Source organism: Catenulispora pinisilvae, from assembly GCF_015356865.1.
In the GTDB taxonomy this organism is placed as follows: Bacteria; Actinomycetota; Actinomycetes; order Streptomycetales; family Catenulisporaceae; genus Catenulispora; species Catenulispora pinisilvae.
Genome location: NZ_JAAFZA010000032.1, coordinates 1 through 56,194 on the forward strand (window position 1 = coordinate 1; position 56,194 = coordinate 56,194).

At 70.8% G+C, this 56,194-nt stretch carries 53 protein-coding genes and 2 pseudogenes; 22 read left to right on the plus strand and 33 right to left on the minus strand.

Features of this window, described 5'->3' with window-relative positions; all coding sequences use genetic code 11:
• Positions 1–274, plus strand: a pseudogene (locus IZR01_RS11540) (hypothetical protein); the annotation flags it as partial.
• 5 nt (positions 275–279) lie between these two features.
• Here the strand turns inward: IZR01_RS11540 and IZR01_RS50370 are convergent.
• Genes IZR01_RS50370 through IZR01_RS50380 form a run of 3 tightly spaced genes read right to left on the minus strand, consistent with a single transcriptional unit; the run spans position 280 to position 2,493 of the window.
• Positions 280–993: an ABC transporter ATP-binding protein gene (locus tag IZR01_RS50370; RefSeq protein WP_323746264.1), complete on the minus strand. Its 714-nt coding sequence runs from the start codon at positions 991–993 to the stop codon at positions 280–282.
• 50 nt (positions 994–1,043) lie between these two features.
• Positions 1,044–2,120: a peptidoglycan-binding protein gene (locus tag IZR01_RS50375; protein ID WP_323746982.1), complete on the minus strand. Its 1,077-nt coding sequence runs from the start codon at positions 2,118–2,120 to the stop codon at positions 1,044–1,046.
• 1 nt (position 2,121) lies between these two features.
• A complete protein-coding gene (locus IZR01_RS50380) occupies positions 2,122–2,493 on the minus strand; it encodes a hypothetical protein (protein ID WP_228554393.1) in 372 nt (123 codons plus the stop codon).
• On the opposite strand from IZR01_RS50380, the gene IZR01_RS50385 reads away from it, so the two are divergent.
• A complete protein-coding gene (locus IZR01_RS50385; protein ID WP_228559244.1) occupies positions 2,492–2,704 on the plus strand; it encodes a hypothetical protein in 213 nt (70 codons plus the stop codon). The two genes, IZR01_RS50380 and IZR01_RS50385, sit on opposite strands and share 2 nt — an antisense overlap.
• Before the next feature lie 67 nt (positions 2,705–2,771).
• Here IZR01_RS50385 and IZR01_RS11555 read toward each other — a convergent pair whose 3' ends face one another.
• The 3 genes from IZR01_RS11555 to IZR01_RS11565 form a co-directional block, all read right to left on the minus strand.
• Entirely contained in the window at positions 2,772–4,550 is a 1,779-nt protein-coding gene (locus tag IZR01_RS11555; RefSeq protein ID WP_194923801.1) for a sensor histidine kinase, read from the minus strand.
• An 8-nt stretch (positions 4,551–4,558) separates the two neighbouring features.
• Positions 4,559–5,284: a response regulator transcription factor gene (locus IZR01_RS11560; protein ID WP_194893579.1), complete on the minus strand. Its 726-nt coding sequence runs from the start codon at positions 5,282–5,284 to the stop codon at positions 4,559–4,561.
• Between the two features lie 133 nt (positions 5,285–5,417).
• Positions 5,418–5,738 carry an EthD family reductase gene (locus tag IZR01_RS11565; RefSeq protein ID WP_194893580.1) on the minus strand — a complete coding sequence of 107 codons (321 nt, stop codon included), beginning with the start codon at positions 5,736–5,738 and terminating at the stop codon, positions 5,418–5,420.
• Between the two features lie 65 nt (positions 5,739–5,803).
• Here IZR01_RS11565 and IZR01_RS11570 point away from each other — a divergent pair, with 65 nt between their 5' ends.
• Positions 5,804–6,694, plus strand: a complete 891-nt coding sequence (locus IZR01_RS11570; protein WP_194923802.1) for a helix-turn-helix transcriptional regulator — start codon at positions 5,804–5,806, stop codon at positions 6,692–6,694.
• A 139-nt stretch (positions 6,695–6,833) separates the two neighbouring features.
• Here the strand turns inward: IZR01_RS11570 and IZR01_RS11575 are convergent, their stop codons facing one another.
• Positions 6,834–7,235: a VOC family protein gene (locus IZR01_RS11575; RefSeq protein ID WP_194893582.1), complete on the minus strand. Its 402-nt coding sequence runs from the start codon at positions 7,233–7,235 to the stop codon at positions 6,834–6,836.
• 91 nt (positions 7,236–7,326) lie between these two features.
• On the opposite strand from IZR01_RS11575, the gene IZR01_RS11580 reads away from it, so the two are divergent.
• Positions 7,327–8,409 (plus strand): helix-turn-helix transcriptional regulator, encoded by a 1,083-nt coding sequence (locus IZR01_RS11580; RefSeq protein WP_194923803.1) that lies wholly within the window; start codon positions 7,327–7,329, stop codon positions 8,407–8,409.
• Positions 8,410–8,499: 90 nt separating this feature from the next.
• On the plus strand, positions 8,500–9,219 hold the full coding sequence (locus IZR01_RS11585) for a DUF6882 domain-containing protein (RefSeq protein ID WP_323746266.1): 720 nt from the start codon (positions 8,500–8,502) through the stop codon (positions 9,217–9,219).
• A 61-nt stretch (positions 9,220–9,280) separates the two neighbouring features.
• Here the strand turns inward: IZR01_RS11585 and IZR01_RS11590 are convergent, their stop codons facing one another.
• Complete coding sequence (locus IZR01_RS11590; protein ID WP_194923804.1) at positions 9,281–10,108, minus strand: alpha/beta hydrolase family protein; 828 nt, start codon at positions 10,106–10,108, stop codon at positions 9,281–9,283.
• 184 nt (positions 10,109–10,292) lie between these two features.
• Entirely contained in the window at positions 10,293–10,748 is a 456-nt protein-coding gene (locus tag IZR01_RS11595; protein ID WP_194893585.1) for a MarR family winged helix-turn-helix transcriptional regulator, read from the minus strand.
• 147 nt (positions 10,749–10,895) lie between these two features.
• On the opposite strand from IZR01_RS11595, the gene IZR01_RS11600 reads away from it, so the two are divergent.
• From IZR01_RS11600 to IZR01_RS11615, 4 genes are all read left to right on the plus strand, one after another.
• A complete protein-coding gene (locus IZR01_RS11600; RefSeq protein ID WP_228554395.1) occupies positions 10,896–12,467 on the plus strand; it encodes an MFS transporter in 1,572 nt (523 codons plus the stop codon).
• Between the two features lie 228 nt (positions 12,468–12,695).
• The gene (locus tag IZR01_RS11605) at positions 12,696–14,270 is read left to right on the plus strand and encodes a TROVE domain-containing protein (protein WP_194893586.1); all 1,575 of its coding nucleotides are present in this window, start codon (positions 12,696–12,698) and stop codon (positions 14,268–14,270) included.
• Positions 14,271–14,350: 80 nt separating this feature from the next.
• Positions 14,351–15,220, plus strand: a complete 870-nt coding sequence (locus tag IZR01_RS11610) for a sterol desaturase family protein (RefSeq protein ID WP_194923805.1) — start codon at positions 14,351–14,353, stop codon at positions 15,218–15,220.
• A 42-nt stretch (positions 15,221–15,262) separates the two neighbouring features.
• Positions 15,263–16,018: a phytanoyl-CoA dioxygenase family protein gene (locus IZR01_RS11615; protein ID WP_194923806.1), complete on the plus strand. Its 756-nt coding sequence runs from the start codon at positions 15,263–15,265 to the stop codon at positions 16,016–16,018.
• Positions 16,019–16,021: 3 nt separating this feature from the next.
• Here the strand turns inward: IZR01_RS11615 and IZR01_RS11620 are convergent, their stop codons facing one another.
• Entirely contained in the window at positions 16,022–16,885 is an 864-nt protein-coding gene (locus tag IZR01_RS11620) for a TIGR03621 family F420-dependent LLM class oxidoreductase (protein WP_194923807.1), read from the minus strand.
• A gap of 139 nt (positions 16,886–17,024) precedes the next feature.
• Here IZR01_RS11620 and IZR01_RS11625 point away from each other — a divergent pair, with 139 nt between their 5' ends.
• Positions 17,025–17,777 carry a class I SAM-dependent methyltransferase gene (locus IZR01_RS11625; RefSeq protein WP_194923808.1) on the plus strand — a complete coding sequence of 251 codons (753 nt, stop codon included), beginning with the start codon at positions 17,025–17,027 and terminating at the stop codon, positions 17,775–17,777.
• Between the two features lie 111 nt (positions 17,778–17,888).
• On the opposite strand, the gene IZR01_RS11630 is transcribed toward IZR01_RS11625, so the two are convergent.
• Both IZR01_RS11630 and IZR01_RS54180 read right to left on the minus strand, forming a co-directional pair.
• The gene (locus IZR01_RS11630) at positions 17,889–18,401 is read right to left on the minus strand and encodes a tetratricopeptide repeat protein (protein WP_194893591.1); all 513 of its coding nucleotides are present in this window, start codon (positions 18,399–18,401) and stop codon (positions 17,889–17,891) included.
• A 39-nt stretch (positions 18,402–18,440) separates the two neighbouring features.
• A pseudogene (locus tag IZR01_RS54180) lies at positions 18,441–19,888 on the minus strand (sugar porter family MFS transporter).
• A gap of 76 nt (positions 19,889–19,964) precedes the next feature.
• Between IZR01_RS54180 and IZR01_RS11640 the strand changes: the two are divergent.
• On the plus strand, positions 19,965–20,378 hold the full coding sequence (locus IZR01_RS11640; protein ID WP_194893593.1) for a M67 family metallopeptidase: 414 nt from the start codon (positions 19,965–19,967) through the stop codon (positions 20,376–20,378).
• A 63-nt stretch (positions 20,379–20,441) separates the two neighbouring features.
• Positions 20,442–20,747, plus strand: coding sequence for a TfoX/Sxy family DNA transformation protein (locus IZR01_RS11645; RefSeq protein WP_194893594.1), 306 nt, complete (start codon positions 20,442–20,444; stop codon positions 20,745–20,747).
• 78 nt (positions 20,748–20,825) lie between these two features.
• Here IZR01_RS11645 and IZR01_RS53175 read toward each other — a convergent pair whose 3' ends face one another.
• The 3 genes from IZR01_RS53175 to IZR01_RS11660 all read right to left on the minus strand — a co-directional run bounded on the left by IZR01_RS53175 (position 20,826) and on the right by IZR01_RS11660 (position 23,828).
• On the minus strand, positions 20,826–21,944 hold the full coding sequence (locus tag IZR01_RS53175) for a peptidoglycan-binding protein (RefSeq protein WP_194893595.1): 1,119 nt from the start codon (positions 21,942–21,944) through the stop codon (positions 20,826–20,828).
• A 249-nt stretch (positions 21,945–22,193) separates the two neighbouring features.
• Positions 22,194–23,117, minus strand: coding sequence for a LysR family transcriptional regulator (locus IZR01_RS11655; RefSeq protein ID WP_194893596.1), 924 nt, complete (start codon positions 23,115–23,117; stop codon positions 22,194–22,196).
• A 57-nt stretch (positions 23,118–23,174) separates the two neighbouring features.
• Positions 23,175–23,828 (minus strand): TetR/AcrR family transcriptional regulator, encoded by a 654-nt coding sequence (locus tag IZR01_RS11660; RefSeq protein WP_194893597.1) that lies wholly within the window; start codon positions 23,826–23,828, stop codon positions 23,175–23,177.
• A gap of 205 nt (positions 23,829–24,033) precedes the next feature.
• On the opposite strand from IZR01_RS11660, the gene IZR01_RS11665 reads away from it, so the two are divergent.
• Complete coding sequence (locus IZR01_RS11665; RefSeq protein ID WP_194893598.1) at positions 24,034–26,256, plus strand: MMPL family transporter; 2,223 nt, start codon at positions 24,034–24,036, stop codon at positions 26,254–26,256.
• A 164-nt stretch (positions 26,257–26,420) separates the two neighbouring features.
• Positions 26,421–27,722, plus strand: a complete 1,302-nt coding sequence (locus tag IZR01_RS11670) for a M18 family aminopeptidase (RefSeq protein ID WP_194893599.1) — start codon at positions 26,421–26,423, stop codon at positions 27,720–27,722.
• Between the two features lie 212 nt (positions 27,723–27,934).
• Here IZR01_RS11670 and IZR01_RS11675 read toward each other — a convergent pair whose 3' ends face one another.
• Both IZR01_RS11675 and IZR01_RS11680 read right to left on the minus strand, forming a co-directional pair.
• Positions 27,935–28,882, minus strand: a complete 948-nt coding sequence (locus IZR01_RS11675) for a M56 family metallopeptidase (RefSeq protein WP_194893600.1) — start codon at positions 28,880–28,882, stop codon at positions 27,935–27,937.
• A gap of 100 nt (positions 28,883–28,982) precedes the next feature.
• Positions 28,983–29,372 carry a BlaI/MecI/CopY family transcriptional regulator gene (locus IZR01_RS11680; RefSeq protein WP_194893601.1) on the minus strand — a complete coding sequence of 130 codons (390 nt, stop codon included), beginning with the start codon at positions 29,370–29,372 and terminating at the stop codon, positions 28,983–28,985.
• Between the two features lie 57 nt (positions 29,373–29,429).
• Between IZR01_RS11680 and IZR01_RS11685 the strand changes: the two genes are divergently transcribed.
• The 3 genes from IZR01_RS11685 to IZR01_RS11695 all read left to right on the plus strand — a co-directional run bounded on the left by IZR01_RS11685 (position 29,430) and on the right by IZR01_RS11695 (position 33,606).
• Positions 29,430–30,908, plus strand: coding sequence for a cytochrome ubiquinol oxidase subunit I (locus IZR01_RS11685; protein ID WP_228559248.1), 1,479 nt, complete (start codon positions 29,430–29,432; stop codon positions 30,906–30,908).
• Positions 30,905–31,924, plus strand: coding sequence for a cytochrome d ubiquinol oxidase subunit II (locus IZR01_RS11690; RefSeq protein ID WP_194893602.1), 1,020 nt, complete (start codon positions 30,905–30,907; stop codon positions 31,922–31,924). Before IZR01_RS11685 ends, IZR01_RS11690 begins: the two co-directional genes overlap by 4 nt.
• 149 nt (positions 31,925–32,073) lie before the next feature.
• A complete protein-coding gene (locus IZR01_RS11695; RefSeq protein WP_194923809.1) occupies positions 32,074–33,606 on the plus strand; it encodes a cellulose binding domain-containing protein in 1,533 nt (510 codons plus the stop codon).
• Positions 33,607–34,001: 395 nt separating this feature from the next.
• On the opposite strand, the gene bldC is transcribed toward IZR01_RS11695, so the two are convergent.
• On the minus strand, positions 34,002–34,205 hold the full coding sequence (bldC, locus tag IZR01_RS11700) for a developmental transcriptional regulator BldC (RefSeq protein ID WP_012784549.1): 204 nt from the start codon (positions 34,203–34,205) through the stop codon (positions 34,002–34,004).
• Positions 34,206–34,608: 403 nt separating this feature from the next.
• Entirely contained in the window at positions 34,609–35,538 is a 930-nt protein-coding gene (locus tag IZR01_RS11705; RefSeq protein WP_194893604.1) for a DUF8083 family protein, read from the minus strand.
• Positions 35,539–35,785: 247 nt separating this feature from the next.
• Here IZR01_RS11705 and IZR01_RS11710 point away from each other — a divergent pair, with 247 nt between their 5' ends.
• Both IZR01_RS11710 and IZR01_RS11715 read left to right on the plus strand, forming a co-directional pair.
• Positions 35,786–36,874: a Glu/Leu/Phe/Val family dehydrogenase gene (locus IZR01_RS11710; RefSeq protein WP_194893605.1), complete on the plus strand. Its 1,089-nt coding sequence runs from the start codon at positions 35,786–35,788 to the stop codon at positions 36,872–36,874.
• Positions 36,875–37,341: 467 nt separating this feature from the next.
• On the plus strand, positions 37,342–37,617 hold the full coding sequence (locus IZR01_RS11715; protein ID WP_194893606.1) for a DUF3073 domain-containing protein: 276 nt from the start codon (positions 37,342–37,344) through the stop codon (positions 37,615–37,617).
• Between the two features lie 427 nt (positions 37,618–38,044).
• On the opposite strand, the gene purM is transcribed toward IZR01_RS11715, so the two are convergent.
• The 3 genes from purM to IZR01_RS11730 form a co-directional block, all read right to left on the minus strand.
• Complete coding sequence (gene purM, locus IZR01_RS11720) at positions 38,045–39,133, minus strand: phosphoribosylformylglycinamidine cyclo-ligase (RefSeq protein WP_194923810.1); 1,089 nt, start codon at positions 39,131–39,133, stop codon at positions 38,045–38,047.
• Positions 39,134–39,186: 53 nt separating this feature from the next.
• Positions 39,187–40,704, minus strand: coding sequence for an amidophosphoribosyltransferase (purF, locus tag IZR01_RS11725; protein WP_194893608.1), 1,518 nt, complete (start codon positions 40,702–40,704; stop codon positions 39,187–39,189).
• Positions 40,705–40,792: 88 nt separating this feature from the next.
• Entirely contained in the window at positions 40,793–41,560 is a 768-nt protein-coding gene (locus IZR01_RS11730) for a maleylpyruvate isomerase family mycothiol-dependent enzyme (RefSeq protein WP_194923811.1), read from the minus strand.
• 187 nt (positions 41,561–41,747) lie between these two features.
• Between IZR01_RS11730 and IZR01_RS11735 the strand changes: the two genes are divergently transcribed.
• From IZR01_RS11735 to IZR01_RS11745, 3 genes are read left to right on the plus strand one after another with little or no spacing between them, the layout of a single operon-like run.
• Positions 41,748–42,107, plus strand: coding sequence for a hypothetical protein (locus IZR01_RS11735; protein ID WP_194923812.1), 360 nt, complete (start codon positions 41,748–41,750; stop codon positions 42,105–42,107).
• Positions 42,104–42,955, plus strand: a complete 852-nt coding sequence (locus IZR01_RS11740) for an NlpC/P60 family protein (protein ID WP_194896473.1) — start codon at positions 42,104–42,106, stop codon at positions 42,953–42,955. The genes IZR01_RS11735 and IZR01_RS11740 overlap by 4 nt, the downstream gene beginning before the upstream one ends.
• A 30-nt stretch (positions 42,956–42,985) precedes the next feature.
• Positions 42,986–43,786, plus strand: a complete 801-nt coding sequence (locus IZR01_RS11745) for a HEAT repeat domain-containing protein (protein ID WP_194923813.1) — start codon at positions 42,986–42,988, stop codon at positions 43,784–43,786.
• Between the two features lie 21 nt (positions 43,787–43,807).
• On the opposite strand, the gene purL is transcribed toward IZR01_RS11745, so the two are convergent.
• The 11 genes from purL to IZR01_RS11800 form a co-directional block, all read right to left on the minus strand.
• Positions 43,808–46,207 carry a phosphoribosylformylglycinamidine synthase subunit PurL gene (gene purL / locus IZR01_RS11750; protein WP_228559250.1) on the minus strand — a complete coding sequence of 800 codons (2,400 nt, stop codon included), beginning with the start codon at positions 46,205–46,207 and terminating at the stop codon, positions 43,808–43,810.
• On the minus strand, positions 46,204–46,908 hold the full coding sequence (gene purQ / locus IZR01_RS11755) for a phosphoribosylformylglycinamidine synthase subunit PurQ (RefSeq protein ID WP_194923814.1): 705 nt from the start codon (positions 46,906–46,908) through the stop codon (positions 46,204–46,206). The genes purL and purQ overlap by 4 nt, the downstream gene beginning before the upstream one ends.
• Positions 46,908–47,171: a phosphoribosylformylglycinamidine synthase subunit PurS gene (purS, locus tag IZR01_RS11760; RefSeq protein WP_323746484.1), complete on the minus strand. Its 264-nt coding sequence runs from the start codon at positions 47,169–47,171 to the stop codon at positions 46,908–46,910. Before purS ends, purQ begins: the two co-directional genes overlap by 1 nt.
• 42 nt (positions 47,172–47,213) lie before the next feature.
• Entirely contained in the window at positions 47,214–48,326 is a 1,113-nt protein-coding gene (locus IZR01_RS11765) for a TDT family transporter (RefSeq protein WP_194923815.1), read from the minus strand.
• Positions 48,327–48,423: 97 nt separating this feature from the next.
• A complete protein-coding gene (locus tag IZR01_RS11770; protein WP_194923816.1) occupies positions 48,424–49,311 on the minus strand; it encodes a phosphoribosylaminoimidazolesuccinocarboxamide synthase in 888 nt (295 codons plus the stop codon).
• Positions 49,312–49,401: 90 nt separating this feature from the next.
• Positions 49,402–50,229 (minus strand): ABC transporter permease, encoded by an 828-nt coding sequence (locus IZR01_RS11775; protein WP_194896489.1) that lies wholly within the window; start codon positions 50,227–50,229, stop codon positions 49,402–49,404.
• 29 nt (positions 50,230–50,258) lie between these two features.
• A complete protein-coding gene (locus IZR01_RS11780) occupies positions 50,259–51,200 on the minus strand; it encodes an ABC transporter ATP-binding protein (RefSeq protein WP_194896490.1) in 942 nt (313 codons plus the stop codon).
• A 107-nt stretch (positions 51,201–51,307) separates the two neighbouring features.
• The gene (locus tag IZR01_RS11785; RefSeq protein ID WP_194896479.1) at positions 51,308–52,198 is read right to left on the minus strand and encodes a DUF4097 family beta strand repeat-containing protein; all 891 of its coding nucleotides are present in this window, start codon (positions 52,196–52,198) and stop codon (positions 51,308–51,310) included.
• A gap of 114 nt (positions 52,199–52,312) precedes the next feature.
• Positions 52,313–52,843, minus strand: a complete 531-nt coding sequence (locus IZR01_RS11790) for a type II toxin-antitoxin system TacA family antitoxin (protein WP_194923817.1) — start codon at positions 52,841–52,843, stop codon at positions 52,313–52,315.
• A 265-nt stretch (positions 52,844–53,108) separates the two neighbouring features.
• Complete coding sequence (purB, locus tag IZR01_RS11795; RefSeq protein WP_194896481.1) at positions 53,109–54,419, minus strand: adenylosuccinate lyase; 1,311 nt, start codon at positions 54,417–54,419, stop codon at positions 53,109–53,111.
• A gap of 106 nt (positions 54,420–54,525) precedes the next feature.
• Positions 54,526–56,166: a hypothetical protein gene (locus IZR01_RS11800; RefSeq protein ID WP_194923818.1), complete on the minus strand. Its 1,641-nt coding sequence runs from the start codon at positions 56,164–56,166 to the stop codon at positions 54,526–54,528.
• Between the last annotated feature and the right edge of the window lie 28 nt (positions 56,167–56,194).

The window sequence follows — 56,194 nt, forward strand, 5'->3', positions numbered from 1 at the left end:
CAGTGGGGCGGGAGCCTCGCGGGGAGCGGGATGCGCGATCGGCTTGGTCGGCGCGATCGGCACGATCAGCTCGGTCGGCCCGGGCCTCGTGATCAGCCTGGTCGGTGTAGCCAGCGTGAGCAGCACGGGCGGCTTGGTCGGCACGATCAGCTTGGTCGGCACGATCAGTTTGGTCGGCGCGGGCAGCCTGGTCGGCACGAGCGGCTTGGTCGGCCCGAGCGTCGTGATCGCCGCGATCGACCCGATCGCGGCCCGAAGCGTACTCGGGGTCTGATTCAGTCATGCGCCCGATCCCCCTTGCCCGGCAAGGGATGCGGCCATCGGCGCGCCGAGCACCTCGTCCGAGCGGATCCGCCCGTCCAGAATCTCCACCCGCCGCGGCAGCTCGTCGGCGATCTGCCGATCGTGGGTGATCAGCGCGATGGTGGTCCCGGCCTGGTTGAGCGCGCGCAGCAGCGCCAGGATCGCGCGGCCGTTGGCGGTGTCCAGCGCGCCGGTCGGCTCGTCGGCCAGCACCAGCGCCGGATCGTTGACCAGGGCCCGGGCGATCGCGACGCGCTGCTTCTCGCCGCCGGAGAGCTGGTGCGGCTGGTGGTCGCGGCGGTGGGCCAGACCGACTCGGTCCAGGGCGGCCTCGGCGAGCGGCCGGCGGGACCCGCGGGGCACCCCGGCGTAGAGCAGACCGGTCGCCACGTTCTGCGCGGCGCTGAGCCCTTCGATGAGCTGGAACTGCTGGAACACGAATCCGATCTCTCTGGCGCGTAGTGCGGACAGCTCCCGGTCGTTGAGGGAGTCGACGTCCTGGTCCCGGACGGCCACGGTCCCGCTGGACGGCCGGTCGAGCGTCCCCATCAGGTTGAGCAGCGTGGACTTGCCCGAGCCGGAGGGCCCGACGATCCCGACCAGTTCGCCGGCCTCGATGACCAGGCTGGCCGCGTCGAGCGCCCGCACGCCGCCGGGGTAGTCCTTCGTGGCGCGGTCCAGTCTCAGCACCGGACTTCTCAGGCCCGGAGTTCTCAGGCCCGGACTTCTCAGCACCGTGCTCACGAGACGGTCACGACCTTCAGCCCCTCGGTGATCCCCTGCCCGGAGATCTGCACGAGTCCGTTGGCGAACAGCCCGGTCTGCACCCCGACCAGCATGCTGGTCTGCCCGTCGCCGGTGACCACCTGCACCGCGTAGCCGCCGCCCTGAACCGCCACCAGCGCCTCGATCGGCACAGCCAGGACGTCGGTGGCCGAACCCGTGGTCACGGTGATACCGACCGAACCGGAGTCCATACCGGCCAACGCCGACTGATCGGCGATGTCGACCGTCATCGACAATCCCCCCGCGCCGCCACCACCGCCGGAGCCCGAAGAAGCACCCTGAGAAGCCGCACCTGAAGCGGTCAACGCGGACACGGTCCCCGTCGTCTGCTTGCCGTTCGGCAGCGAGAGCGAGAGCTTCAGCCCGGGAGTCAGCACACTGGTATCGATCTGGTGCGGGTCGACGCTCGCCGTGACGTGCTTCGTCGTCGAGCTCAGGCTCATCACATCCGCGGCGGCCGAGGCCCCGAGCTGCGCGTCGAGCGATGCTACCCGCACCGGCGCCGGAAGCACCGCGATGTCCCCGACCGCCAGGGCGCCGCTCGCCGTGAACCCGTTCTGCTGCTGCCATTTCTTGAGCGCGTCCTCGGTGGCCGGGGTGTAGGCGTCGCCGGTCAGCACCTTGCCGTAGCCCAGAGCCCGCAGGTCCGCGTTGACCTCGGCGATGTCGGGGCCGGGCGCGGCCTGTGCGTTGATCGCGCGATAGAGCGGGGTGCCGCCGAGGAACAGGATCACGTGCTTCGCGTCGACGTCGTAGAGCGGTTGGCCCTGGCCCACCACCGCGCCTACTACCGGGAGCCACGTGACCGTCCCGCTCTTGTGACCGGTGAAGGGCGATGGCGTGCCGTAGCCGAGATTCCCCTGGAGGGTCGCGGTCGTGGCCAACGCGGTGCGCGCGATGGTGGCCGTCTGCGGCGGCACGGGCCGCGCCGCGGGTGGTGCCTTGGGTTTGAACCGCAGCATGTAGAGCGCTGTGACGGCGACCGCGGACACGACCACCGCGCTGAGGATGACAAGGAGCCATCTACGCACTTCAGTTGCCGATCCCTCGGGCGGCGACCTGCTTCTCGCAGTCCGGGGTGTACTGCATGCCCAGCCTGATCGACGTGGAGTCGTTGTTGGGCCCGCCGAAGGAGAAGCTCTCGATGCCGCCCTGGGCCGCATCCTGCTCGACGTACTGGACTCCCTTGTCACGCAGGCACTGCACGACCGCGTGCACGAAGTCGCCGGCTTTGGGATTGCTCACGTCGAGCTGCCAGGGCGGCAGCGGGTCCTCGGCCACACAGGCGTTCTGGGCCTTGGTCATGGCGACCTGGTCCCCGACGTTCGTCTGCTTGCTCCAGCCGTTGCGGGCCATGCACTGGTTGTACTGGTCGTAGAGCACGTTGATCTGGGCGTTGGTCATGTCGATGGTGATGCGTGGCCGGGCGGTGGTGGCCGTGCTCGTCGCCGTCCCCGGCGAGCCGGATGTACCGGAAGAACCGGATGAACCGGACGAGCTCGCCGAGACGAGCGCGGGCAACGTCGGAACCTGGGCCTGCGGCTTGGCAGGAGCGGACGAGCACGCGGCAAGAGCGAGTGTGGCTATGGCTGAAACGCCGCCGGCGGCAAGCTGAACACGCCGAGTATGAGCTTTCACAGCGCACGAGCCTGCCGAGCAATTGCGAAGAACTTGTGCGATCGCTATGCGGGGTCCTTCGCCGCCGGCAGCCGGATGGTGAACGTCGTTCCCGCGCCCAGCGTGCTGCTCACGCTGACTTCGCCGCCGTGTGCCTCGACGAGTTGGCGCACGATCGCCAGCCCCAGTCCGCTGCCACCCGTACGCCGGTTGCGTGATTTATCCGCACGCCAGAACCGGTCGAACACCGAGGGCAGATCGGCCTCGGCGATTCCGGGCCCGGTGTCGGCGACTTCCACCAGCACCTCCGAACCGCTCTGGTAGGCGCGCAGCGTGATCCGTCCTTCCGGCGGCGTGTGCCGCTCGGCATTGGCGATGAGGTTTCCGACCGCCTGCCGCAGCCGCATCGGGTCCGCCACGACCCGCAGCTCCGGCGGTGCCGCCACCTCGGCGCGTCCACCGCCGGCCGCCGCGATGTGCCGGAGCAGTTCGCCGAGGTCGAGTTCCACCGGCTCCAGGCGCAGTTGCCCGGCGTCGGCGAGGGCGAGATCCCGCAGATCATCGACCAGGTGCTGCAACAACTGCGTCTCCTCCAGCAGCGAGGAGACCAGCTCGGCGTCCAGGTCGGCCACGCCGTCGTTGGCCGCGATCAGCCAGCCCTTGATCGTGCTCAACGGAGTCCGCAGCTCGTGCGAGATGTCGTTGACCATCTCCGTGCGCTGCCGGTCGGTTCGGGCGACGTGCTCGGCCATCTCGTTGAACGCCGCCGTCAGCTCGGCGATCTCCCAGCGGGAGCCGGTCGTGGCGCGCGCCGTCCCGTCCCCGGCGCGCATCCGCCGGGTCGCCTCGGTGAGTGCGCGGACCGGCCGGATCACCCGGTTCGCCAGCAGCATCGCGACCCCGACGGTGAGCAGGACCACCAGCGTCGCGACGCCGGCGATCCGGGTGGTGTCGGCGGAGGACAGGCCGACGGCCGCCTGGCCGCCGGCGTGGCCCAGCGGCACGGCCTCCATGAACGCGGCGGGTGCGACGTACGGCCGCAGCTGGAGCCGCCGCGCGTTGAGCAGACAGGCCCGGTCCCGCGGGTTGTCGGCCGGATCGGCGAGGTTGGTGACGTCACCCGCCCCGGTCAGAGCCAGCTTCACGGCGACGCCCTGGACGCAGCCCTTCACGGAAACCGCGAGCTGATTGAGGGCCGCCTGCTCAGTCCCGGTGGGCGTGACCCAGGGCGAGTCTTCGAACCCGACGTAACCGCCGCCCTCGGTCAGCACGGACCGGCAGCTCTGGGGCGCGCTGGACCGCGGCAGACGCAGGTAGGGCCGGCCGTCGGCCAACTCGGCGATCGTCGGGTCCAGTCCGTGCCCCTTCAGGCAGTCGGACTCCTTCTCGACGAGCACTTCCAGGTCGGAGTGTTCCTGGGGAGTGAGCTGGAACGGGCTGGCGACCTTCGGGTCGATACCGTCCGGGAACTGGGTCCCGGCCAACGCGTTGTCGACCGTCAGCGGGTCGATGGCCACCGAGGGCTCGGCGCCCGGGCGATCCCCCGCCGACGCCGGCGAACTCTCGATCGGTGTGCCGCCGACCGGGGTGACGACGACACGCACGGCCAACTCCTGTGCGATCCCGTCCACGAAGGGGCCGGCCCCGGACCAGTCGGTGTGGGTGGCCGCGTAGTCGACCATCGACTCGTACACCAAGGGGTACGCGTCCTGGACGACGTTCTCGTGCTGCGCGATGGACGTGGTCGCGCGCTGGACCGACAGCCAGGCGGTCGCCGCGACGGCGCTGGCCGCGACCAGAATGGTGCCGGCCAGCAGGCGGGTCCGCAGACCGTATCTAGGCATTGATATACCTAGCCACCGGAAGCAGGGGTGCTGTCGGCGATCCGATAGCCCACGCCGTAGACCGTCTGCAGGAACACCGGATTGCGCGGATCCGCCTCGATCTTGCGGCGCAGGTTCTTCACGTGGGCGTCGGCCGTGCGCTCGGTGACGAAGCTCTCCGGGCCGTGCGCCTCGTCGAGCAGCTGGCGTCGGCTGAACACCCGGCCGGGGCTGGACATCAGCGTTTCCAGGATGCGGAATTCGGCCGGGGTGCACTCGATGCGGTGGCCGTCGAGGCGGACCTCGTGCCGGACCTGGTCCAGGGAGAGCGGGCCGACGTGCAGCGGCAGCACGACCGAGCCGCCGCCGGAGCCGCTGGAGCCACCGGAGGCCTGCGCGCGCCGCAGCAGGGAGCGCACGCGCGCCATCAGTTCCCGGGGATCGTAGGGCTTGGTCAGGTAGTCGTCGGCGCCGAGGTCGAAGCCGGCGAGTTTGTCCTCGGCCGCCGAGCGGGCCGTCACCACCAGGATCGGCACGTCGTAGTCGCGGCGCAGGACGCGCAGCACGTCGAGGCCGTCGAGTTCGGGCATCATCACGTCGAGGATCAACAGATCGGGGCGGCGGCTGCGGACCTGGTCGATCGCCGCGCGGCCGTCGCCGACCACGAGGACCGAGTGGTCCTCGCGCCGCAAATAGCGCCGGACGAGCTCGGCCTGCTTCGCATCGTCCTCGGCGACCAGTACGAACGCGCTCATGTCGGGTGACCATACGCGGTCCAGGAAGACGTGGCGGCCGGGTCGGCAGCGGCGTTGAGGCGGGCACGCCGCCCGCGGGATCATGAAGCTTGGACTTCTCCACGCTCCGCGGGCGCCGTGCTCGCCGGGTCGCTCAGTCCTCTTCGAGCACTTCCGCGAACGCGATCACCACACCGCCGGTGGCCTGCTCCTTGGTGGCCGCGACGAGCGGACCGGCCTGCGCGGCGGCGGCGCTGGCGGCGTCGTAGTCCGCGAAGTACAGGTCCAGCAGGCGGTAGGCCGGGGTCGGGCCGCCGTCCTCCTTGGGCCAGACCTTCGAGGCCTGCAACCGGGTCAGGCCGGGGAGCTTGCGGGCCAGCGCGAGCTGGTCCGGGTAGGCCGCCTCGAAGGCCTCCGGGTCGGTCGGATTGGAGTAGACGAAGCTGATCTTGGTGGGCTTGGTGCGCTCGGACATGGTCTGCCTCCTGCGTTGTTAAGGTCGGTGTTCGCCGATCGTATTGAGAGGAATGGGCAGCGACCATGACCGCTCCGCCGGAAAACCTTGCCGATCGTCCAGCGCTCCCGGCCACGTCCGACGACCTGCTCTCGGAACTGCTCCGCAGTGTCCGGCTGAACGGGGAACGCGCCGTCCGATACGCGCCGCCGCCGGATTTCTCGGTGGACTTCGCGGGCACCGGCAGCCTGCACATCGTCGAAGAAGGCCGGCTCGCGTTGCGGATCGACGAGTCGCCGCACGTCGAACACCTCGACCGCGGCGACTTCGTCCTGCTCCCGCGCGGGGACCGGCACCGCATCGGCGACGCGGGGGAACCGGCGAGCTGGCTGTGCGGGACCTTCACGATCGGCGACCCGCAGGCCAGCCACCTGCTCGGCAGCCTGCCGGCCGTGATCATCCTGCGCGGCGGGGAGGATCCGGCGCTCGAAGGGCTCGAAGTCGCGCGCAAGATGCTGGGCCTGGAGATGCGGGCGCCGACCCAGGGCTCGGCGGTGATGGTCGCCCGCATCCTGGACCTGATCTTCATCCAGATCATGCGCACCTGGGCCGCCGGCCCGGACGCCGAACCGAACTGGCTGGCCGGCGCCTTCGACCCGCAGATCGGGCTGGCCTTGAGCGCCATGCACCGGGAGCCGGCCCGGGAGTGGACGGTCGAGGACTTGGCGCGGGTGTGCAGCCTGTCGCGGTCGGCGTTCGCCGCGCGGTTCGCGGACCGGGTGGGCAAGCCGCCGGCCACGTATCTGGCGCACGTGCGCCTGGACGCCGCCATGGGACTGCTGCGCGACACCTCGCTGCCGGTGACGCACATCGCCGAGCGCGTCGGCTACACCTCGGAACCGGCGTTCAGCCGCGCGTTCAAGAGCCGGTACGGCACGCCGCCGGCCCGCTGGCGAAAGGACGCCCGCGGGCGCTGACGCCGCGCTGCCGCCCGGCTGCCGCCCGGCTGCCGCCCGGCTGTCGGCCCCAACTGCCCTACCGCGTTGCCGCGTTGCCACCTTGCCGCCTTGCCGCCTTGCCGCCTTGCCGCCTTGCCGCCGCAACGGCAACACCGCTTCACACGCCGAACTTCTCCCGCGCCTCGGGCGTCACCGGCGTGAAGAAGTTCACCAGGTTGCCGTCGGGGTCCCGGACCAGCAGCGAACGGTTGCCCCAGGGCAGCGTCTGCGGCTCGGCGACGACGTCGGTGACCCAGGTGGCCAGCTCCTTCCACAGCGCGTCCACGTCGTCGACCAGGAACTCGAGGATCGCGCTGCGGTTCGCTGCGGGGTCGGCGCTGCCCGGGGCGAACAGCGGGACGGTGCGCACGCTGCCGATCGCGAGCGTGGCGCCGACCGGGGTCTTCAGCTCGGCGAAGTCGGGGGTGGACCAGATGGCGGGGGTGCCGGTGGCCTTCTCGTAGAAGGCGACCGAGGCGTTGATGTCCGCGGCGATCAGGCGGGTGGAAACGAAGTTCATGGCGGTCTCCTTGCTGGATCTCGATCTCTTTCCTCCACCGTAGGAGCAATAGTGGACAGAATCGGTCCGCTATCCGGGTTAATTTGAGAGCATGAACCGCCCCACCGGACGCGTGCTGACCCTGCTGGAACTCCTTCAGTCCGGCGGGCTGCGGACCTCGGCCGAACTCGCCGACCGGCTCGGCGTGGACACCCGCACCGTGCGCCGCTACGTGGACCATCTCCTCGACCTGGACATCCCCGTGGAGTCTGTACGCGGCCGCTACGGCGGCTACCGGCTGGCCCGCGGCTATCGGCTGCCGCCGCTGATGCTGGGCGACGACGAGGCGCTCGCCGTCCTGCTCGGCCTGCTCGCCGGGGGACGCAGCGGTCTGACGGCGGCGCTCGGGCCGGCCGGGGAGACGGCCGCCGCCAAGATCCGCCGGGTGCTGCCGGCCCGGCTGGCCGACCGGCTGCGGAACGTGCTCGACACCGTGGCCTTCACCGCGGCGCCCGACCAGGACCCCGCCCCGGACGCCACGGTGCTGCTCACCGTCTCCGACGCCGTGGCCGGGCACCGGCCGATCGCCATCGCCTACACCGATCGCGGCGGCGTCCGCACCGACCGGACGCTGCACCCCTACGCCATCGTCAACCATCGGGACCGGTGGTATATCAGGGCTCTGGATCCGGCGATCGGCGAGGAACGCAGCTTCCGGCTCGATCGGATCACCGGGGTCAGAACGCTCCCGGGGTCCTTCGAACCGCCGGTCGGCGACGGCGATCCCGCGCAAGGCCTGCTCACCGGTTTCGCCACCGCCGACTACCGCTACGAGGTGACCATCCGCGTCCAGGGAACCGCCGAGCAGATCCGGACTCGTTTCCCGGCGAGCGTGGCGATCCTCAACGCCGTCGAAGAAGGCGGCGCAGACGATTTCGCCGAAGGTGACAGCGGCCGCACTGCGCGCAGTGGTCGCGGAGATCGCGGAGATCGCGGAGATCGCGGAGATCGCAGAGGTGGCGAAAGCGCGCCATGGCAACGCCTGGAGATCCGGGCCGAACGCCTCGACTGGATCCCCGCCACCCTGGCCGCCCTCGACCTCCCCTTCCAGATCGAGCGCCCGGCCGAGCTTCGCGATCTCGTTCTCGCCCTGAGCGAACGGCTCGCGCTCCGGGCGCGCCCCGGGCTCGCGTAAGAATCCAGATCAAGGCCGTCACCTGCAATTAACCCCGCAGGATGGACTATCGCCCCGACAGAATCCGCCGCGCCCCGCTACTGTCGACACGTGACTTCTGCGTTCAGCGATGCCTTCCTCCGTATGGCGGAGCCCCACGCTGCCTGGGGCATGCGCCAGATCGAGGAGTTCAACGAGTTCCTGCCGATCGGGCCGTGGACGGTGAACCTGGACGAGCGCCGGTACCGGCAGTCGGGACGGGAACTGCGGATCAGCGTGCTCGGCAGCTTCGACACTTCGGAGGGCTCCTGGCTTTGGGGCTGGGCCAACCCGGGCTTCGGCAAACTGCCGGTGGTGGCCGCGGCCGAGGCGCTGCGCGGGTTCGGGCAGCAGCACGGGGTGCCGGAGTTCGCCGAGGAACTGGTGGACCTGTCGGGCTTCGAAGACCCCCGCTACGCCGCGGAGATGCTGGCGTTCGGGGCGATGGGTGTACTGCGCGCCGACGGCTACATCGGGGTGCAGGCCAACGAGACCGGGCGGCTGTACATGGTCCCGGACGACCCGCAGGTGCCGGTGGCCGTGCCGGATCCGATAGCGCTGCCCCGACTGCTGATGCAGGGGGCGCAGTTCTTCAACCGGTCGGCGTTCGAGGTGGTCGCCGGCTACTTCCACCATTTCAACCTCCCGTGGCGGCGGGACGGCGACACGATCACCGCCGAGCTGCCCGGCGGCACCAGCGCGTCGATCCAGTTCGACGACCAGGGCCGGGTCACCGCGGTGTCGATGGGCTCGATCACCAAGGAATCGCTGGGGAACCGCGCCGGCGGGTGAGCGGCGCGGCACCGGCGCCCGGCCGGGTGGCCGGACGCCGAGTGCCTGTCGGTCGCTGCGGTCACGCGGCGACGGAGCCCGTGGCCGTGGCCGTACTCGTGCCTGTGCCTGTGCCTGGACCCGTACCCGGCGAGATCGCCGCGGCCGTACCGAGATGCCGGGCGAAGAACCGCACGGCGCTGTCGGCCTCGAACCGCGGCAGCTCCTTGTGCCGCCCCGCGTTCACGTGCAAGGTCTTCTCCCGCGAACCGAAGGCGTCGAACAACGCCAGCCCGGCCTCGCGCGGGATGTGCTCGTCGTCCCATTGCAGATCGAACTCGATCGGGATGGTGATCCGCTTCGCCGGTTCGGCCAGCGCGTCGGGCCAGTGCTGGCCGAGCACGGCGGCCGTGATCCGGTCGTCGGCGGCGATCAGCGGGACGCCGGTCGCCGTGCCCATGTTCAGGCCCCAGTACCCGACCGGCCCGTCGGTACCGATCTCCGGCAGTTCCTGAAGCGCGTCCAGGGTCGCACGCCACTCCGGCACCGCCTGCTCGGCCAGATAGGCGTTGTAGCGCACGACGATCGGGCCTTCCGGCTCGCCGGCTTCGCGGGCCGCGTAGAGGGCGTCGATCTCGCGCTCGTCGTGCTCGGTGCGGGGCCGGTCGCCGTGCCCGGGGGCGTCGATGGCGACCGCGTGGAACCCGCAGCCGAGCACCAGCCGGCGCGCGCGGCCCGCGCTGGCCGGGGCCTTCTTGTGGATGCCGCCGCCGTGGCCGATGAGGACCAGGGGTGCGCGGCCGGGACTGGATTGCGGGGACCACAGGACGCCGGGGACGTCGCCCACGGTGAATTCGCGTTCGCGGACGCCGTCCGCGCTGGTGTCGCCGATGAAGAAAAGAGAAGACATGGCAGTGGCCTTTCGGGAGCAATGACGGCGCTCCCGACGACCCCTAAGTCGCCTGACCTGCCCGTGACAGCAGAGGGAGCACCCACGTCGATACCGCTTTCATGGGTCTCACCTCCTTAGCGTCCGGTCACGGCGTCTGCACGCTAACGGCCCGCCGTGGCTTCGGGCAACAGGGTTTTTCCTTTCAGGCCCCGCACGCGGCCGCCAGCACCGCCATCCACTCGCGCGCGGCCCGCCGCGCCTCCGGGCTGAGTCCGGACTCCAGCTGCTCTTCCCGGCTGCGCACCGCGGGCCGCGCCTTCTGATACAGCTCGCGCCCCGCCTGCGTCGCGTGCACCTGATGTGCGCGCCGGTCGGTCGGATGCGGGGAGCGCTCGACCAGCCCGTGGGCCTCCAGTCCGGCGACCATCTCGGTGGCGGACTGCCGGGTGCTGCCGCACAGCCGGGCCACCTCGGCCACCGACAGACCCGGCGTGCCGTCCAGCATCATCAGGGTCGCGAACTGCGGCACGGTCAGCCCGAACTCGCCGAGTTCGTCCTCGATCGCGGCGCGCATGCCGAGCCAGACGTGGCGCACGGCGAAGCTGATGACGACGTCATCGCCCCACTTGTCGGACGCGGATCCTTCAGCAGCGGACATTTCGGGATACTCCGGTCTCACAATTGACAGGTACCTGACGAGTTTGCCAGGCTGATAGCCGACAGGTACCTGTCGATTCTACGCGCAGCCGCGCTCGACCGCGCACTTCCGCCCGCACCATCAGCGATCCTGGGGGGTCGTTCCGCCATGCCCACAAACAGCAGCCCACCGTCCGGCCGACGGCAGAGCCTGATCCTGACCGTCCTGATCTTCGCCCAGCTCCTGATCTGGATCGACGGCACCGTGCTGTCCACCGCCTATGAGACCCTGGCCGACCCGGTCCGGGGCCTGGGCGCCACCCCCGACCAGCTCCAGTGGGCCACCGGCTCCTACACGCTGGTGCTGGCCACCGTCACCTTCACCGGCGGCGCGTTCGGCGACCGCTTCGGCCATCGCAACACCCTGCTGGCCGGCATGGCGCTGTTCGGCCTGGCCTCGGTCTTCGCCGCGTACTCGCACAGCTCCGGCCAGCTCATCGCGGCCCGCGCCGTCATGGGCCTGGGCGCCGCGCTGCTGATCCCGGCGACCCTGGCGGTGATCAGCTTCACCTATCCGCCGGAGCAGCGGCCGCAGGCCTTCGGAGTGCTGAGCAGCTTCGCGGGCGTCGGCATCGCCGCCGGCCCGGTGCTGGCCGGTCTGATGCTGGCGAACTTCTGGTGGGGTTCGGTGTTCCTGATCAACGTGCCGGTGGTGCTGGTCGGGCTGGTGGCGATCGCCCGCACGGTGCCGAACTTCCAGCCGCCGCAGAAGCGCGGGCTGGACTTCCCCGGCCTGGTGTTGTCCACGGCCGGGCTGGGGCTGCTGTCCTACGGCCTGATCCGCGCCGGACAGGACGGCACGGTCACCGAACCGCAGGTGTGGAGCACGGTCGCCGGCGGGTTGATCGTGACGGCCGCGTTCGTGGTCGTGGAGCTGCGGCGCCGGCACCCGAGCTTCGACCCCCGGCTGTTCCGGCTGCGGCAGTTCGCGGCCGGCAACGTCACGCTGACGCTGCTGTTCCTCGCGTTGAGCGCGAGCGGTTTCTACTTCGCGTTCTACCTCCAGGGCGCGCGCGGGTTCTCGGCTCTGCGCGCAAGCATGATCGGCATACCCGGCGCGCTCGGCGTCGTGGTCGGCGGGCCGCTGGCCGCCCGGCTGGCGCGGCGGACGTCGGTGCGGCGGGTCAGCGGAACCGCGCTGGTGGTCGCCACGATCACGCTGGCGCTCTTCTCCCGGGTCGGACTCGGCATGCCGATCCCCGTGTACATGATCCTGGCCATCGTCCAAGCCTCCGCGATCGGCATGACGATCGCCCCGCTGACCGGCGCGATCCTCGGCTCGCTGCCGCTCACCCAGGCGGGCGCGGGCAGCGCGGTGAACGCCACGATGCGGCAGACCGGCAGTGTCCTGGGCATCGCGTTGGGCGGCACCATCTTGTCGATCGGCTATCGGCACGCGATCAACGGCTCGGTCGCCGGGCTGCCCGCACCGCTGAAGCAGCAGGCTGAGACCTCGGCCGAGATGGCGCGGAATGTGGCCCGGCACAACGGGATCCCGGGTCTCGTGCACCAAGCGGACCTGGCGTTCGTGCACGCCATGCACACCGGGATGGTGTGGTCGGCGGCGGCTACCGGGATCGGCGCGCTGTTGGTGTTCGGCGGATTCGGGAAGGCCGGGAAGGGCAAAGCGCCGGAGGCCGCGGCCGAAGCGGCACCGGTTCGCCAATCAGCGGCGGCATAAAAAGTTGGACGCGATCAGCTGAGAACGAGCATTCTGTGAGGGCACCTCCCGGTGCGCAGGCAGCGGATACTTCATCCTCCAACCAGGGTCAACCCGCAGCCGACTTTCGACCTCGGGAGTGCGCGCTCCGACTTCCCGACGGGTCGGCCGATATACCGGCCGGCCCCGTCATTGCCCTTTGCCCGAAGCCGGCGCCACTCCCGCGCAGTTCCACGGGGTGATTCACAGATGTCGAAGTTCAACAAGGTTCCGCCCGACACCACCGAGACTTTCCAGGGCGGCAAGGCGTACAAGAGCGACGCGAAGTCGGACCTGTTCCTGCTCGCCGTCACGAACATGGTCGGCGAGGACACGTTCTACGAGGCCGCCGACGTGCGCGACCGGCGCTATCGCGAGTTGGTGCACACCGTCGCGGTCGCCGACCCGGAGTGGATGCTGCGCTTCGTCACTTGGCTCCGGGCCGAGGCGAACATGCGCAGCGCCGCCGTGGTCGCGGCGTGCGAGGCGGTGCGGGCACGGCTGGACGCCGGGGCGTCCGGGCACAGCCGGCAGCTGATCGCCGCGGCGTGTCAGCGTGCTGACGAGCCCGGCGAGGTGCTGGCGTACTGGACCGGCCGGTACGGCCGCGCGCTGCCCAAGCCGGTGAAGCGCGGGGTGGCCGACGCGGTGGCGCGCCTGTACAACGAGTACTCGTTCGCCAAGTACGACTCGGACGCCAAGGACTTCCGGTTCGGTGACGTCATCGACCTCGTGCACCCGGTCGCCGCGGCCGACAAGCCATGGCAGGGCGAGCTGTTCCGGCACGCGCTGGACCGCCGGCACAGCCGGGAGAACCCGGTCCCGGAGATGCTGGTGAAGCTGACCAAGCGGGCCGAACTGCTGGCGATCCCGGTCCAGGGGCGGCGCGACGTGCTGCTCGCCGAGGGCGGGGCGGCTCGGCTGGCCGAGGCTGGGATGACCTGGGAGGCGCTGGCCGGCTGGTTGCAGGGGCCGATGGACAAGGCCGCCTGGGAGTCGGTCATCCCGTCGATGGGTCTGATGGCGCTGGCCCGGAACCTGCGGAACTTCGACCAGGCCGAGGTCCGCGACGCGGTGGCCTGGCAGGTCTGCGCGCGGTTCCTGGACCCCGAGCAGGTGGCCCGGTCCCGGATGCTGCCGTACCGGTGGCTGTCCGCGTACAAGGCGGCGCCGTCGCTGCGCTGGGGGCACGCGCTGGAGGGTGCGCTGGGCTCGGCGATCGGGGCCATCCCGGAACTGCCCGGACGCACGCTGGTCCTGGTGGACACCTCGGCGTCGATGACCCGCGGGGTGTCGGCGCGGTCGACCATCACGCACCTGGACATCGGGGCCCTGATCGGGGTCGCGCTGGCGGACCGGGCCGCGGGCTCGGGACGCGGCGGGGACGTGGACCTGATCGGATTCGCCGACGGTTTGTTCACGCACAAGCTGCCCCCGGGCGGCAGCGTGCTGCGCGAGATCGAGCGGTTCGCCAAGCGCTACGGGGAGGTCGGGCACGGCACCCGGCTGGTGGACGCCGTGGCGAACAGCTACGACGAGCACGACCGGGTGGTGATCGTCAGCGACATGCAGGCGTTCCCGTACTACTACAACGGCCAGAACAGGGGCGCGGACGCGTTCATCCCCGACACGGTGCCGGTCTTCGCGATCAACACCTCGGGATACGGACCGCACGCGCTGCCGCCCGGGAAACGGAACCGGTTCGAGGTCGGCGGGTTCTCGGACAAGGTGTTCAGCATGTTCGCGCTGCTCGCGGCCGGGGACCGGCCCGCTTGGCCGTTCTGAGGGGCGGCATGAGGATCTGCGGGGCGGCGTAAGGAGCGGTGGCGCGATGGCTCTAGCCAGTCGCGCTACCGCTCAGTAACATGCGCCGTGTGATCGACGGCATAGACCTCACCACCCTCGCGGTCCCGTTCTACGTGCTGTTCCTGGTGCTGGAACTGCTCTCGCTCCGGTTCTTCCCGGACCCGGGCGAGCAGGGCTACGCCGTCAAGGACACCGTGACGTCGCTGACGATGGGCATCGGCTCGATCGTCTGCAATCTGGGCTGGGCGCTGGTGACCGTGGCCGCGGTGGCCGGCGTGCACGCGGTGGCGCCGTGGCGGATCGGCGGTTCGCTGACGAGCTGGATCGTGCTCTTCGTGGCGTACGACTTCTTCTACTACTGGGAGCACCGGGCCAACCACCGCGTCCGGATCCTGTGGGCCTCGCACGTGGTGCACCACTCCAGCCGGCACTACAACCTGTCGACCGCGTTGCGGCAGACCTGGACCGGCGTCGGCAACACGGTGTTCCTGCTGCCGTTAGCCCTGGCCGGCTTCCCGTCGTACATGATCTTCGCGACCGCGTCGATGAACCTGCTGTACCAGTTCTGGATCCACACCGAGCGGATCGACAAGATGTGGCGCCCGGTGGAGTTCGTGCTGAACACGCCCTCGCACCACCGCGTGCACCACGGCTCCAACCAGGGCTATCTGGACAAGAACTACGGCGGCGTGTTCATCGTCTTCGACCGGCTGTTCCGGTCCTTCGAGCCGGAGGGCGAGCCGGTGCGGTACGGGCTGACGAAGAACATCGGCACGTTCAATCCGCTGCGGGTCGCAGTACACGAATACGCGGCGATCGCCCGGGACGTGCGCGGGGCGGCCGGTTGGCGGGCTCGGTTCGGGTACGTGCTGCGCGGGCCGGGCTGGTCACCGGCCGCCGGCGCCGCTGGAGCCACGAACGTCGCCTAAAACCCTTCGGCGGTAGCGGAACCGGCACATAGTGTGGTCTGCGTGTTGAGCGACGAACAACTGAAGGAGTTCGGCGAGCGCGGCTTCCTGGTCGTGCCCGGTGTGGTGGCGGCGGAGTTCGTGGCCGGCGCGCATCGGCGGATCGACGAGCTGATCGCGGCCGAACCGCCGTCCGAAGGCCATGTGGGGCACCACTTCTACTTTCCGCAGGCCGCGGGCGAGCCCGCGTTGACCGCGCCGCTGACGGCCGCCGGGCCGGACGGCGTCAGCGGTGGCGTCAGCGCTTTCGCGTACGCCGAGGCGCTGGCCGACCCCGGGCTGCTGGAGGCACCGGAACAAGTGCAGGTCGCGCTGAACATCCCGCCGTTCGCGCACCAGCCGGGCCGCCCGCACATCGACGCCGCGATCAGCGAGCCGACGCCGGGCTTCCAGCCGAACAGCTTCACGCTGCTGGCCGGCGTGTTCGTCACCGACCAGCTGACCGAGAACTCGGGGAACCTGTGGGTCTGGCCGGGCACGCACCGGACGCATGCGGAGTACTTCCGGGAGCGCGGCGTGGAGATGTACTGCGCGTACCCGGACATCGAACTGCCGGAGCCGGAACAGGTGACCGCGCGCGCCGGCGATCTGCTGCTGGCGCACTATCTGCTCGGCCACAACATCGGCGGGAACTACGCCTCGGAGACGACGCGGCGGATGCTGTACTACCGGATCAGCGGTCGCGGGCACGGCAAGGAGCCCGCGCGTATTCTCACCGAGCCTTGGTATGAATACGGACCTGTTCGGGCCCTGATTTAGTCATCAGGTACCGGCCAGCAGCTCCACCACCGGCGCCAGCTTCTCCAGGAACATCCCGTTCACCGCGATGTAGGAGATGCCGAGTTCGTCGCGGCGGCGGCGCAGCTTGTCGGCCATCTCCTGGGTGGTGCCGGTGAGGATCGACGGGGCGCCGTTCCGGATCAGTTCCTCGGGGTCGATGCCCATCTCACGGCTCAGGAAGGCGGGCAGGTCGGTGCCGACCCCGGCGATGTTGTAGTTGAGTTCGAGGTCGTCGAAGCGCGTACCGGCGATCGTCCGCAGCTCGGCGACCTTCGCGGCGAGCCCGTCCTCGGTCGTGCCCGGTGGCAGGCCGAGGGTGATGATGTCGGCCTCGGCGGCGGCCAGCTGGAACATCTTGCGTCCGGCCGCCGCCACCAGGATCGGCGGATGCGGCCGCTGGGCCGGCTTGAGCGGGGAGTGGCCGTTGGCCGCGGCGGCCATCTCCTCCTTCACGATGTGCAGCGCATCAGAGAGCTGTTTCACCCGCTCGGCCGGAGTGCCGAACCGCCGTTCCCGGTGCACGACCTCAGCCTCCGCGTCCGGCCGGCCGGCCCCCAGCCCCAGATCGAGGCGGCCCCCGGAGAGCAGGTCCAGGGCCAGCGCGCGCCACACGATCTCCGAGGGCGGGTAGAACGGCGCGGGCAGCACGAAGGTGCCGACGCGCAGCGTCTCGGTGGCCGTCGCGGCGGCCGCGAGGGCGGTGAACGGCTCCAGGGTGTTCATCGTGTCCGGGGCGAGCAGCGTGCTGTAGCCCAGGTTCTCGGCCTGCCGGGCCAGCCCCTGCCAGGCCTGGGCGGTCGGGGCCAGCGCCGCCACGACGGCGAAGCGGAAGGTGCGGGGATGCATGGGTGCTCCCTGAGTTGGAAGGTCTGGTGCCTGTCTGCCTGTCTAAGCCGATCGTGCCCCCGCCGGGGACCGGCGTGCGTCCGGCCAGGGGAGGTCTCGCGCGTACTCTGCGGGGAGTACACGACGTATCGTCTCCAGGGTGCTGGACTACGACCTCGAAGCCGCCCATTACGACCAGACCCGCGGCGGCGTGGCGCGGGCCAGAGCCGCGGCCGACGCGGTGCTGGAGCTGCTGCCCGCCGACTGCGCGGTGCTGGTGGACGTGGCGTGCGGGACGGGCATCGTGTCGGAGCTGCTCACGGCACCCGGCCGCACGGTGATCGGCGTGGACCCGGCAGCCGCGATGCTGGCCTTGGCGCAGCCGAGGCTCGGCGGCGGACGCGTAGTACGCGGCGACGCGACCCGGCTGCCGCTGGCGACCGGATCGGTGGACGCGGTGACGTTCATGTGGCTGCTACACCTGGTCGACGAGGCACTGGTGGCGTCGGCGATCGCGGAGGCGGCCCGGGTCCTGCGGCCCGGCGGCATGATGATCACAACGGTCGACAAGAACGCGGCCCAGTACGAGACGGACAGCGACGTCGGCGAGATCCTGCGCCTTGCGCGCAGGGAACTGGCGCCGCCGGCGAGCGACGATGTGGAACGCGTAGGCGAGCTAGCTGCCGCAGTGGGCCTGCAACCCGCGGGATTGGCCGGCTACGTGGGTCACGGGCAGGGACGGTCGCCGCGCGAGTGGGCCCGGCGGGTGCGCGAGGACATCGCCTGGACGCGCGGAGCAGACCCGGCACGAGTAGCAGAGATCTGCCGCGCGTTGGAGGCGCTGCCGGAGCAGGAGGTCAGGCGGGCGGATCCGGTGTACAAGGTCGCCGGGTTCCGACTGGGCGGAGACTAGCCGCTGAGCCGCCTGGCCGCCTGGCCGCTTTCATTCTGTTATGAGGCATTCACCCCTTTTACAAGTATCAGCGCGCCCACCGACAGCCCCGCCCCGCAGGAGTAACTCCAGCTACAACTTCCCCATAGCCGCCTCAAAGGCCTCGCGCACCGCGCCCAGCTTCGGGCTCCCGATCCGCTGGTCGATCTCCAGTGCGAGGCGGAAGCGCAGGGCCGCCTCGACGTGCTTGCCCTGGTCGTAGAAGCTGCGGCCGGAGTGGTGGGCCGCGGCGGCGACCAGGCGGTCGTCCTTCAGGTAGAGGGCCAGTTTCTCCGCGCGGTGGAACATGGTGTCGGCTTGGTCCCATTCGCCGCGCCATTGGCGGGCGTGGCCTACCAGGAGTTGGGCTCGGACCATGCGGCGGAGGTCGCCGGACATGTCGGCGGCGGCGAGGGTGAGTTCGGCTTCGAGGACGGCTTCGTCCAGGCGGCCCGCGATGCGGAGCAGGGTTGCGTACTCGGAGCGGGCGTCGGGGAGCTCCTCCAGGTCGAGGGCGGCCAGGGTGTCGATCCGGGTGGACAGTGCCGCGGGGTCGTCGGCGATCTCGCGCAGCGTCTCCGGGTCGGTACGGAAGTCAAGGCCCATGGGTCCATCCTGCGACGCAGAAGGGTCCTTACGCGACACCTATCCCATGGATTCTAAGGTTCTTCCCTTCGTTTCCCGTACGAAGTAGTACACAAAGGGGATGGAAATCGCGGCAGCGAGTGCGTAGAGGGTGTAGGCGCCGGACAGGCTCCAGCGGGACAGGGAGGGGAACGAGACCGTCACCAGCCAGTTCGCCAGCCACTGCGCGCTGGCCGCGACCGACAGCGCCAGGGCGCGGATGCGGTTCGGGAACATCTCGCCGAGCAGCACCCAGACCACGACGCCCCACGACATCGCGAAGAAGAACACGTAGGCGTTCGCGCCGATCAGGGCGATGACGCCCTGCGCCTTGGGCATGGTCGTCTTGCCGTTGACGTGGCTGCCGTAGGAGAACATCCATGCGCACACGCCCAGCGTGACGGCCATCCCCACCGAGCCGATCAGCAGCAGCGGACGCCGGCCGATCCGGTCCACCAGGGCCATCGCCAGGGCGGTGCCGGCGATGTTCACGACCGCGGAGATCATCGAGATCAGCAGCGAGTTGGAGGTGTTGATGCCGACCGACTGCCACAGCAGGGAGCTGTAGTAGAAGATCACGTTGATGCCGACGAACTGCTGGAACACCGACAGCCCGATCCCGATCCAGAGGACCGCCAGCAGGTTGCGCCGGTTCGGGGTCAGCAGGTCCACCAGCTTCGGTTTGACCTCGCCGGCCAGCTGCCGGCGGATCTCGGCGATCCGGCCTTCCACGTTGGCCCCGCCGCCCTCGACCTCGGTGAGCACCTCGCGGGCCCGGGCGTCGGCGCCGATCGCGACCAGGTAGCGCGGCGACTCCGGGATCATCGAGCTGAGCACGCCGTAGACGATCGCCGGCACCACCTCGGCGCCGAGCATCCAGCGCCAGGCCGCCAGGCCGCCAGGCCGCCCAGGTGGTCGGTGTTGGTGCCGCCGGCCGCCAGGTTGATCAGGTAGTTGACGACCGCGGAGATGGCGATGCCCAGCACGATCGCCAGCTGCTGGAAGGCGGTCAGCCGGCCGCGGAAGGCCGGCGGGGAGACCTCGGCGATGTAGGCCGGGCCGATCACCGAGGCGATGCCGATCGCGAAGCCGCCGACGACGCGCCAGATCGTCAGGTCCCAGGGCTGGTAGGAGAACATGCTGCCGACGCCGCTGATCGTGAACAGGACCGCCGCGATCTGCATGGCCCGGATCCGGCCGATGCGGTCGGCCATCCAGCCGCCGGCGATCGCCCCGGCCGCCGCTCCCGGCAGGGCCGCGGCGACCATGAAGCCGGTGGTGCCGCTGCCCACCTTGAAGTCGTGCTGGATGCCGGTGACCGCGCCGTTGATGACCGCCGAGTCGTATCCGAACAGGAATCCGCCCAGGGCCGCCGCCGCGGCGATGAACACGATGCGCGGCGCGACGCTGGGCCCCGCGCCGCCGGCCGCCGGTTGTGGGCCGCCGGGGCGGCCGGTCCTGGTCGTCATGCCCCTACCCCTGCCGCCGATCCCGCCAGGCGATGCGGCGATGCGCCCGATCGGGTGGTTGGCCTACCGTGGTCGCATGCTGAACGTGCCGCAGGAGATCCACGACGCGATCGTCGCCCACGCCCGCCGGGACCACCCGGACGAGGCCTGCGGAATCGTGGCCGGACCCGAGGGCTCGGACCGCCCCGAGCGCTTCGTGCCGATGACCAACGCCGAGCGCTCGCCGACGTTCTACAGCCTGGATCCGGCCGAGCAGTTCAAGGTCTGGCGGGAGATGGACGACCGGGACGAGGAGCCGGTGATCATCTACCACTCGCACACCTCGACCGAGGCCCACCCCTCGCGGACCGACATCAGCTACGCCTCTGAGCCCAACGCACATTACGTCCTGGTGTCCACGCGCGACACGGACAAACTCGGCGAGTTCCAGTTCCGCTCGTTCCGGATCGTCGAGGGGGTCGTGACCGAGGAGCCCGTCACGATCATCTGAAGGTATGTCCCCTGACGGGTCAGTCCGGATGCCGCCTCAGCCCGGCTGGATCAAGCTGGAGGCGTGAGTTCGACTGAGACGGTCACCCCGATCCAGAACGCCGTGAACATAGGGCCGGTGCTGACGCAACGGCTGCGCGACGTCGGCGTCACCACCCTGGACGAGGTCCGGGAACGCGGTGCCATCGAGGTGTGGCAGCTGATCGCCGACACCGCCGAGGGCAACGAGTGCGCGCACATGCTGCTGGCGCTGGAAGGCGCGCTGCGCGGCCAGCGCTGGACGTCGATCCCGCGCTCCGAACGCGACGCGCTGCTGGTCGAGGTCGGCCTGAAGGACGCCTCGGAACTGCGGGCGCCCAAGAAACGCTGAAACGGCCGGCGCGCCGAGCGCCGACCGCTTCGCGGCTGCTGGCGAAACGGGCAGACAGCCGCGCCGCCTCGCCTCGCCTCAGCCGGTGATCTTCCCCTGCTGCAAGTCCGCCCACACCGGCCCGTTGACGGCCCCGTCGGCCATCAGGTGCATCGCGCTCTGGTACTGCACCACCGCGCCGAACGTGTCCACGTCGAACTGGCCGGTGGCCTTCAGATCGATGTTCAGCGCCGAGGCCAGCGCCTGCTGGAGCCGCTTGACGTCCGCGGCGCTGCCCCCCTTGTGATGCTTGTCACCGCCGAAGGGACCGCCGGGCATGTTCGGCAGCGCGGCGGTCAGCGTGGGCTTGCTGCCCGCGGCGATCAGCGCCGTCTTGGTGCTGCGCCCCACCGAGCCGGACGGATCGGCCGGGTGGGCCTTGGCCTGGAACGCCGCGACCGCGGCCTGCGTGGCCTGGTCGAAGGTGCCGCTGACCGGGCCGTTGTAGACGCCGAGCTGCTTGAGCCGGCCCTGAAGCCACTTCACGTCGGCCCCGGAGTCGCCGAGCTGCATCACGCCGGGCGCGTGCTGGCTGGGCGAGCTCGCCGAACTGCTCGGCGAGGAGCTGGTCGAGGTGGTCGCCGACGCCGACGACGGCGCGGAGGAGCTGGGCGTCCCGGTCGGCGTGGTGACCGAGCCCTGGGCTCCGGTCGGCCCGGCGGAGGGGGTCGAGTGCCCGCCGAGCGTGATCAGCGAGACCACGATCACCAGCACCGCACCGGCCGCGACCCCGATGCCGATCTTCGCCCCGCGGCTGGCGCGGGGGCCGCGGCCGGGCTCGCCCGGGTAGTCCTCGGCGTAACCGCCGTCATAGGGCTCGGCATACGCCCCGCCGCCCCCGGCCTGGTAGTCGATCGGCTGGTCGTAGGCGGGCTGGTCGTACCCGGGCCGGCCGGCCGGGGCCCCGTAGTCGGCCGCGACCGGCGGCATGACCTGGGTGGCGTTCGGGTTGGCCCGCGCGGCGCCGCCCTCGGGGCGGTACAGGTGCTCGTACGGGTCGGGCTCAGGCGGCGCGCTCTGCGCCGGAATGGCTTGCGTCGCGTCGTCCCGCGACGGCAACTCCCAGGTCATCGCGCCTTCGGACGGCGGCACGCCGGCCCCGCCCCGGCCGCCCGCGCCGACGGATGCCCCGGCGTAGGCCTGGGAAGGATCGGACACGGTACCTGAAGTCGGAACCGACATCTCGCCGCAATTCGGGCAATAGCGGGCACCCGGTGTTTTCGGCAGGACGGTCCCGCAGTGCTGACAAGACTCCATGGTTCTCGGAACCCCCTCGGGCAGACCCGCCCACTGTAGAACAACCAAGCAAAGCCCGTATGCGCTCTGACGTTCCGGCCCAGGCCGCGGCATGCCCCAGAGGCGGTTCTTGACCCAGACTTGGCCTGTGCTTTGCCATCGGCGACGCCGCTACCAGCGCGACGCGGCACCGACCAGCCGGTCCCGCACCCGGGCCACGCCTTTGGAACGGGCCCGCTGACCACGGACCGCGACGAACAACGTCCGGATCGGCGGCACCTCCGGCTCGTCGAGCAGCACCAGCGTCCCGGCCTGCAACGCCGGCGCGCACAACGGCCGGGGCAGCACCGCGATCCCGTAGCCCTGGACCGCCGCATCGAGAACGCCGCGCAGGTCGGGGATGACCAGCGCGGCGTCGGAAGGGGGTTCGGCCTCGAATACCGAGGACCAGTAGAGCCGTATATAGGGCAGGTCCTCGGCGAGATCCAGTACCGGCACCGGCGTATGGCCTGTGCGGTTGAACGGCTCAGTACGGTTGAACGGCCCTGTGTGGTTGAACGGCTCTGTGTGGTTGAACGGCTTCCACCGCGGGGCACCGACGAGGGCGTACTCCTCGTCGGCGAGCGGCAGCACGGTGACACCTGGCAGTCGGGGCGGGACGGCGCTCAACGTCAGGTCCAGGCGCCCGGCGGCCAGCAGCGCGACCAGTTCCTCGCTCTGCCCGCCGGCCACGACAACGCGAAGGCCCTCGTCCATCAGCGGAGCGAGGGCCGGGAGCAGGAGCGTCGTGGTGAGGCTGGCCGGACAGCCGAGGCGGACCACCGCGTGCGAGCCGGAGTCCGGGATCAGCGTCTCGTGCGCGACCGCCGTGAGCGCGTCCAGATGCGGTGCCACGGCGCGGGCCAGTTCGTCGGCGGCGGCCGTGGGGGCGACGCCGCGCGGCAGCCGCACGAACAACTCGCGGCCGACACGCTGTTCCAGGGTCCTGATCTGCGCGGTCACCGCGGGCTGGGACACGCCGAGGTCCGCGGCGGCCCGAGTCAGCGAGCCGGCGCGGTGAACGGCGAGGAACGTCCTCAGCAGCGCGAGATCCATCCCCGCCAGGATAGGCGCGGTTCCGTCAGGCGAATCAGGGTTTTTCGGCTCTATGAATCAGGCCCCTGGAACACCTCGACTGCCAGTCCCCGAGTGCAGCACCGCCAGCGCCGCGTCCAGCAGTATCCGCGCGAGCTCCGCGCCGTCCGGATAGTCCGCCGGACCCGGCAGGCCCGCCGCGGCCTCCGCGGCCGCCTCCAGGTCCGGCAGCGCCGGATCGGCGGCCGGTTCGGCCCGCCGCGCGACCATGAAGCCCTGCGAGATCGCGCCGAACGCCGCCGCGGCACGCACGTAGTCGGCCGGCCGGGGGTCGGGCCCGGCCAGCTGCCGCACGACGTCCCGCCGCAGCTGTACCGACCGCTCCACGAGTTCGGCGGCGGCCAGCGAGGAGTGGTCGTTGGCGACCAGTTGGAAGACGGCGCGGTGCCGGTACAGCAGATCGATGTACGACCGCAGCAGTTCCTCCGGCGGCGGATCGGCGTGCACCATCGTCTCGAACTCGTCGATCAGCGGCTGCGTGACCGACTTCAGCAGCTCCTGTTTGGACGCGTAGTGGTAGTACAGCGCCGCCTTGGTGATGCCGAGCCGGTCGGCGATCTCGCGCAGCGATGTCTTCTCGTATCCGTGCAGGACGAACAGTTCCAGCGCGACCTGCTGGATGCGTTCCTTGGTTCCGCCGGCGTCCGGCGCGGCCTTCGTGTGCGTATACAACGATTGCACCGATTCCGGCTGTGAGTTGCGTCTCAGGATGCTCCAAGAGGGGCTATCCCCGAAGCTCAGCCTACTTGCCGCACGGTAAGTTTGTGAAAGTAAGCACAAGACATTCCCACCCGCCACCCACCGCCGCCCGTTATTGAGGCGCTACGCACCGCTGCACTTATTTAGTTGAAATCGAACCGCCCTCAGGAGTTCGCCCATGTTCGGACGACTCGGACGCTTCGTCGTCCACAATCCCTGGAAGATCATCGCTGGCTGGATCATCGCGGCCGTGGCGCTCGTCGCCCTCGGCCCGAGTTTGTCTAGCGTCACCAACGACAACCAGTCCTCCTTCCTGCCCTCCAAGTACGAGTCGGTACAGGCCAAGAACGCCCTGGACGCGGCGTTCCCCTCGGCCACCGGCCAGGTCGCCACCATCGTGATCCGCCCGGTCGGGGACGGCACGCTGTCCACGGCCGAGCAGCAGAAGGTCTCCGACCTGGCCACGACGCTGACCGATGACCACATCACCGAGGTGGCCGGGGTGCAGGCCGGTCAGGTCGCGCCGAAGCAGACCGCGCAGCTGATGTTCGCCAAGCTGACCGCCGACGAAGGCGATCAGACCGGGAGCAGCAACGCCGTCAAGGCGCTGCGCGCGGACCTGGCGAACAAGCTCAACGGCACCGGCATGAAGGCCGAGGTGACCGGCGACGCGGCCATGGGCCTGGACACGTCGGACTCCTCGAACAAGGCCACCAGCATCGTCATGATGGCCACCCTGCTGCTGATCATCGTCCTGATGGGCTTCATCTTCCGCGGCGTCATCGCGGTGCTGCTGCCGATCCTGTCGGTGTTCCTGGTGATGATGGTCTCGCAGCCGGTGATCGCCTTGATGGCCAAGGGGTTCGGCCTGCACGTGCAGTCGTTCCTGGAGATCATGCTGGTCGTGGTGCTGTTCGGCATAGGCACCGACTACATCGTCTTCCTGCTGTTCCGACTCCGTGAACGGCTGCGGGCCGGGGACACGATCCAGGAGGCGGTGGCGACCACCGTCGAGCGCGTCGGCGAGGCCATCGCCTCGGCCGCGGCCGCGGTCATCATCGCGTTCTGTGCTCTGGGCCTGGCCACCTTCAAGGCCTTCACCTCGCTCGGCCCGGCGCTGGCCATCGCCGTCGCGGTGATGCTGCTGGCCGGTCTGACCCTGGTCCCGGCGCTGATGGTGAAGCTGGGCACGAAGATCTTCTGGCCCGGCAAGAAGTGGCGCCGGATCCCGGCCGCGGGCCCGGCCCGCAAGGTGGGCAACCTGGTCGGCAAGCGGCCGGCGGCGGTGGCCCTGGTGGCGTTCGTCATCATGGCGGGCCTGGCGGTCGGCGCGGTCGGCTTCAAGGCCGACTACGACCAGCAGTCGCAGCTGCCGGCCGGGGTGGAGTCCACGATCGCGATCAACGACATGCAGAAGGCCGGGTTCGCCCAGGGCGCCACGTCCGCGACCGACGTGATCGTCAGCTCCACCGACGGCAAGCCGCTGGACCACACCCGGGTCCAGGCCTACGCCGACGGCCTGGGCTCGGCCTCGCCGCAGCTGGGCGGCCTGATGCCGTTCCCGGTCAAGCCGGGCTCGCCGGCCGGCACCAAGGGCGACACCGTGCAGTACAACCAGGACGGCACGGCGGCGCACATCCAGGTGCTGACCAAGGACTCGCCGTTCGCGTCGTCCTCGATGAGCGCGGTCAACGGCCCGTTGAAGGACCTCGCGCACAGCTCGGCCCCAGCCGGGAGCAAGGCGCTGGTCGGCGGCGGCACCGCGGCGCTGGCCGACATCCAGTCGGCGAACAACTCCGACCTGGCGCTGATCCTGCCGGTGGCCGGCCTGCTGATCTTCCTGGTGCTGGCGCTCCAGCTGCGGGCCCTGGTCGCGCCGCTGTACCTGATGGTGGCCGTGGGTCTGGGCTACACCGGAACGCTGGGCGCCTCGGTGCTGATGTTCCAGAACATCCAGAACAAGCCCGGCATGATGTTCATGCTGCCGGTCATGGTCTACCTGTTCGTGGTGGCGATCGGCACCGACTACAACATCCTGATGATCTCCCGGCTCCGCGAGGAGGCCCGCGAGGGCAACGCGCCGAGGCAGGCGGCGGCGCTGGCCGTCGAGCACGCCGGGCCCTCGGTCGCCTCGGCCGGCCTGATCCTGGCCGGCACCTTCGCCTCGCTGATGCTGGGCGGGCTGTCGATGATGCAGCAGATCGGGTTCGCGGTGTCGTTCGGCATCAGCATCGCGGCGTTCATCATGTCGATGTTCCTGGTCCCGGCGGTCACCGCGCTGATGGGCGCGAAGGCCTGGTGGCCCGGCCACAAGGGGGTCGCCTCGCACTCCGGCGACACCGGCCGGCCGCGGATCAGCGACCTGGACGACGAGATGGTGGGGGCCGGCTCCCGTAGCTGAGGACGGCTGCGGCCAGCAATGTATCGCGGCGCAAAGCGCCCCCTTAACGGACGGTGGTGGGAGACGGGTGGGCATACCCGCATGACGGTTCCACTGCCATAACGAAATCGAGGACTCCGCTGTCGCCGCAGGTGACAGCGGAGTCCTCGATTTATGCTCGAAGCATGCCGATATTCGATCGCGCCCACACGGACGACCTCCTGTCGTTCCTCGCCGCGTCCCCGACGCCGTACCACGCGGTCGCGAACGCGGCCGCCCGCCTGGAGGCCGCCGGGTTCCGCCAGCTCAGGCAGGCCGCTGCCTGGGACCGCGCGGAGGGCGGCGGGTTCTACGTGATCCGCGGCGCGGCGATCATCGCCTGGTACCTGCCGGCCGGCGCCCCGGCGCACGCCGGCTTCCGCGTGGTCGGCGCGCACACCGACTCCCCCAACCTGCGGGTCAAGCCGCTGCCGGACACCGGCTCGGCGGGCTTCCGGCAGGTGGCGGTCGAGCTGTACGGCGGGCCGCTGCTGAACTCGTGGCTGGACCGGGACCTGGGCCTGGCCGGGCGGCTGGTGCTGCGCGGGGGCGACGCCACGCTGGTGCACGTCGACCGGGCGCTGATGCGGGTGCCGCAGCTGGCGGTGCACCTGGACCGCGGGGTGAACGACAACGGGCTGCTGCTGGACAAGCAGCAGCACCTGACGCCGGCCTGGGGGCTGGGGCCGATCGAGGACGGCGCGCTGCTGGAGTTCGCGGCGAAGGAGGCCGGGGTGTCGGCGGCCGACGTGCTCGGCTACGACCTGATGCTGCACGACGTCACGCCGCCGACGTATCTGGGCCGCGACTTCGAGCTGATCGCGGCACCGCGGATGGACAACCTGGTCTCGGTGCACGCCGGGGTGCAGGCCCTGGTAGCAGCGGCCGGCGCGGCCGCCGCGGGCGATCCCCTCTCGGCCATCCCGGTCCTGGCCGCGTTCGACCACGAGGAGGCCGGCAGCGAGTCGGACACCGGGGCCGGCGGACCGCTGCTGGGCAACGTCCTCAGCCGGGTGGCGCAGGCCCAGCTCGGCGGCAGCACGGACGACTACGCGCGGGCCCTGGCCGCGACCGTGGTGATGTCCAGCGACATGAGCCACGCGGTCCACCCCAACTACCCCGAGCGCCACGAGCCCGGCCACCGGCCCCGGCTGAACGGCGGCCCGGCGCTGAAGACCAACGTCAACCAGCGCTACGCCACCGACGGCCTCGGCCGCGCGATCTGGACGGACGTCTGCGAGCGCGCGGGCATCCCGACGCAGTACTTCGTGGGCAAGAACTCGATGCCGTGCGGCACCACGATCGGCCCGATCACGGCGGCCAAGCTCGGGGTGACGACGTTCGACGTGGGCATCACGTCGCTGTCGATGCACTCGGCGCGGGAGATGGGCGGCGCGGACGATCCGCACCTGCTGGCCTCGGCGGCGGCGGCTTTCTTCGCGGGGTAGGGCTTACCGCGCGCCGTTCCACGGGGCGGAGGGCTTACCGCGCGCCGTTCCGCAGGGCGGAGGGCTTCCCGTGCGGCGTTCCGCAGGGCGGAGGGCTTCCCGTGCGGCGTTCCGCGGGGCGGAGGGCTCAGCCGCCTGTCGGTGGCGCGCGGTACACATATATAAGGGGCGAATCATTTCTCTTAGTATGAAATGACTCACATCGCCGCGCGTCAGCGCAGGACATACCAGGTCGGCCCGGCCACGAGCAGAATCGCGGCGAACCAGGCCGCCGGGCCGATGAGCCGTTCGGCGAGGTTCGGCGTGGCAGCCCGCAGCAGGCGCTGGACCCGGTCCAGGGTCGGGGTCGCGGGCGGCACCGAGGCCGAGGTCGAGGCCGCCGTTTTGGCACCCGGGTTCATGCGCTGATTCGGCACCGGCCCGGCGGTCCCGCCGATGGCGACCAGCGCCCGGGCCAGCGCCGGGCGGCCGGCGCTGCGCGCCGCGTGGTCGTCGGCCAGCATCTCGACCAGGCCGGTGACCGCGGCGGTCGCGCGGCGGGCCGGGGGCAGCGGCAGCGCCGACTCCCAGGCGACAAAGGGCTGGACCACGAGCTCGTGGCGCCAGCGCGCGTGGGCCCGCTCGTGCGCGAGGACCGCTTCGAGCTCGTCGGGCGCCAGGGCGGCGATCGTGCCCTCGGTGATGACGATGCGCGGACGCGTGCCGGGCAGGCAGTAGGCAGCGGGCGCGGCGTGTTCCAGGACGCGGAGTTGCCGGTCGGCGTGCTCGGCGGCGAGGTCCACGGCGTCGCGCTGGCGTCGCAGGTCGCGCTCTATGCGCAGCGCTGAGAGCAAAGTCACGCCGACCAGCCGGACGGTCAGCACCGCGGCCAGAGCCAGGGCGATCTCCTGCGCCAAGCCGAGCGAGGCGGGCACTCGCAGGTGAAAGGCGTCGCGCCACAGGACGACCAGGCCGGTCCGCAAGTGCCGGTCCAGCGGCGCCACCCCGACGGCCAGCGGCGCGCCGATCAGGGACAGGCCACCGGCGATGCCGACCGCCTGCCACAACGCGATCGCCGCCCGCGCATGGCGCCGAGGCCAGGAAGCACGAGCCAAGAACACCGGTACCGGCCACGCCAACAGAATCGCCAGAACAGCCAACGGCCAGGCGTCAGCGAACATGATCCGCCGCCCGCGGGCCGGTGATCCACAGGCCCGGAGCTATTGGCGCTGAGGCGATTGAGGACGTGCTCATCGCGACAAGTTTCTCAGACCTGCCGCGCTACTCCTCCAACTCCGCCAGCGCCGCCCGCAGCAGCGCGGCCTCCTCGGCCGACACCGCCCCGGCGAACCGCACCAGCGCCGAGCGCCGGTCCTCGGTCGTCTCCAGCACCGCGAGCATCGAGGAGGCGATCACGTCGTCCCGGGTCCGGGCCGCGCGGTAGCGGTGGGCGCGGCCGGCGCGCTCGCGCGTGACGAAGTCCTTGCGGCGTAGGCGATCCAGCACCGTCAGCACCGTGGTGGTGGCCAGTTCCGCCGTGCCGTCCCGGGCCGCCAGGCGCTCCACGATCTCCTGCGCGGTGGTTCCGTCGGGGGCGTTCCACAGGACGTCCATCACCGCGCGCTCCAGTTCGCCCAGTCGTGGGGGGCCGCCCGCGCGCTCGTTCGCCATGGGGTTACTCTACAACCGGTAGAACTTCTACGGATCGTAGAACTTTGGGAGTCGCCCATGCTCGGCAGCACGCTCACCGACGCCAGAGTCGAGACCGGGTTCTCGCTGGCGTTCCACATCGTCTTCGCGGTCTTCGGGGTCGGCCTGCCCTGGTTGCTGCTGTTCACCGAGGGCCGCTGGCTGAAGACCGGGGACGCCGTCTGGCTCGCCCTGACCCGCAAGTGGTCCCGGGTGATGGCGGTGCTGTTCGCCATCGGCGCGGTGTCCGGGACCGTCCTGTCCTTCGAGTTCGGGCTGCTGTGGCCGGCGTTCATGGCCCGGTACGGCGGCGTGCTCGGGCTGCCCTTCACGCTGGAGGCGTTCGCCTTCTTCGCCGAGGCGATCTTCGTCGGCCTCTACCTGTACGGCTGGAAGCGCCTGTCGCCGCGCGCGCACTGGCTCACGCTGTGGCCGATCGCGATCTCCGGCACGCTGTCCACCTTGTTCATCGTGACCGCCAACTCCTGGATGAACGTCCCGACCGGCGTCAAGGAGGTCGGCGGCAAGGTGGTCTCGGCCGAGCCGCTGGCCCCGCTCACCGGCCCCGGCGCGCTGCCGGAGTCGCTGCACATGCTGCTCGCCGCGATCATGTGCACCGGCGGGGTGGTCGCCGCGGTCTACGCGGTCGGGATGCTGCGCGGCCGGCGTGATGCCTACCACCGCCGCGGCTTCCGGGTCGGGCTGGTCGCGGTGCTGGCCATGGCCCCGCTCCAGTTGGTGGTCGGCGACCTGGCCGCGCGCGTGGTGGAGAAGTACCAGCCGGCCAAGCTCGCCGCGATGGAGGCGCTGACCCACACCCAGAGCCACGCGCCGCTGACCCTCGGCGGGATCTACGACCCGAACACCGGCAAGACCCGGTTCGGCATCGAGATCCCCGACGGCCTGTCGCTGCTCACGGGATTTCGCACCGACAAGACCATCCGCGGCCTGGACATCCTGCCGGCGAAGCAGCAGCCTGCGACGCCGGTGGTGCACCTGGCCTTCGACACGATGGTGGCCGGCGGTATGGCGATCCTCGCTCTGGCGGCGCTGCTCACGGTCGTGGCGCTCTGGCGGCGGCGCAAGGGAATCCGCCCCCTGATTCCGCTGACCCGGCCCTGGTTGCTGGCCGGCGCGCTCACCGGCCCGGCCGCGATGGCCGCGATGCTGGCCGGGTGGGAGGTCACCGAGGCCGGGCGGCAGCCGTGGATCGTCTACGGCCGGATGACGGTCCGCCAGGCGGCCACCACCAGCGGCGGCATCGGCTGGTCGCTGATCGCGACCATCATCGTCTATCTGGGGCTGGCCACGGCGCTGCTGCTGATCCTGCGCCGACTGGCCACCGGCGCCCCGCCGGAACTCGGCAGCGGGACCGAGAGCCCCGATCCGCAGGGCCCTGAGTCCGACTCGCAGGACCCTGACGCCGACACTGACCCCGGCCCCGACTCCGACACCCGCCCCGGCACCGGCGCCCAGCAGCCCGCGCGAAGCCCCGAACTGGAAGGAGCGGCCCGATGACCGCGGTCAACCTGCTGCTGGGCGTGATCGTCTGCGCCCTGGCCGCCTACGCCCTGCTGGCCGGCGCGGACTTCGGCGCCGGGGTCTGGGACCTGCTGGCCCGCGGCCGCCACGCCGACCGCGAGCGCGGCCTCATCGCGCACGCGCTCGGCCCGGTCTGGGAGGCCAACCACGTCTGGCTGATCTTCGTGATCGTCGCGACCTTCAGCGGCTTCCCGACCGCGTTCGGCATCATCGCCCGCGGCCTGGAACTGCCGTTGGCCCTGGCGCTGGCCGGGATCGTGCTGCGCGGGGCGGCGTACGTCTACCGCGCCTACGGCGAGGGCGCCGCCGGACCGGAGAGCCTGTGGAGCCGGGTCTTCGCGGTGGCCTCCTCGATCACCCCGTTCATGCTCGGCGTCAGCGGCGCCGCGCTGGCCACCGGCAAGATCACCGCGACGTCCGGCCCGCTGACCCCGTTCGACTCCGCCTTCACGCTGGTGGCCGGCGCGTTCACGGTCGTCGTGACCGCGTTCCTGGCCGCCGTCTACCTCTGCCACGACGCCGGCTCCGAGACCGCCACCGAAGACCTGGTCCCCGCCTTCCGCCGCAAGGCGCTCGGCGCGGCCGGCCTGGCCGGGGTCGTCAGCCTGGCCCTGCTGCCGCTGCTGTACCGGGACGCGCCGACCGTCGCGCACCGCTTCACCGACCGCTCGATCCCGTTCGTGGCGGTGGCGGTGGTCTGCGGCTTCGGCTCGATCGCGGTGATCTGGAAGCGACACTACGTCCTGGCCCGCGCCACCGCGGCGACGGCGGTGATCGGCGTGCTGCTCGGCTGGGCGGTGGCTCAGTACCCGGACTTGGCGGTGGGCACCGCGACGGCGCGCGACTCGGCCGCGGGCCCGGCCAACCTGCACGCCCTGCTGATCGCGATGGGCTTCGGCCTGGTGGTCATCCTTCCAGCCTTTTACCTGCTGTTGAAGGTCTTCTCAGGGCCCGAAATCCCTCCAGTGGTACAGGGCGCGCAAACTAAGTAAAGGAGACACCAAGAACACCCGTGCGAGTGCCAAGAGGCGGTCAAGATCCGCACCGGATCGTTTTAACCACCTTCCGCACCTGTTCGCCCTTGCGGTTGGCTCGCTGTGCCACCGAACATCCGCCGAACGCAAGGAGACACCGCACGATCATGGGACTGTCCAAGCGCACCCGCGTCATCGGGATATCGCTCGCCACCGCCGCCGTCGTCGGCGCCGGGGCCGTCGCCGCCTTCTCGGCCGGCGCCACCGGCAGCAGCAGCGGAACCGTCACCGCCGCCTTCGCCAAGACCTCGGACTGGGGCACCGGTTTCCAGGGGCAGTACACGATCGCCAACGGCACCGGGCAACCGGTGCATGACTGGACCGTCTCCTTCGACCTGCCGGCCGGGGAGCGAATCAGCTCCCTGTGGGACGGCACGATGACCGCCGCCGGGCAGCACATCACGGTGACCAGCCCCACGTGGGGCGCCGACATCGCGACCGGGACCAGCGCCACGTTCGGGTTCGTGGTGGACGCCACCGCCGGGTCCGCCACCCCGCTGAACTGCCTGATCAACGGTGCGGCCTGCACCGGCGGGGCGCCCGGCGGCGGCCCGACCTCCGCGCCGGGCGGCGGTTCGAGCGCCCCGAGTTCGGCGCCGAGCTCCAGCGCCGCCCCGACCGGCACGCCGTCGGGCAAGCCCAGCTCCGCGCCCTCGTCGGCGCCGAGCAGCGCGCCGACCTCGGCCCCGTCCTCGGTCCCGGCCCCGCCGGCGGCCGGCGGCTCCTACTCCTTCGCGCCCTACGTCGACACCGCCCAGCGCCAGGACCTCGGCGCGATCGCGGCGGCGGCCGGCACGAAGTACGTCACCGGGGCGTTCGTCCTGGCCTCCGGCAGCGGCTGCACCCCGGCCTGGAACGGCACCGCGGACCCGACCTTCCAGACCAACCTCAAGGCCGGCATCGCCGACCTACGGGCCAAGGGCGGCGACGTGATCGCCTCCTTCGGCGGCGCCAACGGCACCGAGCTGGCCCAGGCCTGCACCGACGTGCCGAGCCTGAAAGCCGCGTACAAGTCGGTGATCGACACCTACAACCTGACCCACGTCGACTTCGACATCGAGGGCGCGGCCGGCACCGATCAGGCCTCGATCACCCGCCGGGCCCAGGCGCTGGCGCAGTTGCAGTCGGACTACGCCGCGGCCGGCAAGACCCTGAACGTCTCGCTGACTCTGCCGGTCCTGCCCTCCGGCCTGACCGCCGACGGCCTGAACGTGGTCAGCGCGGCGGCCAAGAACGGCCTGAAGGTCTCGGTCGTCAACGTCATGGCGATGGACTACGGCGACTGGGCCGCCCCGTCCCCGGCCGGCAAGATGGGCCAGTACGCCGACCAGGCCGCGCAGTCCCTGCACGACCAGCTCAAGACCGTCTACCCGGACGCCGCTGACGCCCAGCTGTGGGCGATGGTCGGCATCACCCCGATGATCGGCGTCAACGACACCAACGACGAGGTGTTCCAGGTCGCCGACGCCAAGGTGGTCGAACAGTTCGCCGCGCAGCACCACATCGGCCGGCTGGCCATGTGGTCGCTGACGCGGGACCAGGCGTGTGCGCAGCCGTCGTCGTGGGCCTCGCCCACCTGCTCCTCGATCCAGCAGGGCGCGTACGACTTCTCGCACACCTTCGAGGCCTTCTCCGGCTGACCCCCACCCCGGGTGCCTCGGATCACAGGTGCCGGTTCCGTCCACAGGACGGGATCGGCACCTGTTCGCTGGTGGCACGTTCGGCTCTGCGGACGCTCGGCTGTGCAGAGCGTTCGGCTATGTGGACGTTCGACTGTCGGTGTCGTGTCGCACACCAACATGCTGTCGCGCACACGACAACGCCCGCCTCCTGGGACACCCCTAGGTGGCGGGCGTTACGTTTTTTCCCCACGTGGGCGCCAACGGGAGTTCGGGGCGGGGGCGCCGCTGTGGGTCATGACCCGTGGTGGTGGCAAGGTCGGGGAAGTGGTAGCGGTGCGCTCCAAGGGGCCCGCCCCCTGGAGCGCCGCCGGTACGTCCCCCGTTGGGTACTGCGACGAGATTCCCTGGGCGGGTCAGCCCTCACGCTGCGGCGGAATACCGTTCAGCAGCGCGCGCACCTCCTGCTCGCGGTAGCGGCGGTGGCCCCCCAGGGTGCGGATAGAGGTCAGCTTGCCGGCCTTTGCCCAGCGCGTGACCGTCTTGGGGTCGACGCGGAACATCGTGGCGACCTCAGCGGGCGTGAGCAGAGGCTCAGCGTCCGGCGTACGTGCGGTCATATGGACTCCTCCTGACGGAAACGGGCACCCAGCGCGCCCGATTTCTCGTGGACCCTCCCCGATAGCCTCGCTTGCCCGGTCCCGGGAAGACCGTGCGGCCGTGTCGGTTATAGGACGAACGGCTTGTCGTTCACAGTACAAGTACACCATCCAACCGGGGCCGTGGGCGATATCTATGAAATCGATACACAAAACCCGCACCGGCCGACCGCGGACGTAGGGGCCGATATACGGACAGCTTCACCCCTGTAACGCTGTGTCGATCGAGGACGGCATCAGCTGGTTGCTTCACCCGCCATGCCCGGATTCGACCCCGGGGTCCCGGTCGCGACCGGCCCGAGGGCGATCTTGACACGGACTACGCCCGCTGCGGAAGGCCTCTGATCGCCGCGGGTGCTGAGCACTAGTTCGCGCGCGCTAGAACCCTTACCGCGTCCCACTTAGCGCGATAGCGCAGATACGCAGCGGTCACACCGGTGTCGTCACCCTGAGCCAGAGCGCCGAGACCATCTGCTACGTACCGGACCGAACAATCCAGGACCACTCCGTCCACCCGCTCCTCGGCGCCCAGCGCGCCCTGCGCTACCAGTAACCCCATCAGGCCGCCGTAATCGAGCTCTACGACAGACAACGGATGGAACTCCTCCAGCCACATCCCCAGCGTCTCCACAGCCTCCACGAGCGGACCCGCCCCGAGCGAGCGCTTCAGGACTCTCAACGCCCTGGCACACCGCTTGCGCGCCTGGCTCATCGCGGTGCGGAAGTGGAGCGTCGGGACCGCGACCTTCTCGGCGCCCTCGCGTCCGTCGTCGCCGTCACCGGCGCCCCCGCCGCCGTCCTCGCCGCCGCGTACCGCGTCCTCCAGACCGAACAGGACCAGCCAGCGGATCGGGACCTGCCAGGACGCCGTCAGGATGTGCGGCAGTGCCTCCGGGTCGTCGGCCCACCACCGTTCGTACTCACTGTCGGCCCGGTCGAGCACCGCCTGCGGCCAGAACAGCCGCACGCCGCCGTCGCCGTGGACCGCGCGGAGTTCGGTGAGCGCCAGCCAGGACCGTAGACGCGACTGCCAAGGGCACAAGAGCGGGGCGGCACCGTCGTCCAGCACATAGGCGACCCGCGCCTCGTTCTCCGGGACGGCGATCGGCGGGACCGCGATCAGCCCGCGCAGGGCGGCGCTCTGCTCCTCGGCGAGGGTCTTCGGCTCGGGGTTCCGCCGCAGCCAGTCCTCCCACTCCCCGCGCTCTCCGGCGGGGAATGCGGCCAGCGGCTCATAGACCCGCAAGTAGGCCATGTAGGGCGCCGGAATCGCGCCGCCGGGGGATGCGCGCACGTAGTGATGCTCTCACCTATGGCGCCGCCGCGCGTCACGCATGTGCCGGTCGGTCAACCGATCCCGACGCGTCCCGAGCCATCTCAGCCCCACGCACCCCTGCGCGCCCCGGCCCGAATAGGCTTCCTCCATGCTGCCTCCGATCCCAGGATCGAAACCGGGCGATCCCCACGCGGCCCTGCGGAGGCCGGAGGCCGAGTACCACAGCAAGCCTCCCCGACCACCAGTCATCACCAGGAGCGACGCAGTGTCCGACAAGACTGACAACGACGTCAGCGAGGTATTCGCCAACGACCACGAGCAGGTCGTGTACTGCCGCGACGAAGAGACCGGCCTGAAGGCCATCATCGCGGTCCACAACACCCTGCTCGGCCCCGGCCTCGGCGGTACCCGCTTCTTCCCCTACGCGAGCGAGCAGGACGCGCTGAAGGACGTCCTGCGTCTTTCGCGCGGCATGTCCTACAAGAACGCCCTCGCCGGTCTGGACCTCGGCGGCGGCAAGGCCGTCATCATCGGCGACCCGAACGAGATCAAGTCCGAGGCGCTGCTGCGCGCCTACGGCCGCTTCGTGCAGTCCCTCAACGGGCGCTACTACACCGCCTGCGACGTCGGCACCTACGTGCAGGACATGGACGTCGTCTCCCGGGAGTCGAAGTACGTCACCGGCCGCTCGGTGGAGTCCGGCGGCGCCGGCGACTCCTCCGTGCTCACCGCCTACGGCGTCTTCCAGGGCATGCGGGCCTCCGCCGAGTACCTGTGGGGCGCCCCGTCGCTGGCCGGCAAGCGGGTCGGCGTCTCCGGCGTCGGCAAGGTCGGCCGTTACCTGGTCGGGCACCTGATCGAGGACGGCGCGTCGGTCGTCGCCACCGACCCGTACGAAGGTGCCGTGCAGTGGCTGCGCGACAACTTCGCGCAGGTGGAGATCGTCTCCAGCGCCGAAGAGCTGATCGGGGCAGACATAGACGTCTACGCCCCGTGCGCGCTCGGCGGCGCCCTGGACGACGCCACGGTCGCCGCGCTCACCGCGAAGATCGTCTGCGGTGCGGCGAACAACCAGCTCGCGCACCCCGGCGTGGAGAAGCAGCTGGAGGCCCGCGGCATCCTGTACGCGCCCGACTACCTGGTGAACTCCGGCGGTGTGATCCAAGTCGCAGACGAGATCCAGGGGTTCGATTTCGAGCGGGCCAAGCGCCGGGCGTCGGGGATTTTCGACACCACGATGCGGATCTACTCCCTGGCATCGGAGGAGGGTGTGCCCCCCTCGGTGGCCGCAGACCGGCTCGCCGAGCGGCGCATGCGGGACGTGGGTCGCTTGCGGGGCGTATACCTTCCGTAAGGGTGACCGAGGAATGGTGGACGGGCGGAAAATCGCCGGAGCTCCGAGCCTGGCCGCACCGGTCCCTTGCCATGCGCTGCGCTTACGGCAAGCCAAGGACCCACAGCCAACACCGGGCTGAGGGTCCTTGTCCGGCACGCCCAGCCTCGTTCCCGACGAGTTTTCCGTGCGCCGCGGCGGCGCTGCCGCCTCGCCAGACCGACCACCATTCCTCGGTCACCCTTAGCCTCCCGATAGGACGCCTCGTCAGATACCCCCGGTGGCGCGTGGCATCGATGCGGGTATAAGCGCTATCGTGGGGTCGTGCCTGTGACACCCGAGTAACGCGGTCGGCTATGCCTGTTCGTGCCGATCAGCCGTATGGCTCGTACCGATCGGTTGGGGAAACAGGTACCGTGAGTTCTCACGACTGACCGTATGACCGGAGCAGGGGCAGACCAGCCCCGATCGTTGAGGGGGTCGAGCCAATGGGGCGCGGCCGGGCCAAGGCCAAGCAGACGCGGGTCGCCCGAGACCTGAAGTATCGCGACGTGGGGACCGACCTGACGCAGCTCCAGCGTGAGCTGCAACGGGACGGGCACACGTCCAACGGGCACACCGCCGAGGCACCGTCGCAGCAAGAAGACGACGACGACGCGGACGACGACGAGTTGTACGCGAAGTACGCCGACGATGACGGCGTCGATGACGACTACGACAGCGCGGACGACGGCGGTTCCCACCGCAGTCACCACCGCAGTTGAGGCTGGACCGGGCCGCCGAGCACCGGTTGAGTAGGCCCGTCCCACTGGGACGGGCCTTCGTCACGCCTTAAAGAGATGCCCACGCGTGATGTGCGTGTGGTTGGTGGGACAGATGATGCGCCCCAGCGGGGTCACCGCCGAGGCGCCTTCTTGGCTTTCCCGAAAAGCAGCAGGTACTACTTAGAGCGACCGAGGATTGGTGGCCGGTCTGGCGAGGCGGCGCAGCCGCCGCAGCGCACGGAAAACTCGGCGGGAACGAGGCTGGGCGTGCCGGACGGACGCCCTCGACCCGGCCCGCGCCTGCGCGCAAATTGGCACGAGCGTCGTGGGCGGTCGGCTTGCAAGCGCAGCGCCGCAAGGCACCGGTGCGGCCAGCCTCGGAGCTCCGCCGATTTTCCGCCCGGCCACCAATCCTCGGTCGCTCTTACTACTGCGCGTAGTCGCCGTGCAGGGACGCCGCGCCGTCGCCGCCCTTCGCACCGCCGACGGTCGCCGTGCCGTCCGCCGCCGCGACGACCTCGCCGCACACCCAGCCCGGCAGCCCGCGCTCGGCCAGCAGCGCCAGTGCCGGGTCCACCGATGCCGCCGGAAGCACCGCGACCATGCCGACACCCATGTTCAGCGTCTTCTCCAGCTCCAGCGTCGCGACCCCGCCGAGCGCGCCGACCGTGGTGAACACCGCCGGCGGCGTCCAGGTCGCGCGGTCCAGCCGCGCTTCCAGCCCCGCCGGGATGATCCGCGCGATGTTGGCCGCCACGCCGCCGCCGGTGATGTGCGAGAACGCGTGCACCTGGACGTGCGCGATCAGCGCCAGGCAGTCCAGCGAGTAGATCCGGGTCGGCTCCAGCAGCTCCTCGCCGAGGGTGCGGCCGAACTCCGGCACCTCGCGGTCCAGCTGCCAGCCGGCGACGTCGAAGAACACGTGCCGCAGCAGCGAGTACCCGTTGGAGTGCGCGCCGGAGGAGGCCATCGCGACCAGCACGTCGCCCTCGCGGACCCGCTCCGGGCCGAGCACCTTGTCGGCCTCGACCACGCCGGTCCCGGCTCCGGCCACGTCGTACTCACCCGGCTTGAGCAGGCCCGGGTGCTCCGCGGTCTCGCCGCCGACCAGCGCACAGCCGGCCAGCACACAGCCCTCGGCGATGCCCTTGACGATCCCGGCGACGACCTCGGGCACCACCTTGCCGGTGGCGATGTAGTCGGTCATGAACAGCGGCTCGGCCCCGCACACCACCAGGTCGTCCACGACCATGCCGACCAGGTCCCGGCCGATGGTGTCGTGCCGGTCCAGGCGCTGCGCGATCGCCACCTTGGTGCCGACGCCGTCGGTGGAGGTGGCCAGCAGCGGCCGGTCGTACGCCTTCAGCGCGGAGGCGTCGAACAGGCCCGCGAAGCCGCCGATGCCGCCCAGCACCTCCGGCCGCCGGGTCTTGGCGACCCACTCCTTCATCAGCTCGACCGCGCGGTCGCCGGCCTCGATGTCGACGCCGGCGGCGGCGTAAGTGGCTCCTGACATGGGGGTTCCTTCGGTGTATGCCTTGAGCGGCGGTCAGCGTCGGCCGCGCTCGGTCACGGGCGCGACAGGGCGTCGGTGTGGGCCAGCGGGTCGACCGCGATCTCCAGGAGGTGCTTGCCCAGCAGCTCCTCCTCCGGCAGCGCGATCGGGTAGACACCGTCGAAGCACGCGCGGCACAGCCGCTCGGCGCTCTGGTGCGTGGCCGCGGTCATACCGTCCAGGGTGATGTACGCCAGCGAGTCGGCGCCTATCGACTTGGCGATCTCCTCGGTGCTCAGACCGTTGGCGATCAGCTCGGCGCGGGTGGCGAAGTCGATGCCGTAGAAGCACGGCCACTTCACCGGCGGGGAGGAGATCCGCAGGTGCACCTCGACGGCCCCGGCCTCGCGCAGCATCTTCAGCACCGCCCGCTGGGTGTTGCCGCGCACGATCGAGTCGTCCACCACGACCAGCCGCTTGCCCTCGATCACCTCGCGCAGCGGGTTCAGCTTCAGCCGCACGCCCAGCTGGCGCAGGGTCTGGCTGGGCTGGATGAAGGTGCGGCCGACATAGGCGTTCTTCACGAAGCCCGAGCCGTACGGGATGCCCGACTCCTCGGCGTAGCCGATGGCGGCCGGCGTCCCGGACTCCGGCGTGGCGATCACCAGGTCGGCCTCGACCGGCGCCTCGCGGGCCAGGATGCGGCCCATCTCCACGCGCGCGGCGTGCACGTTCCGGCCGGCCAGGGTGGCGTCCGGGCGGGCCAGGTAGACGTACTCGAAGACGCAGCCCTTGGGCCGCGGCTCGGCGAAGTGCCGCGAGCGCAGGCCGTTCTCGTCGACGGCGATCAGCTCGCCGGGCTCGATCTCGCGGATGAAGCTGGCACCGACGGTGTCCAGCGCGGCCTGCTCGGAGGCCACGACCCAGCCGCGGTCCAGCCGGCCCAGCATCAGCGGCCGCACGCCCTGCGGGTCGCGCGCCGCGTAGAGCGTGGTCTCGTCCATGAAGACCAGGGAGAAGGCGCCGCGCAGCAGCGGCAGCACCTCCACGGCCGCGTCCTCCAGGGACCGGTCCGGGTAGGACGACAGCAGCTCGGTCATCAGGCCGGTGTCCGAGGTCATGGCGTGCTTGTCGGTGACCCCGGTCACGGCCCGCCGCTCGGCGGCCAGCCGCGCCAGCTCGCCGGTGTTGGTCAGGTTGCCGTTGTGGCCCAGGGCCACGGCGCCGTGCGCGGTGGCGCGGAAGGTCGGCTGTGCGTTCTCCCACACCGAGGAGCCGGTGGTGGAGTAGCGGTTGTGGCCGATGGCCAGGTAGCCCTGCAGGGACTGCAAGGTGGCCTCGTCGAAGACCTGGGAGACCAGGCCCATGTCCTTGTAGACCAGGATCTGGTTGCCGTTCGAGACGGCGATCCCGGCGGATTCCTGGCCGCGGTGCTGGAGCGCGTACAGGCCGAAGTACGCGAGCTTGGCGACCTCTTCGCCGGGGGCCCAGACACCGAAGACTCCGCAGGCATCCTGCGGGCCGGTGTCCTGGGGATCTAGTTCGTGGGTGAGTCTGCCATCGCCGGGGCGGAAGCCGGAAGGGTGGATCACACATCGAGTCTAAGCCACGGACTGTGATGATCCTCCCGACCGATATACCTGCCTATCTGCAAATAGGACCATCGGCGCGGCTATGGCCTCATCCCATCAGGGGCAGGAACTCCTTCAGGTCCGCCCGCTGCCCGCTGGCCGCCACCAGGGCCTCATCCATCGCTTCAGCCCAGGTCATCCGGCCGGCGGCGAGCCGGATCCAGGTCCGCGGCGCCATCTCGACCACGTTCGGCGGGGTGCCGCGGGTGTGGCGCGGACCCGCCACACACTGCACCGCGGCGAACGGCGGCACCCGCAGCTCCACGGAATTGCCCGGGACCTTGGCCGCCATCGCGTCGGCCAACTGGCGGACGGTGATCGCCAGCGCCTCCCGGTCGTGCGGGAACTCGATCCCGGTGGACCGCTCCAGGTCGTCGGCGTGCACCGTGGCCTCCACGATCCGCGAGACCAGGAAGTCGTCGAACCGCATCGGGCCGAACCGCATGGCGATCAGGTCCTCGTCGCCGTAGCGCGCCATGAGCTTCTCGGCCTCGGCCACCTCCTGGGCCAGCACCACGCCGCCGTCCACCAGCTCCCGGGTGCCGGCGTCGACCGCGGCGCCGGCGGTCGGCGTCGAGGTCATCCAGTCGTAGACCTCGGCCTGCGCCCCGGACACCGGCTCGGCCGCCCGGGCCAGGACCGTGTGCACGGTGAAGGCCACGTGGCCGACCAGCGTCTTCACGTCCCAGCCGGTCAGCTTCGACGGCTCGGCCAGCTGCTCCGGCGTCAGGCGCGCGGCGTATCCGACATGGGCCTGCCACTGGTTCGCGACCGCTTGGCGGACCTTGGCGGGGGCGGGACGGCGGGTCTTCGGCATGTCGCGGAATATAGCGGAGCACTGAGACGGCCGGGAGGGCCAATCCGGGTGCTTTGGCACGCGGAGGACATGTTCTGACGTCCACGTATCAGTGCCGCGCAGCCTCTCCCGACAAACTCATCCGTTCCGGTGAACAGTGTCGCGAGTTGCGGTGATCTGCCTGATTCGCGACTACCGTGCTGTCACCGTGATCACCGCCCAGACTCCCGCCCCGACCCCCGAACGCCCGGCCCTGGCCGGCGCGATCGACGCCCAGGCACGCCGGATGGACCAGTTGTCCGCCGCGATCGTCCGGGCCACCTCCCAGGTGACCTGGTCCGGCCGGGCCGCGGAGCGATTCCGGGCGCGAGCCGCGGAGCGCTCGCGGGAGTGCCTGCAACTGGCGGTGGCGCTGCGGGCTTCGGCCGAGCGGGTGCATGCGGCGGCTATGGCGGCGGTTGGGGCGGTTGGGGCTGCTGGCGCGGCACAAGCGGGGCCGGACGCGTGGCCCGCGCACAGCGGCCAGAGCGACGTCGGCGAGCCGGTCGCGCCGGGGTTAGCGCGGTGAGTATCGAGAAGGAGTCGGCGGGCGCCAGCTTCTACGCGCTCGGACCGGAATTCGAGTGGTTGGCTTCGGCGTGGGACGGCTTCGCCCGCGAACTGGCCGAGGTCAGCACGACGTTGCGACACGTCGTCGAGGCCGCCACCGCGGATCCGCAGCTGGCCGCCGAGTCCTCGGGCCTGGCGGCGCTGGAGTCGGCGACCGACCGGCTGCTGCGTGAACTGGTCGACGACGCCGCGCGCATCCGGCGGACGCAGGCGACGTACGAGCAGGCTGACGCTACGGTCCACGCGGCCGTACCCCCCACGCAGCCCGCCGCCTCACCACCCGTGTTCGGCGTTCCCTCGCCGGCCGAATACCAGGGGGAGGCCACACCCGGGCCGCCCGACGGCTCAGGCCTCTGGCACCCGGCGACCGCCCAACCCCAAGACCTCTCCGAAACCGCCCTCGGCACCCTGAGCCGCCTGCGCCGCCAGATCGTCGCCCGCGCCGAACACTGGGTCGCCCAGCACGTCCCCTACAACCAGCACGTCTGGCACGAGGGCTACCGCACCGACTGCGCGGGCTACGTCTCCATGTGCTGGGGCCTGCGCGACTCCCTGGTCACCTCGGCCATGCCCCATGTAGCGCACCGCATCGCCAAAGAAGACCTGCGCCCCGGCGACGTCCTGCTGAACACCGACGTCGCCACCGGCCACGTCATCATCTTCGACCGCTGGGCCGACTACGCGCACAACTCCTACGTCGGCTACGAGCTGTGCCCGCAGGGGACACTGCACCACGTGATCCCGTACCCGTACTACAGCGGGTTCGGCGTGTACGAGCCCTACCGCAACAACAATGCGGGTGACTGATCAGCACCGTGCGCCTACCGTGGACGCACTATGGCCTGGTTCGTACATCTGACCCCGGAGAAGAACGCCGCGCGCGTCCGCCGCTCCGGGCTTTCTCCGGTCAGCCGATCCCGCGGTGACGATCCGCGCCCCGGCCTCTACTGCACGCCCCTCCTAGGGGACTACACGCTGACCTACCAGTGGTCCCGCGAGATCAAGCGCTGGAAGTCGCCACGCCTGGTCGCCGTCCACTTCCGGATACCCGACGACACCGCGGTGACCGTGGGCTACTACGGCAACGTCCCCCAAGAAGTGACCGCCGCACAGGCTGTAGCGCGCTTCCTATCCCTCTCGCCTGAGGAGATGCGCGGCTACGAGGTCTTCCTCCGGCGCGGGGTCGCTGCGCAGGAGATCCGCCGCATAAGGTCCCTCAACCGCCCTGTCGGCTGGCGCTACGAGCCGACCGCGCATGGCCGCCGCCCCTGCCCGTGCCCGGCGTGCATGGCCCGAGGCGAGTATCGGATCTCCAGAATCCGCGACAAGTCCGAGTACTTCGACCGGAGCCACATCCGGCCTCGCCAGGAAGTCATGGAGAAGCTGCGCACCGCACAAGAAGGCGCGGCGATCGTCGAGCTCCTGGACGAGCTTCACGGCCGCCGGCAGAGCGACGTGTTCCGGGTCGCCCATCTCGCCGACCACCCGGACCCGGCCGTCCGCGAAGCACTCGCCTACGCCCTCTACGGCTTCAACAGGAAGGTCGCCGCGGAGCTCTTGGAAAGGCTCCGCAGCGACCCTGTCAAAGACGTACGCGAGGCCGCCGGGGCGGACGAGGACAACGCCGCCCAGACGTAGAGCCTCGCGCTCGTATCACCCTCAGGCGTCGACCACCGAGTGCCCGAACAGCTTCCGGAACGGCCCCTCGTGCGCCGCCCGCAGCTCTGTCAGCGGCACCGTGAACTGCCCCTGCACCTCCAGCACCGCTTCACCCGACAGCACTGCTTCACCCGACAGCACTGTGCCGTCCACAACGCCGACCCGCGCCACGGGCAAACCGCGCGCCACGCACATGTCCGTGAACCGCAGTTCCTCGCTGCGCGGCACCGCGACCACCGCGCGCCCCGCCGACTCCGAGAACAGCGCGACGAACGGGTCCAGCGCGTTCCCGTCCGCGTCCGTCTCCGGCAGGACCAGGCGGGCGCCGTGGCCGCCACGCAGGCAGCTCTCGACGACCGCCTGGGCCAGGCCGCCGTCGGACAGGTCGTGCGCGGCGGAGAGCATGCCGTCGCGGGAGCCGGCGATCAGGACCTCGCCGAGGACCTTCTCGCGGTGCAGGTCCAGGCGCGGGGGCAGGCCCCCGAGGTGGCCGTGGACCTCGTGCGCCCATTCCGAGCCGCCGAACTCGTCGCGGGTGTCGCCGAGCAGGAGCAGGATCTCGCCCTCGCGCTCGAAAGCGCCGCGGGTGCGGCGGTCGACATCGTCGATCACGCCGAGGACGCCGACCACCGGGGTCGGGTGGATGTTCACCTCGCCGGTCTGGTTGTAGAACGACACGTTGCCGCCGGTGACCGGAGTCCCCAGCTCCAGGCAGGCGTCGGCCAGGCCGCGGCAGGCCTCGGCGAACTGCCACATGACGTCCGGGTCCTCCGGCGAGCCGAAGTTCAGGCAGTCGGTGACGGCCAGCGGCCGGGCGCCGGTGGCGGCCACGTTGCGGTAGGCCTCGGCCAGCGCCAGCTGCGCGCCGGCGTAGGGGTCGAGCTTGGCGAACCGGCCGTTGCCGTCGGTGGACAGCGCCACGCCGAGCGAGGTGCCCGGCAGCGCCGCGTCCAGCCGCACCATGCCGGAGTCCTCGCCGTGGCCCAGGACCGTGTTGCCCTGCACCCGGTGGTCGTACTGCTCCAGGGCCCAGGTCTTGTCAGCCAGGTTCGGCGAGCCGACCAGCTTCAGCAGGGTCTCGCGCAGCTCGTCGGCGCCTTCCGGGCGCCGCAGCCGGGCCGCGGTCGGCACGTCGGCCTGGAGCGCGTCCTGCCACTGCGGCCGGGCGAACGGCCGGTTGTACACCGGGCCCTCGTGCGCCAGGGTGCGCGGCGGCACGTCCACGATCACCTCGCCGTGCCACCACATACGCAGCCGGCCGGTGTCGGTGACCTCGCCGAGCGCGGTGGCGGTGACGTCCCACTTCTCGCAGACCGCCAGGAACGCCTCGACCTTGGCCGGCTCGACCACGGCCATCATCCGCTCCTGCGACTCCGACATGAGGACTTCCTCAGGGGTCAGCGTCGAGTCGCGCAGCGGCGCGGCGTCCAGCCGCACGTCCATACCGCCGGTGCCGGCCGCGGCCAGCTCGGTGGTGGAGCAGGTGAGCCCGGCCGCGCCCAGGTCCTGGATGCCCACGACCAGGTCGGCCGCGAAGATCTCCAGGCAGCACTCGATGAGCACCTTCTCCATGAACGGGTCGCCGACCTGGACGCTGGGCCGCTTGGCCGGGCCGTCCTCGTCGAAGGTGGCGCTGGCCAGCACCGAGGCGCCGCCGATGCCGTCGCCGCCGGTCCGGGCGCCGAACAGGATCACCTGGTTGCCGGGCCCCGGGGCCTTGGCCAGCTTGATCTCGTCGGCCCGCATGACCCCCACGCACAGCGCGTTCACCAGCGGGTTGCCCAGGTAGCAGGGGTCGAAGACGATCTCGCCGCCGATGTTCGGCACGCCCAGGCAGTTGCCGTAGCCGCCGACCCCGGCCACCACGCCGGGCAGCACCCGCGCGGTGTCGGGGGCGTCGGCCGGACCGAACCGCAGCGGGTCCATGACGGCGATCGGACGGGCGCCCATGGTGAGGATGTCGCGCACGATGCCGCCGACCCCGGTCGCCGCGCCCTGATACGGCTCGACATAGGAGGGGTGGTTGTGCGACTCCACCTTGAAGGTGACGGCCAGGCCCTCGCCGACGTCCACGACGCCGGCGTTCTCGCCCGGACCGACCAGCAGCGCGGCGGTCTTCGGGGCCTTCTCGCCGAACTGCTTCAGGTGCACCCGGGAAGACTTGTAGGAGCAGTGCTCGGACCACATGACCGAGTACATGGCCAGCTCCGAGGAGCTGGGGCGGCGGCCCAGGATCTCGCGGACCCGCAGGTACTCGTCCTCGGTCATGCCGAGTTCGCGGTACGGCTGCTTCACTTCCGGCGTCGTGGCGGCCTTGGCGACGGTGTCGAACGCGGCCGCGGTGTCCTCGAACACCGAGGTGGTGTCGAAGGGCTGGTCGGAGACGTGACCGGTACTCATGCGGAAACCAAGCTCTTGAGGATCGAGGTGAAGAACGGCAGACCGTCGGTGCCGGGGACCCTGCGATTCTCGATGAACCCAGCGGGGCCGGTCAGCTCGTCGATGGCGTACTCGGGGTGCGGCATCAGGCCGACCACGTTCCCGGCGGCGTTCGTGATGCCGGCGATGTCCCGCGCCGCGCCGTTGGGGTTCGCCAAGTAGCGGGCCAGCACCCGGCCCTCGGCCTCCAGCGTGTCGAGCGTGCGCTCGTCGGCGACGAAGCGGCCGTCCACGTTCTTGATCGGGATGACGGCCTCGGCCCCGGCCTCGTAATCCGAGGTCCACGCCGTGCGGTTGTTCTCGATCCGCACAGTGACGTCGCGGTTGATGAAGTGCAGGTCGCCGTTGCGGATCATCGCGCCTTCCAGCAGATGCGCCTCGCACAGCACCTGGAAGCCGTTGCAGATGCCCAGGACCGGCAGGCCGCCGCGGGCCGCGTCGATGAGCGTGTCCATCACCGGGGAGAACCGGGCGATGGCCCCGGCGCGCAGGTAGTCGCCGTAGGAGAACCCGCCCGGGAGCACGACCGCGTCCACCTGGTGCAGGTCCCTGTCCTTGTGCCAGAGCTCCACCGGCCCGGCCCCGACCGCCGCGGCGGCGCGCAGCGCCTGCTGGTCGTCCAGGGTGCCGGGGAAGGTGACGACGCCGATGCGGGCCGGCATCAGGCGCTCTCGGCGTCGGCGGGGAGCACCGTGACCTTGAAGTCCTCGATCACGGTGTTGGCGAGCAGCTTCTCGGCCATCTGCTCGGCGGTGGCCCGCAGGGTGGCCGGGTCGGCGTCCGCGAGCTCCAGCTCGAAGCGCTTGCCCTGGCGGACGTTGGTGACGGAGTCGAAGCCCATTCGAGGAAGTGCGCGCTGCACCGCCTGGCCCTGGGGGTCGAGGATCTCGGGCTTGAGCATGACGTCGACGAGGACGCGGGCCACAGGTACTCCCATTGCTTCAGCGCCGGCACGTCCGCGCCGGCGCTATTGGATGGCGGTGATCCCGATTCTACCGGGGGTGATGCGTGCTTCCGGACGCTTGATGCCGAGCTCACCCCTGAGGGTGCCGCGCACCGTGCGGACCGCCGTCACGGCCCAGAACCCGACGAGCAGCGCGTAGAGCCCGCAAGCCAGCCACGCGTAAGCGGCCAGCCCGGTGTGGTGCCACAGCCCGGTGGCCCCGGTCACACAGGTCCCCACCGGGAAGGTGAGCGCCCACCAGGTCAGCGCGAACGGCAGGCCCCGCCTGGCCACCCCGGCCACGATCAGCGAGGCCAGGGCCAGCCAGATCATCGCGAAGCCGAGCACCGGCACGCCGTACAGCACGGCGAACGGCTTCAGGGCCGCCGCCAGTTGCGGGCTCACGGCGCCCCGTCCGACGTCCGCCAGGTTGTTCACCGCCGTCACCGACTGCCCGAGCGGACCCAGGACCAGGAACAGACCGGGGGCGGCGACGGCCGCGCCGACCTTGTGGTGCACCAGCTTGGAGAACACCACCGGCAGGATGATCATGGTCGCCAGCAGGCTGACGCCGAACATCGCGTAGCAGCCGAGCAGCATCGTCTCGCGGGCCTGGCCGGCCGCGGCGTGCGGGATCAGCTGCGGGCCGGTGGCGGCCGAGACCATCGGCGCGACGATCGGCAGCAGCCAGGCCGGGCTGGCGCTGCCTTCGGCGATCTCGTGCCGGGTCATCATCAGATAGGGCACCACGATGGTCGTGGCCAGGCCGATCACAGTGCCGACCAGCCACAGCGCCCAGGCCAGCCCGAGCGCGGCCCCGGTGCCGATCCAGGCCCGGCCGACGATCATCGTCCCGGCGGAGACCGCGGTCAGCGCCATCGACAGGCAGCCGTAGAACGGAGCCACCGCCGGGTCGAGCAGGTCGCGGCGGGCTTGGTCGGCGTGCCAGCGCCAGTGTGCGGCGCGCGCCAAGAGGACCACCCCGAGCCAGAGCACGGCAACGGCCCAGACCACGGTGACCGCCGTGCGGGGCGCGCCCCGTTCGAAACCGGGCAGCCCGGCCCCGGCGTTGGCGATGATCGCCGTGCCCATGACGGAGGCGTACCAGTTGGGGCCGATATGGCGGAAGATGTCCATGCCTCCAGCCTCCCTGGCACGGCCGGGCTGAACTAGACCCCAATCAGGCATGAGGTCATAGAGGTCCTCTATGACCTGGCGCTCTGAGCTGCTGCTCCTAGACGAAATCCTCGCCGGTGAGTCGTTCGTAGGCCTCGACGTACCGGGCCCGGGTGGCCTGCACGACCTCCTGGGGCAGGGCCGGCGGCGGGGTGTCGGACTCGCGGTCCCAGCCGGAGGCCGGGGAGGCCAGCCAGTTCCGCACGTACTGCTTGTCGAACGACGGCTGCGCCCGGCCCGGCTTCCACTCGTCGGCCGGCCAGAACCGCGAGGAGTCCGGGGTCAGCGCCTCGTCGGCGAGGACCAGGGTGCCGCCGCGCAGCCGGCCGAACTCGAACTTGGTGTCCGCCAGGATGATCCCGCGCTCCTCGGCGATCTCGCGGGCCCGCGAGTAGACGGCCAGCGTCAGGTCTTTCAGGTGCGCGGCCAGTTCCGGGTCGCCGATCCGCTCGGCCATCACGTCGAAGCTGACGTTCTCGTCGTGCGCCCCGATCTCGCCCTTCATCGCCGGAGTGAAGATCGGCCGGTCCAGCCGCGAGCCGTCGACCAGCCCGGGCGGCAGCTTCACGCCGTTCGCGGTGCCGTTCTGCTCGTACTCGACGAGCCCGGAACCGGTGAGGTAGCCGCGGGCCACGCACTCCACGTCCACCATGTTCAGCTTCCGGCACAGCATCGCCCGGCCGCGCAGCTCGTCCTTGTAGGGCGCCAGCTCGGCCGGGAACTCCTCGACATCCGCGGTGAGCACGTGGTTCGGCACCAGTTCGGCCAGCTGCCGGAACCACCACATGGACAGCTGGGTCAGGATCCGTCCCTTGTCGGGGATCTCCGTCTCCAGCACGTAGTCGAAGGCGGAGATCTTGTCCGAGGCGACGAGCAGCAGATCGTCCCCGACCGCGTAGAGGTCGCGGATCTTGCCGCTGGCGATGTGGTTCAGGCCGGTGATCACGCGCTCAGCCTACCGGCGGTCCGGGCCGACCCCTCCGCGGCCCGGACCGCCTCACACTCGCCTCACACTCGCCTCACCCGCGGCCCGGTCTCAGCCCGCCTTGGGCTCCCGCTCGTACAGCCGCCGCGACCAGGCGTAGGAGAGCACCGCGACGCCGATACACCAGGCCAGCGAGATGACCAGGTTGTCCCCGATCTCGGTGCCGGTCAGCAGCCCGCGCAGGGTCTCGTTGACCGGGGTGAACGGCTCGTACTCGGAGAACCAGCGCATCCCGGTCGGCAGCGAGTCGGTCGGGACGAAGCCGCTGCTCAGGAAGGGCAGGAGCATGAGGAACATCGGCGAGTTGCTGGCCGTCTCCACGCTCTTGGCCGACAGTCCGAGGCCCACACAGAGCCAGGTGATCGCGAAGGTCAGCAACAGGACCACGCCGATCGCGGCGAACCACTCGGCCACGTTGGCGTGCGGCCGGAAGCCGACGCCGATGGCGGCCAGGGTGACCACGGTGACCCCGACCATCGTCTGGATCGCGGCGGCGACGACGTGCCCGGTCAGCACCGACGACCGCACGACGGCCATGGTCCGGAACCGGGCGATGATGCCCTCGGTCATGTCCTGGGCCACGGCGATCGCCGTGCCCTGAGCCGCGGCGGCCACCGCCATCACGATGATCGCCGGGGCGACGTACGCGGCGTAGGCCTGGCGGCCGCCGTGCACCCCGACCGGGGTCCCGCTGCCGAGGCCGGAGCCGAGGGTCCCGCCGAAGACGTAGACGAACAGCAGCAGGAAGACCAGCGGCATCAGCATGACCATCAGGGTCAGCGACGGATAGCGCTGTAGGTGCCGCAGGTTACGGCGCAACATGATCCGGGCGTGGATCCAGGCGTGCGAGCGGGTGTCGACGCCGTCGGCCGGTGTCATGCCGCTCATAGTCGTCATGGCGGTCATGGTCAGGCTCCTTTCTGGCCGGTCAGGGCGAAGAACACGTCGTCGAGGTCGGGGGTGTGCACGGCCAGCGCCTCGACCTCGACCGAGGCGTCGTCCAACTGCCGCAGCAGGGTCCGCAGCGTGCCGATCCGGCCGTCGCCGGCCAGTTGCAGGGTGAGCGTGTCGTCGTCGCGGCCGGTCGAGGCCAGGATGGTCGCCGCGGCTTCCAGTTCCGCCCGGTCGGCGAAGGTCAGCTCGATGTGCCCGCCCGGGATGCGCTTCTTGAGCTCGGCCGGCGTCCCCTCGGCGACGATCCGCCCCTCCTCCAGCACCGCGACCCGGTGCGCCAGCTGGTCGGCCTCCTCCAGGTACTGGGTCGTCAGCAGGATGGTCGTCCCCTCGGCGGCCAGCGCGCGGATGATGCCCCACATCACCCGGCGGCTGCGCGGGTCCAGACCCGTGGTCGGCTCGTCGAGGAAGATCACCTTCGGGTCGCCGACCAGGGTCATCGCCAGGTCGAGCTTGCGCTTCATGCCGCCGGAGTAGGTGGCCGCCGCCTTGCCGGCCGCCTCGGTCAGCTCGAACCGGGCCAGCAGGTCCTCGACCCGGCGCCGGCCGACCGCCCGCGGCAGCAGGTGCAGATCGGCCATCAGCATCAGGTTCTCGCGGCCGGTGAGGTAGCCGTCGACCGCGGAGAACTGGCCGGTGACGCCGATCGCGCGCCGCACCGCCTGCGGGTTCTTCGCCGGGTCGTGGCCGGCGATGCGGATGTCGCCGGCGTCCGGGCGCAGGTAGGTGGTCAGCAGGTGGACCGCGGTGGTCTTGCCGGCCCCGTTCGGGCCGAGCAGGGCCGAGATGGTGCCGGCCGGCACGGTCAGGTCGATGCCGTCGAGCACGGTCTTGGCGCCGAAGGACTTGCGCAGGCCACGGGCGGAGATCGCGGGGGCCGGGTTCGCGGCGGACAGGTTCGCCGAGGCCGGGTTCGCTGGCGCCGGGTTCGCTGGCGCCGGGTTCGCGGGAGCCGGGTTCGCGGCGGCGGCCGCGCTGTTCTGCGGGGGGATCGTCACGGTCCTCACTCCTCGTCCAGGCGCGGGGTCCGGCGGATGGTGACGTCGCCGAGCTTGGTGTTCGCGTGGACCTCGACCTTGTCCACCGGCTCCCCGGCCGCCGGCGCGGCGGCGTCGTCGAGCCCGTTGTAGACCCGGCCGACCCCGGCGTTCAGATCCAGCCAGGCCGCGCTGCCGTCCCGCACGCCGACCTCGACCGAGCCGTTCTTGGAGGTGGCGGACACCTTGCCGCGCACCACCTCGCCGATCCGCACCTCGCCGTTGGAGGTGGAGGCGGTGAGATCGGACAGGGCGCGGTCCACGTACACCGCGCCGTTCGAGGACTTCACCACCGCCGGGCCGGTCACGACGCCGACCCGCACCTTGCCGTTGTCGCTGGACACGTCGGCGGTGCCGTCCACCGCGCCGAGCTGGATCACGCCGGACCCGCTGCTCACCTCGGCGGCCCCGCTGACCTCGTCCACCGAGGTCTCGCCGAGGCCGTTGCGCAGCTTCAGCGGGCCGGTCTGGGCCAGCCGCACGGTCCCCAGGCCGGTCTTGAGCTGGACGGTGCCGAGCACGCCGACCGACTGGACGTCGCCGATCTCGGCCTCGCCCCGCAGGTCGGAGTCGGTGGGCAGCTCGAGGACCAGGTCGATCGACTCCGGGCGCCGGGAGCTGAAGTTGACGAACCGGTTGCGCGGCTTGCGGCTGACGACGGTCAGCGTGCGGGTCGCCGCGTCGTACTCGACGGTGGTGTTCTCGGCGGCCTTGACGTCGGCGGCCTTGTTCGGATCGCTCGGCCGGACCTCGACCACGGTGTCGGCGCGGTCGGCGGCGGCGATGCGGACGTCGGCGACGTAGAGGTCCAAGACGACGGTGATCGGGGACGGGGTGTCGAAGGTCGACGGAGACATCTGGGAATCCTTTGGTCTGGGTGGCTCGTGGGCTGTGCTCGTGGGCTGTGCTCGTGGGCTGGGTGGCTCGGGTGGTCTGGGCGGTGCGGTTGCGGATGCTGCGCCTCGTGGAGGTCAGCGGGCCCAGCCGCTATAGCTCTCGCCGACGACCCGGGGGGATTTCTGCGAGGAGGAGGGACGCGCGCCGCCCCGGCCCTCGTTGGCCAGCCCGGCGGCCGCGGCCCGCACGATCCAGCCGTTCACCGACAGCCCGGTGGCCGCGGCCGCGTCCTCGATCAGGCCCTTGAGACTCGACGGCAGCCGCAGGTTGATCCGCACCATCGCGGCGTCGTCGCCCTCGGCGAGGGGCAGCCGCACATCGGCGGGGACCGCGGGGCCGGGCTCGGCCTCGGGCTCGACCGCGGCCGGCGGCGTCACGACGAACCCGGCGTTCCCGCCGCGCAGCCGGACGTCCACCGACCCCGGGGCCAGCGCGGCGGAGATCTCCTCGGCGGCCGCGGACAGCGCTTCGAGCAGCGTGAGACGCACCGCGGCGTCGAGCGGCGGCAGCAGGCGGTCGGCGAGGTCGCGGGCCTCCTCACCGCCGACCTCGGCCGCTGTCGTCAGCTCCCGCCGAAGGTGTTCGACGTACTGGGTGAGTTCCATGGCTCAAGTGTGGCACCACTTTGGTGCCATTGGCAAGCCATCTTGGCTCAGACTGGCTCATCCCCAGCTCATGAGTGGTGCCATCGTCGGCGTCATTGGCGCCACAGAGGTGCCACCCCGATGTTTCACGCGAAACATCCCTCACAAAATGACCGGCGCCGGGAACGCGAAAGCGGCTGCCAGACACCGTCTGACAGCCGCTTCCAGCCGACTACCTCAACCGACTACCTCAAGCGACTACCTCGATCGACCGCCTCGGTCGACCTCAGCGCAGCTTCGCCAGCTTCTCGAACATCCCGTCCAGCCGCTCCACGAACCGCTCCGGCCGCGTGGCCTCGTCCAACCGGGCCTCGTCGATCTCCAGCCCGGCCTCGGCGGCCTCCTCGCGCAGCGTCTCGCGGAAGGGGCGGCCGGTCTCCCAGGTCTTCATCGACGCGCGCTGGGTCAGCGGGTAGGCCTGGGTGTCGCGCTCCAGGCCCATCTCGACCAGTTCCAGCAGCACCGTCGAGCTGTAGACCAGGCCGCCGGTGGAGTCCAGGTTGACCCGCATGCGGTCGGCGTCGACGACCAGTCCGCTCATCAGGCGGATGGTCAGGTTGAGCATGTAGTCCAGGGCGATCGAGGCGTCCGGCAGGGCGATGCGCTCGGTGGAGGAGTGCGAGATGTCGCGCTCGTGCCACAGCGGGATGCCCTCCATCACCGGCACGATCTGGCCGCGGGCGATACGCGCCATGCCGGCCAGCCGCTCGGAGATGATCGGGTTCTTCTTGTGCGGCATGGCCGAGGAGCCCTTCTGCCCCTTGCCGAACGGCTCCCACAGCTCGCGGACCTCGGTGCGCTGGCCGTGCCGCACCTCCAGGGCGATGGCCTCCAGCACGGTCGCCATGATCGCGATCGCCGACACCCACTCGGAGACCCCGTCGCGCAGGATCACCTGGGTGGAGACGTCGGCGGCGGTCAGGCCCAGCTTCTCGGCCACGAAGGTCTCGATCCCCGGGTCGATGTTCGAGTACGTGCCGACCGCGCCGGAGATCGCCATCACGCCGACCGCCTCGCGGGCCCGGCGCAGCCGGTCGCGGGAGCGGGCCACGCCGAAGGCGAAGTCGGCGACCCGGTGGCCCCACACGTCCGGCTCGCCGTGGATGCCGTGGGTGCGGCCGACGCGCAGCGTGGCGCGGTGCGCCAGCGCGTGGTCGCGCAGCACCGCGACCAGCTTGTCGGCCTTGTCCAGCAGCAGATCGGTGGCCTCGGTGAGCTGCAACGCCAGCGCGGTGTCCAGCAGGTCCGAGGAGGTCATCCCGAAGTGCACGTACGCGGCGGCTTCGCGCGGCTCGGTGTTATCGGCCCAAGCCGACAGGAAAGCGATCACGTCGTGCTGGGTGACCGCCTCGATCGTGGCGACCGCCTCCGGGGTCGGCGGCGCGGCGTTGCGCACCGGCTCCACGGCCGACTCCGGAATCGTGCCGGCCGCCGCGTGCGCCTCCACGACCAGCGTCTCGACCTTCGCCCACAGCTCGTACTTGTGGGCCTCGGACCAGACACGGCCCATCTCGGGCAGGGTGTAGCGCTCGATCATGGCGGCGGCCTTCCTGGGAGTCGGCGGGAGGTCTTGACACCCGATTCTCCCAGGCTGCCGCACACCTTTGTAACCGTCGCAGGTCAGGGCCGGTGTGATCTGGGTCCTAGTGACTGGCCAGGTCCTCCCCGACGTGAAGCGAGTCGCTGCAATCACCGATCGGCGTGCGCCGCTCGAACCGGGCCTGCCCCGGGACCACTGACCTGGCGTAAGAACGCAGCTTCGCCAGGACCGCGGGATCCTTGATCGCCGAGTTCCGGATCCAGTCGCTGCTGCCCCTCGGGTCGGCGGGGTCGGGGGCCGAGGGGTAGATCTGCGTGTAGTCCCGCAACATGCGCGGGTCGAATCCGGGTCCGGCCATGAGCTCCGGCGACCAGTCGCCGTGGGTCTGGATGAAGGTCGGCTGCATGGTGTCGAAGACGTAGTCGCGCAGCCCGGTCGGGTTCTTGTCGTGCAGGTAGTCCGCGACCTTCGCGTCGACCAGGCCCGCGGTGTCCCGCAGCCGCAGCCGGCTGGTCAGCGCGGTCCCGCCGAGGTCGGGCAGCAGCAGGCTGCCCTGCTCGACCCCGGCGATGTCCGCGAAGGAGTTGAACAGCTCGCCGTTCTCGTTGGCCACCACGCACAACGGGACCACCGGCCGCGCCGCGCTGTCCGACAGCATCGGCCCGGTGACGCCGTAGGCCAGGTACAGGGCCCCGGCGAGCGCCCCGGCCAGCCCGGCCCGCCGTCGCAGCCCCGGCAGGACGATCAGCCGCGCGGTGCAGATCGCGGTGGCCAGCGCCGCCAACGGCCAGACCGGCGTGGAGAACCGCAGCTGTCCCATCCAGTCCTGGTTCAGCACGCAGTACGCCACCAACGCCAGCGCCAGCGGCACCAGCACCGCGGTCATCGGCCGCCGCACCGCCGGCACCGCCGCCAGCCCGGCGGCCACCACCGCGATCGCCACCACCGAGAGCACCGGGCCGGGGTACTGCAACACGTCCGAGACCCGGTTCAGATCGGAGACCGCCGGGCTCGCCTGGGCCTTGGCCACCGCGGTGTTGGGCAGCCAGCGGCCGAACTCGAAGCGGCGCCAGAGCACGTAGACGCCGTACAAGCCGACGGCCGGTCCGAAGTAGTACGCACCGGGCCGGATCGTCTCCCGGATCCGCTGCCGATCCACCAGCAGCAGGACTACCGCCGGATAGACGGCGAAGTAGATCAGGCCGTCCGGCCTGGTGAGCGCGGCCAGGGCGACCAGCACCCCGGCGACCACCGCGGTCCGGCGGGACAACAGCCGATCCGGGTCGGCCACCACCGCGCGCAGGAGCAGTACCGCCAGGCTCGTGACCAGCAGCGCGTAAAAGGAGTTCTCCAAACCGGAGAACGTCCAGATGACGAACGCCGGCACGAAGCCCAGCGCCGTCCCCGCGACGGCGGTGACCACGGCGGCGATCCGGCGGCTCGGCAGGGCGGCCACGGCCGCGGCGTAGAAGCAGATCAGGATGCCGATGACGCAGAGCAGCGCCAAGGCCTTCGGGAACAGGACATAATCGGGCACCCCGAACCACGCGCCGTGGTCGAACAGGCCGAGCAGTCTCCCGATCGCCAGCAGCGCGACCCATGTGGGGTCCGAGTAGCCCTCCACCGGAGGCGCGCCCGCCTGCACCACCGGGCCGTGGCCCTCGGCGAAGCTGCGCGCATAGGCGAAGCTGATCCCGGCGTCGTCGACGATCCACCGGCCCAGCCGCGCGCCCTGGATCCCCACCACGAGCGCCGACCAGGTGACAGCCGCG

What these genes read in the sequence shown, in the direction of transcription:
- IZR01_RS11565 (WP_194893580.1), bottom strand. Translation starts at nt 5,738, where the DNA reads ATGTCCGAGCGCACCAAGCCCACCAAGATCAGCTTCGTCTACTCCAAT.
- IZR01_RS11580 (WP_194923803.1), top strand. Translation starts at nt 7,327, where the DNA reads ATGAACCGCCCCACCGGACGCGTGCTGACCCTGCTGGAACTCCTTCAG.
- IZR01_RS11730 (WP_194923811.1), bottom strand. Translation starts at nt 41,560, where the DNA reads ATGCCGAAGACCCGCCGTCCCGCCCCCGCCAAGGTCCGCCAAGCGGTC.
- purM (WP_194923810.1), bottom strand. Translation starts at nt 39,133, where the DNA reads ATGTCAGGAGCCACTTACGCCGCCGCCGGCGTCGACATCGAGGCCGGC.
- IZR01_RS11745 (WP_194923813.1), top strand. Translation starts at nt 42,986, where the DNA reads ATGGCCTGGTTCGTACATCTGACCCCGGAGAAGAACGCCGCGCGCGTC.
- IZR01_RS11785 (WP_194896479.1), bottom strand. Translation starts at nt 52,198, where the DNA reads ATGTCTCCGTCGACCTTCGACACCCCGTCCCCGATCACCGTCGTCTTG.
- IZR01_RS11655 (WP_194893596.1), bottom strand. Translation starts at nt 23,117, where the DNA reads ATGGATCTCGCGCTGCTGAGGACGTTCCTCGCCGTTCACCGCGCCGGC.
- IZR01_RS11715 (WP_194893606.1), top strand. Translation starts at nt 37,342, where the DNA reads ATGGGGCGCGGCCGGGCCAAGGCCAAGCAGACGCGGGTCGCCCGAGAC.
- IZR01_RS11790 (WP_194923817.1), bottom strand. Translation starts at nt 52,843, where the DNA reads ATGGAACTCACCCAGTACGTCGAACACCTTCGGCGGGAGCTGACGACA.
- IZR01_RS11680 (WP_194893601.1), bottom strand. Translation starts at nt 29,372, where the DNA reads ATGGCGAACGAGCGCGCGGGCGGCCCCCCACGACTGGGCGAACTGGAG.
- IZR01_RS11775 (WP_194896489.1), bottom strand. Translation starts at nt 50,229, where the DNA reads ATGACACCGGCCGACGGCGTCGACACCCGCTCGCACGCCTGGATCCAC.
- IZR01_RS11765 (WP_194923815.1), bottom strand. Translation starts at nt 48,326, where the DNA reads ATGGACATCTTCCGCCATATCGGCCCCAACTGGTACGCCTCCGTCATG.
- IZR01_RS11695 (WP_194923809.1), top strand. Translation starts at nt 32,074, where the DNA reads ATGGGACTGTCCAAGCGCACCCGCGTCATCGGGATATCGCTCGCCACC.
- IZR01_RS50380 (WP_228554393.1), bottom strand. Translation starts at nt 2,493, where the DNA reads ATGACCAACGCCCAGATCAACGTGCTCTACGACCAGTACAACCAGTGC.
- IZR01_RS11570 (WP_194923802.1), top strand. Translation starts at nt 5,804, where the DNA reads ATGACCGCTCCGCCGGAAAACCTTGCCGATCGTCCAGCGCTCCCGGCC.
- IZR01_RS11690 (WP_194893602.1), top strand. Translation starts at nt 30,905, where the DNA reads ATGACCGCGGTCAACCTGCTGCTGGGCGTGATCGTCTGCGCCCTGGCC.
- purB (WP_194896481.1), bottom strand. Translation starts at nt 54,419, where the DNA reads ATGATCGAGCGCTACACCCTGCCCGAGATGGGCCGTGTCTGGTCCGAG.
- IZR01_RS11675 (WP_194893600.1), bottom strand. Translation starts at nt 28,882, where the DNA reads ATGTTCGCTGACGCCTGGCCGTTGGCTGTTCTGGCGATTCTGTTGGCG.
- bldC (WP_012784549.1), bottom strand. Translation starts at nt 34,205, where the DNA reads ATGACCGCACGTACGCCGGACGCTGAGCCTCTGCTCACGCCCGCTGAG.
- IZR01_RS11555 (WP_194923801.1), bottom strand. Translation starts at nt 4,550, where the DNA reads ATGCCTAGATACGGTCTGCGGACCCGCCTGCTGGCCGGCACCATTCTG.
- IZR01_RS11605 (WP_194893586.1), top strand. Translation starts at nt 12,696, where the DNA reads ATGTCGAAGTTCAACAAGGTTCCGCCCGACACCACCGAGACTTTCCAG.
- IZR01_RS50385 (WP_228559244.1), top strand. Translation starts at nt 2,492, where the DNA reads ATGTCGATGGTGATGCGTGGCCGGGCGGTGGTGGCCGTGCTCGTCGCC.
- IZR01_RS11600 (WP_228554395.1), top strand. Translation starts at nt 10,896, where the DNA reads ATGCCCACAAACAGCAGCCCACCGTCCGGCCGACGGCAGAGCCTGATC.
- IZR01_RS11665 (WP_194893598.1), top strand. Translation starts at nt 24,034, where the DNA reads ATGTTCGGACGACTCGGACGCTTCGTCGTCCACAATCCCTGGAAGATC.
- purQ (WP_194923814.1), bottom strand. Translation starts at nt 46,908, where the DNA reads ATGCCGGCCCGCATCGGCGTCGTCACCTTCCCCGGCACCCTGGACGAC.
- IZR01_RS11610 (WP_194923805.1), top strand. Translation starts at nt 14,351, where the DNA reads ATGCGCCGTGTGATCGACGGCATAGACCTCACCACCCTCGCGGTCCCG.
- IZR01_RS11620 (WP_194923807.1), bottom strand. Translation starts at nt 16,885, where the DNA reads ATGCATCCCCGCACCTTCCGCTTCGCCGTCGTGGCGGCGCTGGCCCCG.
- purL (WP_228559250.1), bottom strand. Translation starts at nt 46,207, where the DNA reads ATGAGTACCGGTCACGTCTCCGACCAGCCCTTCGACACCACCTCGGTG.
- IZR01_RS11560 (WP_194893579.1), bottom strand. Translation starts at nt 5,284, where the DNA reads ATGAGCGCGTTCGTACTGGTCGCCGAGGACGATGCGAAGCAGGCCGAG.
- IZR01_RS11630 (WP_194893591.1), bottom strand. Translation starts at nt 18,401, where the DNA reads ATGGGCCTTGACTTCCGTACCGACCCGGAGACGCTGCGCGAGATCGCC.
- IZR01_RS11590 (WP_194923804.1), bottom strand. Translation starts at nt 10,108, where the DNA reads ATGTCTTCTCTTTTCTTCATCGGCGACACCAGCGCGGACGGCGTCCGC.
- IZR01_RS11595 (WP_194893585.1), bottom strand. Translation starts at nt 10,748, where the DNA reads ATGTCCGCTGCTGAAGGATCCGCGTCCGACAAGTGGGGCGATGACGTC.
- IZR01_RS11575 (WP_194893582.1), bottom strand. Translation starts at nt 7,235, where the DNA reads ATGAACTTCGTTTCCACCCGCCTGATCGCCGCGGACATCAACGCCTCG.
- IZR01_RS11685 (WP_228559248.1), top strand. Translation starts at nt 29,430, where the DNA reads ATGCTCGGCAGCACGCTCACCGACGCCAGAGTCGAGACCGGGTTCTCG.
- IZR01_RS11670 (WP_194893599.1), top strand. Translation starts at nt 26,421, where the DNA reads ATGCCGATATTCGATCGCGCCCACACGGACGACCTCCTGTCGTTCCTC.
- IZR01_RS11640 (WP_194893593.1), top strand. Translation starts at nt 19,965, where the DNA reads ATGCTGAACGTGCCGCAGGAGATCCACGACGCGATCGTCGCCCACGCC.